The 55,500-nt window shown below is 67.5% G+C and carries 55 protein-coding genes and 2 tRNA genes (1 of these 57 only partly in view); 36 read left to right on the top strand and 21 right to left on the bottom strand.

All coding sequences use genetic code 11. The features are described 5' to 3' along the window. Positions 1-95 precede the first annotated feature (95 nt). The gene (locus ACZ7GX_RS18490; RefSeq protein WP_498778209.1) at positions 96-809 is read right to left on the bottom strand and encodes a 2-phosphosulfolactate phosphatase; all 714 of its coding nucleotides are present in this window, start codon (positions 807-809) and stop codon (positions 96-98) included. Between the two features lie 27 nt (positions 810-836). Between ACZ7GX_RS18490 and ACZ7GX_RS18495 the strand changes: the two genes are divergently transcribed. Next, positions 837-1,304 (top strand): ribose-5-phosphate isomerase, encoded by a 468-nt coding sequence (locus ACZ7GX_RS18495; protein ID WP_498778211.1) that lies wholly within the window; start codon positions 837-839, stop codon positions 1,302-1,304. Continuing rightward, positions 1,304-2,107: an Fpg/Nei family DNA glycosylase gene (locus ACZ7GX_RS18500; RefSeq protein ID WP_498778213.1), complete on the top strand. Its 804-nt coding sequence runs from the start codon at positions 1,304-1,306 to the stop codon at positions 2,105-2,107. The genes ACZ7GX_RS18495 and ACZ7GX_RS18500 overlap by 1 nt, the downstream gene beginning before the upstream one ends. Before the next feature lie 19 nt (positions 2,108-2,126). Here ACZ7GX_RS18500 and ACZ7GX_RS18505 read toward each other — a convergent pair whose 3' ends face one another. Beyond that, entirely contained in the window at positions 2,127-2,870 is a 744-nt protein-coding gene (locus ACZ7GX_RS18505; protein ID WP_498778216.1) for a hypothetical protein, read from the bottom strand. Between the two features lie 62 nt (positions 2,871-2,932). Beyond that, positions 2,933-4,141 carry a GNAT family N-acetyltransferase gene (locus ACZ7GX_RS18510; protein WP_498778218.1) on the bottom strand — a complete coding sequence of 403 codons (1,209 nt, stop codon included), beginning with the start codon at positions 4,139-4,141 and terminating at the stop codon, positions 2,933-2,935. 84 nt (positions 4,142-4,225) lie between these two features. Between ACZ7GX_RS18510 and ACZ7GX_RS18515 the strand changes: the two genes are divergently transcribed. Then, the gene (locus ACZ7GX_RS18515; RefSeq protein ID WP_498778220.1) at positions 4,226-4,960 is read left to right on the top strand and encodes a maleylpyruvate isomerase family mycothiol-dependent enzyme; all 735 of its coding nucleotides are present in this window, start codon (positions 4,226-4,228) and stop codon (positions 4,958-4,960) included. A 130-nt stretch (positions 4,961-5,090) separates the two neighbouring features. Here ACZ7GX_RS18515 and ACZ7GX_RS18520 read toward each other — a convergent pair whose 3' ends face one another. From ACZ7GX_RS18520 to ACZ7GX_RS18530, 3 genes are all read right to left on the bottom strand, one after another. After that, on the bottom strand, positions 5,091-5,435 hold the full coding sequence (locus tag ACZ7GX_RS18520; protein WP_498778223.1) for a VOC family protein: 345 nt from the start codon (positions 5,433-5,435) through the stop codon (positions 5,091-5,093). A 939-nt stretch (positions 5,436-6,374) separates the two neighbouring features. Further along, the gene (locus ACZ7GX_RS18525) at positions 6,375-7,592 is read right to left on the bottom strand and encodes a DUF5677 domain-containing protein (RefSeq protein WP_498778225.1); all 1,218 of its coding nucleotides are present in this window, start codon (positions 7,590-7,592) and stop codon (positions 6,375-6,377) included. 132 nt (positions 7,593-7,724) lie between these two features. Next, positions 7,725-8,366: a TetR/AcrR family transcriptional regulator gene (locus ACZ7GX_RS18530; protein WP_498778227.1), complete on the bottom strand. Its 642-nt coding sequence runs from the start codon at positions 8,364-8,366 to the stop codon at positions 7,725-7,727. A 178-nt stretch (positions 8,367-8,544) separates the two neighbouring features. On the opposite strand from ACZ7GX_RS18530, the gene ACZ7GX_RS18535 reads away from it, so the two are divergent. After that, positions 8,545-9,759 (top strand): DUF3825 domain-containing protein, encoded by a 1,215-nt coding sequence (locus ACZ7GX_RS18535; protein ID WP_498778230.1) that lies wholly within the window; start codon positions 8,545-8,547, stop codon positions 9,757-9,759. Positions 9,760-10,335: 576 nt separating this feature from the next. Here the strand turns inward: ACZ7GX_RS18535 and ACZ7GX_RS18540 are convergent. Next, positions 10,336-10,893 (bottom strand): hypothetical protein, encoded by a 558-nt coding sequence (locus tag ACZ7GX_RS18540; RefSeq protein WP_498778232.1) that lies wholly within the window; start codon positions 10,891-10,893, stop codon positions 10,336-10,338. Between the two features lie 62 nt (positions 10,894-10,955). After that, complete coding sequence (locus ACZ7GX_RS18545) at positions 10,956-11,348, bottom strand: histone-like nucleoid-structuring protein Lsr2 (protein ID WP_498778235.1); 393 nt, start codon at positions 11,346-11,348, stop codon at positions 10,956-10,958. A 256-nt stretch (positions 11,349-11,604) separates the two neighbouring features. Here ACZ7GX_RS18545 and ACZ7GX_RS18550 point away from each other — a divergent pair, with 256 nt between their 5' ends. After that, positions 11,605-11,808, top strand: a complete 204-nt coding sequence (locus tag ACZ7GX_RS18550) for a hypothetical protein (RefSeq protein WP_498778237.1) — start codon at positions 11,605-11,607, stop codon at positions 11,806-11,808. Positions 11,809-12,434: 626 nt separating this feature from the next. Here ACZ7GX_RS18550 and ACZ7GX_RS18555 read toward each other — a convergent pair. Then, positions 12,435-12,674: a hypothetical protein gene (locus tag ACZ7GX_RS18555; RefSeq protein ID WP_498778239.1), complete on the bottom strand. Its 240-nt coding sequence runs from the start codon at positions 12,672-12,674 to the stop codon at positions 12,435-12,437. A gap of 886 nt (positions 12,675-13,560) precedes the next feature. On the opposite strand from ACZ7GX_RS18555, the gene ACZ7GX_RS18560 reads away from it, so the two are divergent. The 11 genes from ACZ7GX_RS18560 to ACZ7GX_RS18610 all read left to right on the top strand — a co-directional run bounded on the left by ACZ7GX_RS18560 (position 13,561) and on the right by ACZ7GX_RS18610 (position 23,659). Then, positions 13,561-14,397 (top strand): DUF5753 domain-containing protein, encoded by an 837-nt coding sequence (locus ACZ7GX_RS18560; RefSeq protein ID WP_498778242.1) that lies wholly within the window; start codon positions 13,561-13,563, stop codon positions 14,395-14,397. Continuing rightward, positions 14,384-14,593, top strand: a complete 210-nt coding sequence (locus ACZ7GX_RS18565) for a DUF397 domain-containing protein (protein WP_498778244.1) — start codon at positions 14,384-14,386, stop codon at positions 14,591-14,593. Before ACZ7GX_RS18560 ends, ACZ7GX_RS18565 begins: the two co-directional genes overlap by 14 nt. A 250-nt stretch (positions 14,594-14,843) precedes the next feature. Next, a complete protein-coding gene (locus ACZ7GX_RS18570; RefSeq protein WP_498778246.1) occupies positions 14,844-15,155 on the top strand; it encodes a hypothetical protein in 312 nt (103 codons plus the stop codon). Next, positions 15,155-15,418, top strand: coding sequence for a hypothetical protein (locus ACZ7GX_RS18575; RefSeq protein WP_498778248.1), 264 nt, complete (start codon positions 15,155-15,157; stop codon positions 15,416-15,418). Before ACZ7GX_RS18570 ends, ACZ7GX_RS18575 begins: the two co-directional genes overlap by 1 nt. A gap of 325 nt (positions 15,419-15,743) precedes the next feature. Then, a complete protein-coding gene (locus ACZ7GX_RS18580) occupies positions 15,744-15,902 on the top strand; it encodes a hypothetical protein (RefSeq protein ID WP_498778249.1) in 159 nt (52 codons plus the stop codon). Beyond that, on the top strand, positions 15,899-18,175 hold the full coding sequence (locus ACZ7GX_RS18585) for a type IV secretory system conjugative DNA transfer family protein (protein WP_498778251.1): 2,277 nt from the start codon (positions 15,899-15,901) through the stop codon (positions 18,173-18,175). Before ACZ7GX_RS18580 ends, ACZ7GX_RS18585 begins: the two co-directional genes overlap by 4 nt. 115 nt (positions 18,176-18,290) lie before the next feature. After that, positions 18,291-19,118: a replication-relaxation family protein gene (locus tag ACZ7GX_RS18590; protein ID WP_498778253.1), complete on the top strand. Its 828-nt coding sequence runs from the start codon at positions 18,291-18,293 to the stop codon at positions 19,116-19,118. Positions 19,119-19,199: 81 nt separating this feature from the next. Continuing rightward, positions 19,200-19,739 (top strand): helix-turn-helix domain-containing protein, encoded by a 540-nt coding sequence (locus ACZ7GX_RS18595; RefSeq protein WP_498778255.1) that lies wholly within the window; start codon positions 19,200-19,202, stop codon positions 19,737-19,739. A gap of 42 nt (positions 19,740-19,781) precedes the next feature. Further along, positions 19,782-21,446: a recombinase family protein gene (locus ACZ7GX_RS18600; protein WP_498778257.1), complete on the top strand. Its 1,665-nt coding sequence runs from the start codon at positions 19,782-19,784 to the stop codon at positions 21,444-21,446. A gap of 613 nt (positions 21,447-22,059) precedes the next feature. Continuing rightward, positions 22,060-22,701: a hypothetical protein gene (locus ACZ7GX_RS18605; RefSeq protein WP_498778259.1), complete on the top strand. Its 642-nt coding sequence runs from the start codon at positions 22,060-22,062 to the stop codon at positions 22,699-22,701. Between the two features lie 391 nt (positions 22,702-23,092). Then, the gene (locus ACZ7GX_RS18610) at positions 23,093-23,659 is read left to right on the top strand and encodes an HD domain-containing protein (RefSeq protein WP_498778261.1); all 567 of its coding nucleotides are present in this window, start codon (positions 23,093-23,095) and stop codon (positions 23,657-23,659) included. Here the strand turns inward: ACZ7GX_RS18610 and ACZ7GX_RS18615 are convergent. Both ACZ7GX_RS18615 and ACZ7GX_RS18620 read right to left on the bottom strand, forming a co-directional pair. After that, positions 23,644-24,117, bottom strand: a complete 474-nt coding sequence (locus ACZ7GX_RS18615) for an NUDIX hydrolase (RefSeq protein ID WP_498778263.1) — start codon at positions 24,115-24,117, stop codon at positions 23,644-23,646. The two genes, ACZ7GX_RS18610 and ACZ7GX_RS18615, sit on opposite strands and share 16 nt — an antisense overlap. Before the next feature lie 10 nt (positions 24,118-24,127). Beyond that, positions 24,128-24,871, bottom strand: coding sequence for a DUF5919 domain-containing protein (locus tag ACZ7GX_RS18620; protein ID WP_498778265.1), 744 nt, complete (start codon positions 24,869-24,871; stop codon positions 24,128-24,130). A gap of 159 nt (positions 24,872-25,030) precedes the next feature. Here ACZ7GX_RS18620 and ACZ7GX_RS18625 point away from each other — a divergent pair, with 159 nt between their 5' ends. The 8 genes from ACZ7GX_RS18625 to ACZ7GX_RS18660 all read left to right on the top strand — a co-directional run bounded on the left by ACZ7GX_RS18625 (position 25,031) and on the right by ACZ7GX_RS18660 (position 31,601). Then, positions 25,031-25,483, top strand: a complete 453-nt coding sequence (locus tag ACZ7GX_RS18625) for a hypothetical protein (RefSeq protein WP_498778267.1) — start codon at positions 25,031-25,033, stop codon at positions 25,481-25,483. Positions 25,484-25,498: 15 nt separating this feature from the next. Then, positions 25,499-25,696 carry a hypothetical protein gene (locus ACZ7GX_RS18630; protein ID WP_498778431.1) on the top strand — a complete coding sequence of 66 codons (198 nt, stop codon included), beginning with the start codon at positions 25,499-25,501 and terminating at the stop codon, positions 25,694-25,696. Continuing rightward, the gene (locus ACZ7GX_RS18635) at positions 25,696-25,950 is read left to right on the top strand and encodes an AMED_5909 family protein (protein ID WP_498778269.1); all 255 of its coding nucleotides are present in this window, start codon (positions 25,696-25,698) and stop codon (positions 25,948-25,950) included. Before ACZ7GX_RS18630 ends, ACZ7GX_RS18635 begins: the two co-directional genes overlap by 1 nt. Positions 25,951-26,002: 52 nt before the next feature. Next, complete coding sequence (locus ACZ7GX_RS18640; RefSeq protein ID WP_498778272.1) at positions 26,003-26,662, top strand: hypothetical protein; 660 nt, start codon at positions 26,003-26,005, stop codon at positions 26,660-26,662. A gap of 383 nt (positions 26,663-27,045) precedes the next feature. Beyond that, positions 27,046-28,509, top strand: a complete 1,464-nt coding sequence (locus ACZ7GX_RS18645; RefSeq protein ID WP_498778274.1) for an FtsK/SpoIIIE domain-containing protein — start codon at positions 27,046-27,048, stop codon at positions 28,507-28,509. Between the two features lie 26 nt (positions 28,510-28,535). Next, entirely contained in the window at positions 28,536-30,110 is a 1,575-nt protein-coding gene (locus ACZ7GX_RS18650; protein ID WP_498778432.1) for a replication initiator, read from the top strand. Between the two features lie 16 nt (positions 30,111-30,126). Beyond that, positions 30,127-30,348: a helix-turn-helix domain-containing protein gene (locus ACZ7GX_RS18655; RefSeq protein ID WP_498778277.1), complete on the top strand. Its 222-nt coding sequence runs from the start codon at positions 30,127-30,129 to the stop codon at positions 30,346-30,348. Next, positions 30,345-31,601, top strand: a complete 1,257-nt coding sequence (locus ACZ7GX_RS18660) for a tyrosine-type recombinase/integrase (RefSeq protein WP_498778281.1) — start codon at positions 30,345-30,347, stop codon at positions 31,599-31,601. The genes ACZ7GX_RS18655 and ACZ7GX_RS18660 overlap by 4 nt, the downstream gene beginning before the upstream one ends. Here ACZ7GX_RS18660 and ACZ7GX_RS18665 read toward each other — a convergent pair. Then, a tRNA-Gly gene (locus ACZ7GX_RS18665) sits at positions 31,570-31,643 on the bottom strand. The genes ACZ7GX_RS18660 and ACZ7GX_RS18665 overlap by 32 nt on opposite strands. A gap of 61 nt (positions 31,644-31,704) precedes the next feature. On the opposite strand from ACZ7GX_RS18665, the gene ACZ7GX_RS18670 reads away from it, so the two are divergent. After that, positions 31,705-31,778: transfer RNA gene (locus ACZ7GX_RS18670), tRNA-Pro, on the top strand. 40 nt (positions 31,779-31,818) lie between these two features. Here ACZ7GX_RS18670 and ACZ7GX_RS18675 read toward each other — a convergent pair. Continuing rightward, the gene (locus tag ACZ7GX_RS18675) at positions 31,819-32,070 is read right to left on the bottom strand and encodes a hypothetical protein (protein ID WP_498778283.1); all 252 of its coding nucleotides are present in this window, start codon (positions 32,068-32,070) and stop codon (positions 31,819-31,821) included. A gap of 89 nt (positions 32,071-32,159) precedes the next feature. After that, positions 32,160-33,065 carry a LysR family transcriptional regulator gene (locus ACZ7GX_RS18680; RefSeq protein WP_498778287.1) on the bottom strand — a complete coding sequence of 302 codons (906 nt, stop codon included), beginning with the start codon at positions 33,063-33,065 and terminating at the stop codon, positions 32,160-32,162. 1,177 nt (positions 33,066-34,242) lie between these two features. On the opposite strand from ACZ7GX_RS18680, the gene tig reads away from it, so the two are divergent. The 5 genes from tig to ACZ7GX_RS18705 all read left to right on the top strand — a co-directional run bounded on the left by tig (position 34,243) and on the right by ACZ7GX_RS18705 (position 39,063). Beyond that, positions 34,243-35,601 (top strand): trigger factor, encoded by a 1,359-nt coding sequence (gene tig, locus ACZ7GX_RS18685; protein ID WP_498778291.1) that lies wholly within the window; start codon positions 34,243-34,245, stop codon positions 35,599-35,601. Positions 35,602-35,716: 115 nt separating this feature from the next. Beyond that, the gene (locus ACZ7GX_RS18690; RefSeq protein WP_073889459.1) at positions 35,717-36,325 is read left to right on the top strand and encodes an ATP-dependent Clp protease proteolytic subunit; all 609 of its coding nucleotides are present in this window, start codon (positions 35,717-35,719) and stop codon (positions 36,323-36,325) included. 28 nt (positions 36,326-36,353) lie between these two features. Beyond that, on the top strand, positions 36,354-36,980 hold the full coding sequence (locus tag ACZ7GX_RS18695) for an ATP-dependent Clp protease proteolytic subunit (protein WP_498778292.1): 627 nt from the start codon (positions 36,354-36,356) through the stop codon (positions 36,978-36,980). A gap of 207 nt (positions 36,981-37,187) precedes the next feature. Then, positions 37,188-38,468 carry an ATP-dependent Clp protease ATP-binding subunit ClpX gene (gene clpX / locus ACZ7GX_RS18700; protein WP_106615123.1) on the top strand — a complete coding sequence of 427 codons (1,281 nt, stop codon included), beginning with the start codon at positions 37,188-37,190 and terminating at the stop codon, positions 38,466-38,468. A gap of 1 nt (position 38,469) precedes the next feature. After that, complete coding sequence (locus tag ACZ7GX_RS18705; RefSeq protein WP_498778293.1) at positions 38,470-39,063, top strand: RBBP9/YdeN family alpha/beta hydrolase; 594 nt, start codon at positions 38,470-38,472, stop codon at positions 39,061-39,063. Here the strand turns inward: ACZ7GX_RS18705 and ACZ7GX_RS18710 are convergent. From ACZ7GX_RS18710 to fdhD, 4 genes are read right to left on the bottom strand one after another with little or no spacing between them, the layout of a single operon-like run. Beyond that, positions 39,050-39,802: a methyltransferase domain-containing protein gene (locus ACZ7GX_RS18710; protein WP_498778294.1), complete on the bottom strand. Its 753-nt coding sequence runs from the start codon at positions 39,800-39,802 to the stop codon at positions 39,050-39,052. The genes ACZ7GX_RS18705 and ACZ7GX_RS18710 overlap by 14 nt on opposite strands. A gap of 48 nt (positions 39,803-39,850) precedes the next feature. Beyond that, complete coding sequence (locus ACZ7GX_RS18715; RefSeq protein ID WP_498778295.1) at positions 39,851-40,711, bottom strand: alpha/beta hydrolase; 861 nt, start codon at positions 40,709-40,711, stop codon at positions 39,851-39,853. A 59-nt stretch (positions 40,712-40,770) separates the two neighbouring features. Beyond that, a complete protein-coding gene (locus ACZ7GX_RS18720; RefSeq protein ID WP_498778296.1) occupies positions 40,771-41,937 on the bottom strand; it encodes a CaiB/BaiF CoA transferase family protein in 1,167 nt (388 codons plus the stop codon). Continuing rightward, the gene (fdhD, locus tag ACZ7GX_RS18725; RefSeq protein WP_498778297.1) at positions 41,934-42,758 is read right to left on the bottom strand and encodes a formate dehydrogenase accessory sulfurtransferase FdhD; all 825 of its coding nucleotides are present in this window, start codon (positions 42,756-42,758) and stop codon (positions 41,934-41,936) included. Before fdhD ends, ACZ7GX_RS18720 begins: the two co-directional genes overlap by 4 nt. 66 nt (positions 42,759-42,824) lie before the next feature. On the opposite strand from fdhD, the gene ACZ7GX_RS18730 reads away from it, so the two are divergent. From ACZ7GX_RS18730 to ACZ7GX_RS18745, 4 genes are read left to right on the top strand one after another with little or no spacing between them, the layout of a single operon-like run. Continuing rightward, a complete protein-coding gene (locus tag ACZ7GX_RS18730) occupies positions 42,825-44,132 on the top strand; it encodes an OFA family MFS transporter (RefSeq protein WP_498778298.1) in 1,308 nt (435 codons plus the stop codon). Then, the gene (locus ACZ7GX_RS18735; RefSeq protein ID WP_498778299.1) at positions 44,129-44,236 is read left to right on the top strand and encodes an MFS transporter small subunit; all 108 of its coding nucleotides are present in this window, start codon (positions 44,129-44,131) and stop codon (positions 44,234-44,236) included. The genes ACZ7GX_RS18730 and ACZ7GX_RS18735 overlap by 4 nt, the downstream gene beginning before the upstream one ends. Positions 44,237-44,246: 10 nt before the next feature. Next, the gene (locus ACZ7GX_RS18740) at positions 44,247-45,767 is read left to right on the top strand and encodes a phytoene desaturase family protein (RefSeq protein ID WP_498778300.1); all 1,521 of its coding nucleotides are present in this window, start codon (positions 44,247-44,249) and stop codon (positions 45,765-45,767) included. A 4-nt stretch (positions 45,768-45,771) separates the two neighbouring features. Beyond that, a complete protein-coding gene (locus ACZ7GX_RS18745) occupies positions 45,772-48,015 on the top strand; it encodes a tetratricopeptide repeat protein (RefSeq protein WP_498778301.1) in 2,244 nt (747 codons plus the stop codon). Here ACZ7GX_RS18745 and ACZ7GX_RS18750 read toward each other — a convergent pair. The 3 genes from ACZ7GX_RS18750 to ACZ7GX_RS18760 form a co-directional block, all read right to left on the bottom strand. Continuing rightward, a complete protein-coding gene (locus ACZ7GX_RS18750) occupies positions 47,990-48,466 on the bottom strand; it encodes a hypothetical protein (protein ID WP_498778302.1) in 477 nt (158 codons plus the stop codon). The genes ACZ7GX_RS18745 and ACZ7GX_RS18750 overlap by 26 nt on opposite strands. A 236-nt stretch (positions 48,467-48,702) precedes the next feature. After that, a complete protein-coding gene (locus ACZ7GX_RS18755; protein ID WP_498778303.1) occupies positions 48,703-50,997 on the bottom strand; it encodes an FdhF/YdeP family oxidoreductase in 2,295 nt (764 codons plus the stop codon). 248 nt (positions 50,998-51,245) lie between these two features. Then, complete coding sequence (locus ACZ7GX_RS18760) at positions 51,246-52,151, bottom strand: hypothetical protein (protein WP_498778304.1); 906 nt, start codon at positions 52,149-52,151, stop codon at positions 51,246-51,248. A gap of 143 nt (positions 52,152-52,294) precedes the next feature. Between ACZ7GX_RS18760 and ACZ7GX_RS18765 the strand changes: the two genes are divergently transcribed. Together ACZ7GX_RS18765 and folC are read left to right on the top strand one after the other, a co-directional pair. Continuing rightward, complete coding sequence (locus ACZ7GX_RS18765) at positions 52,295-54,931, top strand: valine--tRNA ligase (protein WP_498778305.1); 2,637 nt, start codon at positions 52,295-52,297, stop codon at positions 54,929-54,931. Continuing rightward, on the top strand, positions 54,928-55,500 hold the 5' end (the start) of the coding sequence (folC, locus tag ACZ7GX_RS18770) for a bifunctional tetrahydrofolate synthase/dihydrofolate synthase (protein ID WP_498778306.1). It continues 792 nt past the right edge of the window; only the first 573 of its 1,365 coding nucleotides appear in the window; the start codon lies at positions 54,928-54,930; its stop codon lies off the right edge, out of view. Before ACZ7GX_RS18765 ends, folC begins: the two co-directional genes overlap by 4 nt.

Here is a 55,500-nt window from a genome sequence, read left to right on the forward strand (position 1 = left end):
GACGTCGGACTCGTCCTGGCCACCGGCCAGGCACACACCCGACCGGCCCACCACAAGGTGGGCACCAAACCCCGCCGAACAGGTTAAAAGACAAGCTAACCCCGCGCGTGGAGGACGCCGTCGGTCAGGCGGGGGACGGCGGTGCTCACGTTGACCTCGGCGGCGAGGGCGACGTCGCCCGCGTGGCCCGCGGCGATGAGCTCACGACCGGACACACAACCGTTCAGGACGTCCTCCACCGACGCCCACGCGTACATCTCCGCGGCCAACGCCGCTTCAACCGACGCCGAGCCGTAGCCCAGCAGTGACGACATGATCGCGCCCGCGCCGAGCAGGTCCTCCACCGCCGGTCGCAACGGTCCGGCGTCGGCCTCGTCGGTCAGGTTCACGCCCCACCGCTCACCGCCCGGCACGACGCCGATCGGCCCACCCGCCGCCAACTGACGAGCCGCCACGGCGACCGCCCGCGCGTTGCGCAGGCACCCCGCCAGCACGATCGCCCCCGTCGCCTCGGCCGACGAGCACAACGTGGCGCCGTTCGCCGAAGCCAGCTCCAGCTCCGTCCCCGGCGGCACGGACACCAGCGACGACGGCCGCAACGTCCACGACGGGTCCGCCGGACGTGCCGCCGACGCGCGCTTCGACCAGTGCACCGGCCGCACGGCCCCACCACGTGCCACGACGATGTCCACCGCGGTGGAGAACGACAGCACGTCCACGACCACGAGCACCGCGCACTGCTCCCCGAGGGCGGCGACCCCCTCGGGACCCCACTCCAACCGCAGCCGGCAACCCTCTTGTCCGAACACGCGGCCAAGGATGGCAGACTTGCTGACGTGCGCGTTTACCTGGGATCGGACCACGCGGGCTTCGAGCTGAAGACCCACCTCGTCAAGCACCTGACCGACGCGGGCCACGAGGTGGTCGACGTCGGGCCGGCCGTGTACGACGCGGAGGACGACTACCCGCCGTTCTGCATCGAGGCCGCCCGCCGCGTGGTCGCGGACGAGGGCAGCCTGGGCATCGTCATCGGCGGCTCCGGCAACGGCGAGCAGATCGCCGCGAACAAGGTGCCCGGCGCCCGCGCCGCGCTCGCCTACAGCGTGGAGACGGCGAAGCTCGCCCGCGAGCACAACGACGCCCAGCTCATCGGCGTCGGCGGCCGGATGCACACCACCGAGGAGGCGTTCGCGATCGTCGAGGCGTTCCTGGCCACCCCGTTCTCCGGGCAGGAGCGGCACGCGCGCCGCATCGACATCCTCCGCGAGTACGAGCGCACCGGCGAGGCGCCGGCCCTGCCCTGATGCCCGAAGGTCACACGCTGCACCGCCTGGCGAAGCTGCACCAGCGCCGGTACGCGGGCTCGACGGTCCGGGTGTCGAGCCCGCAGGGCAAGTTCTCCGCGTCCGCTGTGGACGGTCGGCTGTTCCGGCGCGCCGAGGCGCACGGCAAGCACCTGTTCCACGTCTACGGCCCGGACGCCACCGTGCACGTCCACCTGGGCCTCTACGGCACGTTCACCGAGTCGCCGCACCCGGTGACCCAGCCGGTCGGCCAGGTGCGGATGCGGCTGGCCGGCCCCACCCACTGGACGGACCTGCGCGGCCCGAACCGGTGCGAGGTCCTCACCGACGTCGAGGTGGCCGCGCTGCGCGCCCGCCTCGGCCCGGACCCGCTGCGCCGTGACGCGAAACCCGACCTGGCCCATGCGCGCATCGCCCGGTCGCGCCAGTCCATCGCCGTGCTGCTGATGGACCAGACCGTGCTCGCGGGCGTCGGCAACGTCTACCGGGCCGAGGTGCTGTTCCGGCACGGCGTCCACCCGCTCGTGCCCGGCAACGAGGTCGACCGGGCGTTGTGGGACGACCTGTGGCTCGACCTGACCGTGCTCATGCGCGCCGGCGTGAAGGTCGGGCGCATCGACACCGTGCGGCCCGAGCACCTGCCCGAGGTCACCGGCCGGGCGCCGCGGCAGGACCGGCACGGCGGCGAGGTCTACGTCTACCGCCGCACCGGCCAACCGTGCCTGGTCTGCGGCACGCCCGTCGCCGCCGCCTCGCTGGCCGGCCGGAACCTCTACTGGTGCCCGACCTGCCAACCGGCCTGACCTTGAGAACCCGCCTGACTCAGAACCCGCCGAAGTCGCCGCCACCGAAGTCGCCGCCGCCGAAGTCCCCGCCGTAGTCGCCACCGGCGTCGCCGCCATCACCGCCGTCGCCGCCGTCCTCGGCGCCGCCGGGGTCCTCCGAGGCCACGGCCGCCGGCACGCCGACCATGCCCGTGAACATCGCGCTGAACAGCATCATCGACGCGAAGCCCCACGCGCCCGCCACCAGCGCGGGCTTCCACCACGGCTCGGAGTACCAGCCCTCCGGCACCGGACGACCCGCCACCACGCCGCCGGGGTAGTAGTGCGGCGTCTGCGAACCCGGCCGCGGCGAGGCGACGTAGCGGTGACCCTTCACCGTGACGTCACGCTCCTCCGACACCTTGCCCGCCCGGCTCTGGCCGGTGAGGTCCGGCAGCTCGGGACCGGGGTCGAGGTCCATCGCGACGCGCGCGGCCCGCACGTAGTACAGGCCTTCCATCGCGGTCTGCGTGACCAGGCGGCACTGCTCCACCGTGCGCGCCTGCTCCATCTGCGACCCGGCCGCGGTGAACCGCTCGGACGCGTCGGCCATCGCCTGCTGCGAGGCCACGTCCGTGCCGGTCAGGTTCATCACCTGGCCGCCGAGCCGTTCCACCCAACGGCGTGCCTCGGCCTGCGCGTCCTCCAGCTCCCGGCGGCGCTTCTCGGCCGCGGAGCGGGCGGCGTACCAGACCACGCCCACCAGGACCAACAGCACGAGCAACACGATCGTGGTGGTCATCGACCCTCCCGGTGCTTGATGTCCGGAAAACGCCCCACGCCGGGCGGAGGTTCCCGAAACGGTCAGAACACCTCCGGGCAGTGGGGCTCCCGATCGCCCAACAGCGCGTGCGACAAGGCGTTCAGCGAACCCGCGGTGACCTCACTCACCCGCTGGGCCCGCGCCAACGTCGCCAACCTCGTCCCACCGAGGTACGCGGCCCCCAACGCCTGCACGTCCAGCACGACGTCCGGGTCGTCGTCCACCCGCTGCACGGTCGCGGCGCCGTCCTTGACGGTGAACCGCCACCGGCCCGCGTTCCACGGGCAGAACTCGTCCGACAGCTCCAGCACCACGTCCACGTCGGAGAGGTAGCGGCGCAGGGGGAGCGCGCGGTCGACGTCCACGATCCGCACCCACAGCGAGTCGGCCCGGCCGCGCAGCGCGAGCCGCGAGTCCTCCAGCAGGTGGACGCCCGGGTCGTCGGAGGCGGTGAAGAACTTCAGCTCGCCGACCATGTCGAGGTCCAGCAGGTAGCGGTAGAGCGCCGCGTACGCCTCGTCGGTCCGTGCCGCGAGCTCGCGCACGTGCAGCTCGTTGCGCGGGCCGCGCACCTGCCAGTCCGCCTTGATCCGGTAGACCGCGTAACCCTGCGGGTGCAGCACGTAGCGGTACGCGCTCAGCCCGTCGCGGTCGCGCTCGGTGTCGGCGAGGTGGTGGTCCCACGCGGCGTCCGTGCGGCTCAGCCAGCCCGTCCGGGACGGCCGCAGGTCTTCGTACACGGCCTTCATCACCGGCATGGCCTCGTCGCGCGGCACCTCGCGCACCCGTTCGCCGCCGGTCGACACGCCGGGGCGGAACTTCGCGCCGTGCGGCACGTCGAGCCGGGTGAACTCGGCCGCGAGCCCGTAGCCGTACCTGGGGTAGATCCCCGCCTCCGAGGCCCACAGCGCGGCGATCGCCTCGGCGCCCTCCTCGTGCATGCCGTGCAGCTGGGCGCGCATGACGCGGGTGAGCACGCCGCGACGGCGATGGCCCGGTTTCACGCCGACCGACGTGACCGCCGCGACCGGTACCGGGCCGGCTCCGGGCAAGGTGATCTCGCGGGTCTGGATGCCGCCGCCGCCGATGAGCTCGTCACCGTCGAACACGGCGTGGTGCCGGTCCGGCTCGAAGAGGCCACGCCACCGTTCGAGCTGGTCCTCGACGCTGTCGAACAGGAATGCCGAGTTGACGACCCGCTGGAACTCCGGGAGGTCGTCCGCGGTGAGGGTGCGGAGGTTGAGCGCCATGGCACGTTCATACGCCGGTCGGCCGTCGTGCGCGATCCAATTCAGGGGTCGCACCCAGACCGTCGGTTCCGCGATGCTGCGCCTATGGATGCCCATTCGTTGGATGCCCATTCGTTGGCGAGCGCGCTCCGCGTCGAAGCGGAGGCGTTGGCGGTCGCAGCAACTTTGGCACCACCTGATCGTGACGTGCCGGCGTGTCCCGGGATGACGATCGGTGACCTGCTCGTGCACGTCGGCTCAATCCACCGGGTGGTGGCGCAGTGGATCGCGCGCGGCGCGCGTCCGGCGGACTGGGAGTGCTCGCCCGGTGATGCCGACCTGGTCGACTGGTACCGGGTCGGCGCGGCGGCGCTGATCGCCGTGCTGGATCCGGCGCGCGCGGCCGCGCCTGCGGCGACGTGGTGCCCGTGGGACGGGACGGTGGGGTTCTGGGTGCGGCGGATGGCGCACGAGACGGCCGTGCACCGGGTCGACGCGCAGGCCGCGACCGGCTCGGCGGCGCCGTTGGAGCCGGGCTTGGCGGCGGACGGCATCGACGAGGTGCTGCGGCTGTGGTTGGGCTGCCACCAGCCACCCGGTGTCCACACGTCAGGGCGAGCCGTGACGCTGCGCGTACCGGGCCGTGAGTGGACCGTGGCGCTGCACGAGGGGATCGTCGACTACTGCCCTCGAGCCGACCCGGCGGCCGTCGTCAGCGGCTCCGCGTCCGCGGTAGACCTGTGGTTGTGGGGGAGGGTCGGGGAGGAGGACGTGTCGGTGGAGGGGGATGTCGCGGTCGTGCGCGCGCTGCGTTCCGCCGTTGCCGCTGCTACGGGCTGAATTGGAGGCACACTGTGCGCGTGAGGAAGCTGAGCGTGATCCTGAGATGCCTGGTGACCTTCGCCATCGGCGTGCTCATGGTGGTGCTGGCGATCCGCTTCGGCGAGGCGCTGTGCCGCGCCATCACGTCCTAGGGGGCGGCCTTGACGAAGCAGAACTCGTTGCCCGCCGGGTCCAGCAGCACCTGGAAGCTGCCCTGCTCGTCGGTCTGCACGCCACCCAGTTTCGTCGCCCCGAGCCCAACGGCCTTCTCCGTCGCCGCGCCGATGTCGTCGACGTCGACGTCCAGGTGAAGCCGGTTCTTCACCGCCTTTGACTCCGGCACGGGCTGAAACGAGATCCGAGGCCACCCGGGCGGCACGACGTGCGCCCACCCGTGCTCCCGCTCCACCACCTCACCACCGAGCAACCCCGCCCAGAACCGCACGAGTGCTGCGGGGTCCAGGCAATCCACCACGATCTGGTCCAGACGCATGTACCCATCATGAGCCAGGTGGACGTGCGGGTCGTGGGAAGCAGCCCCAACCCGCGACCGCTTCCCACAACCACACGACGAGCCCGCACGTGTCGAGGGGGTTGACAACAACTCGTCCGAACCACTCTAACCCCGAACCGGAAACCAATCATCAACCAAAACGAACCCCAACAGCATGAACCTGCCAGCCCACCACCCCACCGGTCCCAACCAATCCCCACCTAACCGCAGACCACCACCTACCAAACCCACCCCAGCTCACCCCACCGGCCCCATCTCCACCGGGGCGCAACCATCCACAAAGGACCGCGCCGTCCACCTGTCACTACCGCTACGCGACCTGGCGGCGCGGGCACGCGAGGGGTCCGGACGTTCCGCAGAACGCAAAAGACCGTCCACGTGGGACGGTCTATGAGGGCTCTGCCAGCAAGAAGAGTCTGGAGCCCCTGGCGGGACTACTGGCGAACTCCCTCTGGCAAGCCACGATCAAGAAACTGGCTCGTCGTCTGGCTGGTCGGCGACCTGCGCGTGACGCAGCCGATCGACCGAAGCAAGATCAACACCAAAATCAAGATCAACCCTGTGCCTGCGGCTGCGGCGACTCCGTGCGTCCAGGTCGCACCTTTGTGAACCAAGATCATCAGGTGGCTTGGCTACGGGCGGGCGGGGCCAAGAGTTTGCTGTACAAGCGGCATGAACCCGACTCGTCAGACGAGGCCGCTAACCAAGAGCGGCAACCCTGTGCCTGTGGCTGCGGTGAACCCGTACGCCCAGGTCGTACCTTTGTTAACCGGGCGCATCACATGGCCTGGATGAAAGCTGGGGGTGCCACTTCACGGCTCACCCACAACCGGTGGGGACACCCTATCAACCACAACGGCTGATCATCAGATCGGCTAGACCCGGCCCTGTATTCGATTCGTCGGATGCAGGGCCTTACTATTCGGCCCGCTCGACTGACCCATCGGGGCGAATCACCCAGTGATTTAGCGATCGGGCTTCCTCCGGGGTTAGCATGATCGTGCGCGCGGGAACGATCGCAGCACCGATTTTCGGAGTGGCCGTCACGTTGCCCGGCAAGGTCATCGTCGCGAAGCGCCTCCCCTTAATGATGTACTCGCCTGGGGATTGGACAACTTTCCTAGTGAAGGCTGTGACCTGACGCCTTGCACCATCCGTCAACTTTGGCGCGTTGGACTCGATAATCGTGTCGGTTACCGGCTCGAACCAGTACCAGCGCTGCGTGCCATCGCGAGACACCGCCAGTACCATCGTAGGGTTCGGTGGCGGCTCCTTCGGCCATATCTTTCTATCGACCTTGTTCATCGCCTGTGTATAGTCCGGCCAGCGTTGCCTCAACTCCTCGATTCCGTCAACGAGGAGCGAGGCATCAAGATCAGTGCGGAGATCGGCCATGGTGTCCACCACGACCTTCATAGACTCGACGCCCGCTATGTAGGCAAACGGGCAAAGATGAATGGCCAAGGCGGAGGTTCGGTGTACTCTGCGACCCTCAATCTGGCGGACCAAGCCGAGTTGTCCTCCCGGTGACCCGTGCGTGACAAGAGAGGCAAGGCGATAGGCCGGGTAAAGGTGGGACAGGCCGAACTTGTCAGACTGTTGCCGCAAGTTATGCTGAGACCAGCCGTTACGGAACTTAGTGTCGTACTGATTCGTCACCGCGTCGATTTCGTCCTGAGCCTTCTTCAAACGGAATGACCGCAAGCTCAGCAGTTTCTTCTTCTCACCCCGCGGTAGCACATCAAATCCGAGCGTAAGGCTATTGGTGAACTCCGCTTCGAAAATCAGATGATCCATGTAGCGCTTCGCGCGCTTAGGAGAGGACAGGACATCCTTCAAGTTCACCGCGTGTTCGATGATCGAGCGGGCGGATCGTGCGGCCGAACGCCCCGTACCAAAGGCAAGCTCGTGAGTGAGGCTCATGAAGTCGCTCATGGCCTGACTGAAGATAGTTGAGGCGGCGGGATGCAGTTCAGCGCTTGAAAAGTATCCACGAATGAACGGTATGCCCACGTTAATGGTGTTGTTCACCAGGTGACCAAACCAGGGGGCCGCCTCGGCTATCAGCTCGTCCGGAGCCACTCCTGGTCCGAGCAGATCAGGGGCTTCGTCAGGTGTTGGCTGTTTGGGGCTCACGTTCTGCTCCTCAACTCGCTCGGAGAAGCCCCTGGGCTAGAAGCCTGGGCATCCGCTTACTAGTGACCAAGTGTCGCCGAAATGCTCGGTGGCGTTACATCCATACACCCACAAGAGTGAATCTGGCGGCTCTCAAGCGTTACTCAGTGCGCGCGTGAGCTGACTGAGTGCAACACGGGTGGTGTCTGCCGCTGGCTCGTTAGGTTGCGCAAAGACCCGCAGCAAGATCGCGTTGGTGTGGTAGTTGCTGGCGTCTCCGGCCGACGGGTAGTCCTGGAAGTCGCCTCGGAGCTGGCCGTACTCGATGATCTGTGCGAGCGGCGCGGACAGCGGTACGAGTACGCGAATATCGTTCGGGTCGGGGTTAGTCGGCCAGGCTGCCTTGAGCGCTTGCTCTACGGCGGCAGCGGCGAGCGCGATAGATAGTTGTTGATGTTTTTTAAGTATCGCTACCAGCACGGACACCACCCGCACCGCGGCTTCCATCGGATCATCTTCACGGCGGATAGCTTGATCGGCCGCGTCGAGCAGTGGGTCTATGAGCGGTCGATAGACCACGCCCATGAGCTGCTGCTTACCGCCGGGAAAGTGGTTGTACGCGGTCGGCGTACTAACCCCGGCGGTACGAGCGATGTCCTCCATACGGGCACCCAGCCAGCCACGTTCGGCGAAGACCCCGGCTGCCGCAGTCACCAGCGCGGCCCGGCTGCGGGCACGCTTCGTCGCGGCACTGCGCTGCCGGGCGTCACCCATTTGGCCTGATGGCGACGTCACCGACCGAGCTTACATCGGTACAAGCTTGGCCTTGTACCGCTAGGCCGAGCGGCGTAACGTCCGCCCTAGTGGTTCAGATCACACTGATGAGGCGGGATATAACCGCCATCCAAAAGATCAAATCCGTAGCACTCGCATTGGCGGGGGCTTATTGGAGTCTGTCATGCCCGAGGGAAGAGTGAAGTGGTTCGACGCCGCGTCAGGGCACGGATACATCAAGGTTAATGGTCAAGAGCAAGAGGTGAAAGTCAGAAGGAACGCCATTAAAGATGATCGTTATCGCAACTTGGTTCCGACGGAACCTGTAAGCTTCGAGATCGAAGACAAGCCAAGCGGTCCAGTTGCGACCATGGTAAAGTCGCTCATTGCGGAAACAGGTCGTCACCGCGGAATCGTACTGAGTTTCGATCACGAGACCATGCGCGGCTTCATTACACCCGATGGGGCTAAGGAAGATGATCCGCCAGTTTTCCTGCACCGTCGTGAGATCATGGGAAAAAGTCGGACAGACGTTATCCCTGATGATGGCGAGGCGGTAGAATACGCCGTCCAAAAAGACTGGGAATTCGGGCAGAAAGCAGTTGCCGTCAAGCGCCTCGACGCAGCTCCACCGCTGCATCGGTTCGCCGATATGGGTAGAGACGATGACTGGCTTACGAAGCTAGAGCGAGTCGCTGATGACGAGGACTGGCAATACAAACAGAAGCCAAACCATTATTGCCGTTTCCCGATCCTCAAGAGCTACCTGCGGTATACCTTCAAGCGGCTACTTGAAGAGTCGCAGATGGAGCGATACACGATCGCCTATGGTCGTGACAGTGCAGGTCGTAAATTGGCCTGCTTCAATACAGGTCTCGACACGCAGTATCACGAGCCAGTCATCGCGTTGTTTAATGCCAACCCCGATCGGCGCGATGAACGGCCGTGGAAACTAGAAGGATTCTACGAAGCTTCCCACACTCGTTTGCACGGGCCGTTCGATGGTGGGGTCCCCGTTACGGCCGAGTACTACACCGACCCAAGCGTGCTGGTATACAACCGAGCGTATTCGATCGAGATCAATGCGCGTCACATCGCTAAAGACCGCATTGATCGATTTCCGGCCTACCTGGGTGGCAGCGTGGAGCGAGCTGCTGAACACCTCGATAACGTATGTGCTAAGTCGATCAAGCGACTCGCGCGTAACTATAAGGTGGCAGTTCCTCAGTTCTACAGGGGATCAATGCAGTTGCTGCTACCGATCTGCCTAGATACGCCCAGGGTGGCGGATCTAGCTCTGGTTGTGAGTTGCAAGAACCGCCAGTATCGCGGCGCGACCGCGATAACTCTCGATCAGGCGTACACCAACGCTCGTTTGATTACTCGTCCTGACCCCGAATGGCTGAAGCCATGAATAAGACACGAGAGAGGGCCGCACGTCTGAACGTGCAGCCCTGGGCCTTTGGCGGTGCGCAGGACACACCGCCAAAGCAGAAATATGGACACGGGTAACTCGCAAAGTTCATCATCGCCTGGCCACACCTCGAATGTGGCTAAAGAAGGCGGAATGAACTTAGGCGGATACTCCCGAATCGGCGTTTTTGCGAAGCTCCCGGAAGGGAGCGGGTCTTGCCAGGAGACCTCCCCGTGTTACCTGGAGGTCAAAAGTGGTGCTGACCTAAATGCTGTCAGCTAGGTTCGGCTGACTCGTCCTGCGAGGCGCAGCCTAAGTAAGTTCGAGGAGCACTCCCGAAAGGAGCTGATCTATATATAACACAACCAACGTCTTTTTGCAAGCTTGTGTCGATCTTCAACTAAAATGGAGCACGGAAATGGCTACTGCAACTTGCGGTGATTGTGACGGCGACGGAACCATCGAAACAGAAGATGGCGAGATCACCTGCACTGGCTGCGGCGGTTCCGGCGAAGTCGAGTACGACGACCCTGCCGACGACCCGGAGCACAACCCTGGCGATCACTAACTACAGCGTCAGGTAGCGTCGAGGGAACCCGTTTCCCTGTCGCTGGTCAGAACCGAATACCGTAGATAGTGGGTGAATTGTTTCATTTCGCTACGATGAGCTTCCAGCAAGGAGCTGTTATGCGGGTCAAGTCGCCGCATGGCAGCTCCTTGGCATTGCAACCGACTGCCTTCGGCTCCAACCGGAGTCACAATAAGTCGAGCCCCGTAAGGGACGTAGCGCTTGTCGTAGAATGCCTCCAGGTGGGGTAGCAGCTTTTGGCGTTCAAGCAAGTTCAGTCGGCGTGCCTCATCACGTAACGTTTTATAACGCTTATCGCTTCGGTCGTCTATCCTGCGATACTCGGCCTCGAACTCTCTAGACTGCGGATCACTGAAAATTACATAAGGGCCTCCCGTGATTCGACCTCCATGGCCACCGCATGACATGACCGTACGTATTCCGAGCAACTGAAGCGCAATTACTGTGTCAAAAATATTGGCATCGATAGGCATGCCGAGCTTGTCGGTAGTTAACTTCAACTCACGACACTTGGCGTCCCAGGCTTTCATTCCAATCTGTGGCATTAGTTATATTCTACAAGATAAAGGGCCGTAAGCACATGTAGCGCCTACGGCCCCTAGCGTCCTTACGCGGACGCGCTTGATTTGTTAGCCTGCTCTTGCCGCCAAGCGGCTACCAAGTTCTGCGGAACCCGGCCTTTGTCACCGATCTGGTGTCCGCTAGCGAGTGCCCATGCTCGAACTACAGCAGGGTCGAAATCGCTTGTGGGGACCACGGCCCCGTTACCGTTCACGTGCAGGGTCGGCGTCGAGCCGTTGGCCGCAATGCGGCGAGTGGCGTCTTTAGCCTGTACGGGGCGAGATGCGGCGGCGAAGGGTGCAAGTGCTTCGCGGAACTTTTTGGTGTTGTCGGCGGAGAGGTCAATCTCTAGGTACTGACCGTCGAGCAGGTAGAGGACGGTTTCAGCGGCTTCGCTGGTGCCGTCCAGGTCGTCTAGAGTTACGACTTTCGTTGCCATTGCTTTTTCCTCCAATAATGGGGGTTTGCGTTCTGGCTTCCCGTATATTGATGCAGTTAAAACATAATTGCAAGCATTAGCAATATCGTTTTTGAACCAAATGGGGTTCCGTCGGCGGTCATTATTGCTTTGTATAGCGAAAAGTCGACCCCAAAGAATCTCAAAAATGAACAAAACAACTTGACGCCCGAACGAGCTTCTCGCCCCACTGGTCCAACGCCTTGCTGGGCCACTGGTCCAGCGGCACGCTCAGTCCGTGACCAACCGCCGCATCGCGCTCAAGCCGCCACCCGGCCTCCCGGTTGACCGCTACGTGGCCATCGCGCACGCCGTGCTCAGGGTGCTCGACCCGGCGGGCCTGGTAAGTGTTGTCACGGTGCGCGTGGACGAGCTGGCTTCTGACGACGAGCTGAACCAGGTGTTCGACACGTACAGCGAGCACAACCCTCGGGGACGGTAGTCGGCGTAACCCCTGATCTCGGTAGCAGCGATAACCGGGTTATCAGGGAGGCACACCATGCAGGGACGCCGCACGCCGTACGTCAAGTTGGTCACGTACCGGCACCGGGAGTACGTCACCTGGCTAGTGCTGTCGGGCACCTTTGCCGGTACCGGCCTGGCGCACGGGTGGCTCACGGTCGTAGAGCGCGAGCTGTGGGCGGGAGTGCTGGCTGGTTCGCTGCTCGTGGCGTCGACGGGGTGCGGGCTCAAGGCGTGGACTGAGCGAAGACGGGGCAGTCGCACCGCAGTCTTCACCAGCTTGTCAGGCCGACCGCACCCACAAGAAAGCCCGCCAAGGCAGGGTGCCTTGGCGGGCTGAGCGCCGCTACACGGTCACGACCTCGAAGAGGTCATCGAACTGCATCGGGGAGAGTGCCACCAGCGCCCCAGCGATGAACGCCGCACCAGGTTGCAGTTGGCCCGTACGTACCCGCATCGCTGTGGAGCGGTTGACACCCATTCTCTTGGCTAAGGCGTAGTCACTCCTGATGCCAGCGAGCGCCACCGCCTTAGTGAAGCTGTCCGTTCGGAGGCGCACGGTGTACGGCATCGGACACTCAGCCTCTCAGAGGCACGGGTGTGCCCTTAGCTGCTGCGTCCCGCGGCTTCATCGGAGCTGAGCCCGAACGTCGCCAGGACGTTCATCGCCTGGCGCATGAAGTTCCGGAATGCCTGCTCGTTCGTGAAGTGCAGAGCGACAGCGCCATCTGCGAAGGCGAAGAACGCTTGCTGTCCGGTCACCTCGTGCTCAATGGCGCAGTTCTCGTCGATGTCCGCACTCATGCGAACGTCGATGCCGGCAATTTTTTGCATGTGCTCACTCACTCTTTTCACTAGATGGCGGTGCTTCTCCGTCCGGCCCCATCGGTGGGCCGGTGGTCACAAGGACGGCAGGACAGCGGCAGTCTGCGCACACGCACCGCCACAGCCACATGCCAAAGCGGTCGCCCGTGACGGGCAGCTCTACGTCTTCCACCGCTGGGACGCGGAAGGTGTGCTTGAGCGCGAGGCAGCTCGCGCAGACACGACTGTGATCCGCGTAGTGCAAGTACTGCTGAATCAGTAGGTGCTCGGTCGGCGGGTCGTCGGTCATGACACGGCCAGAAGTCCGAGGAGTTGCGCCATCGGCGCGAACTCGCCGGTTTCTAGAATCCTGTTAACTCGCTCTGCAACTGCCTCCGGTACAGTCAGATGGTTCCAAACCGACCCGCAAAGACGGCACTGAAAGATTGCTTCCTGCTCCGACCGAACGTGCAAGAACAAATCACCGTCTCGATGTGGGCACGCGGACGGTGGCACCCACAGCCCTAGCGCGGTCACAACCGGCTGCCAAAAGCCCGAGGGACGGTGATTCGGCAACCCGCGCAGCCGCACTGGCGGGCTCTACTTCTCGTCCAAAGCATTGCCGCGACGGCACCAGCTGCCGTCAGTGCGAGCATCAGCGCGATCAACATGCACACGCCTCCTTACGCCGGGCTGGCAGGGCGACGGTTCGGGGCATGAACCGCGAGGCCAGGGGGCGGAGGCCGGTGCGCGTGACCTACTAGCCTCAACGCCCCAAGGCCGCCCCTGTCGCCCTGCCAGCACTTCAGAGACTACGACAGAGACTCTGCTGGAGACGCGCGCAATCGGGTGACTTTAGAGACTCTGTTGGTGACGCTGCGCGATACTCCCTAACGGCACCTCACCGCTGTACGGCAGACTGAGCCGCATGGACGCGCCTGATCTTGGCCCTGTCGTTCAGCGGCTGATCCTCGGTGCCAAGGTGAGACAGCTCCGGGTAGCCGCTGGCTTCGCAGAGGTCGAGGCGACGAACGATGACCAGCTCCGTTGGTATCGCGGCAAGCTGTCCAAGGTCGAGAACGGCCAGTACGCGCTCAAGCCCAAAGAGGTCGAAGCGCTCATCACGCTCTACCGCGTGACCGGCCAGAAGGCGACCGAGCTGCGCCAGCTCGCAACAGCAGCTCGTCGCCAGAGTGCACCCGAGCGGGTGCCGGACACGGCCCGCCAGTACGTCGCCTTCGAACGAGCGGCTTCCGAGATCCGCATGATCTACGGCGAAGTACCCGGCTTGTTCCAGACCGCCGAGTTCGCCCGCGCCCAGTTCCTCACCTCGCCGGTAGTGCTGGGTGGGCAGGTGGATAGCTGGGCCGAAGCCCGCGAACAGCGCGGCGAACGGGTACGTGCTGCGGCCGGGACAACGGTGACGGCGATCCTCGGTGAACCGGCGCTGATGTGGGAGGTCGGCGGCACGAGCGTCCTGCGGCGGCAGCTTGAGCGGTTGATCGCGTTTGCCGAGCTGCCGCACGTCTCGATCCGGCTCTTGCCGTTCGCCAGCGGCGGCGCGGCTGGGATCAGCACACCGTTCACCTTGCTCTACATCGAACCGGCGCAGGTCCAGATCGCCTACGCGGAGACCTTGACCGGCGCCGACTACTACAGGTCGACCGGCGCGTACGTCGCCGCGTTCGAGCAAGCAGACCAGCGGGCACTCACGGAAGACGAGACCCGCGACGCACTCATGAGGCGGATTGATGAGCTTGGATGAGACCACCGAGCGCGCCTGGCGCAAGAGCAGCCGGAGCGGGGGCAGCGGGGCGCAGTGCGTCGAGCTGTCTTACCGGGCCAGCGCCAGCAGCGCCGTACGTGACAGCAAGAACCCTGGCGGGCCGGTATTGGACTTCACCACGGCCCAGCTCGCCACGTTCATCGAGCGAGTAAGGGCAGGTCAGCTCGACGGCTGAACATCACGTTACAAGGCGGGGCATCTTGGACAGCCAAGGTGCCCCGTTGCCTTTTGATCGCTAACCCGGAGCGGAATAAAAATCTTCAGTGCTCATCTTGACTGGTCGCTGCGGGTTCCCGTAAGGTTCCGTCTCTTCCGCTCCGGGCGATTAGCCCAGCGGAAAGATCACCTCTCTTATCTCGCCTGCTTGAGCCTTTGTAAGTCGCCGTGCTGGCGGCTGGGCTCGCAGGCATTAGGGAGGGTGTCCCATGTCCGATGACCGGTTGCCGTCGCTGCGCGGCCAACGACCCTTGCCCATCACCCGCGCGGGCCGAAATTTGGCCCGGCGCGTCGATGCCGCTAACGCCGATGGCGTTGCGGCGGCGGCGCGCGTCGAAGCGGCCAGCTTCGTGGCGCAGGTGGCCATGCATCACATTGGCATGGTGACCGAAACCGAGGAGCGCATGATTCGCCGGTTCAACCCGGTGAACGTAGGGCGTTTCCAAGGCGTCGCCGACGCCGTGGCCGCGCTCGCCGTGCAGGAGATCGAGCAACTGCGGCTGCGCGGGCGGTGGTCCTAATGGCTGAGTGGATGATTTGGCTTCTGGCGGGCCTCATCGCCTTCCTGTTCCTCGGCTGGGCGCTGGCCAGCCAACGCGCTAACCAGGCCGAGGCGGAGGCTCGCGTGGCCCAGAGAGACCAGGCCGAGTTGGAGCGGCACCGCGCCGAGGCGGAAGGGCTTAAGGCCGCGTATCGCATCGCGGTTGCGAGCCATGCCGCCGAGCACGAGCTGGCGCAACGGCTCATGACGGAGAAGCGGCGGCGGCCGTGGGACGCGCCGTGATGCGCGTCCTGCGTGGTCTGGTGCTAGCGGCGGCGGCCCTGTTGGTGTTGCACGCCGCCAGCACCCTGCTGGCTCCTCTTACCGCCCCGCTGCTGGCGTTGGTCTTTCTGGTCGGCCTCTACGTGCTCCTGTTCCGCGGTCCCCGCGGTCTCGGGTAACCCCCTGTCGAGGTGCTGTTTAAGCTTATGGTTTCAAAAATGAAACCCAAGATGGCTTAGTTAAGCCAAAATCTCTCCCACTGCCTACGTCGATGATCGCCTTTTGTTCAAAATCGAACACGAAGCGTGTTATAAACCTTGACGTAGCTAAAAAAGGGAGAGTGCACATGGCACGCCGAAACAAGGCCATCGCCAAAGTGGTGTGGCGCGAAAAGATTGATACCAAGAAGCTGATCGAGGCGCTGGCCGAGATCGCGGTGCGCGAACGTCAGCGCAAAGAAGCCCGTGAACGAAGACCCGAGACCTCGACGGGAGGTGCGGCATGACGCCGGCGCTGGTTGCGCTGTGGCTGGCTGGCCTGGGTGGCTTGAGCCTGTTCGGTTTGGCTGAGCTGGCGCGGCACAAGCGCCAGCTTCAGGACGCCGATCGCGCAAGCTTCGGGCTGTCCTTTCCCCGTGAGGTGACGACTGAACAAGTCGTCGCCGTACTGCGGTCGCTAAGCGGTCTTGGCCGCGATAGCGCTTGGGCGGCCCGCTCCCTGGTGCTTGAGGCCATCGGCACACCGAGCGGTATCGAGCACCGCTTACACGTCCCGGCGGCCTGGGTTGAGCCGGTGCGCTCCCGTCTGTTGGTCGAGCTGCCGGGTTTGGGCCTGGACGAGCTAACCGATGCCAAGCCGTTTGCTTTCACGCGCGGGCTGGAACTGGCCCTCACCGATGAGGTGGCCGCCCTGCGCACGGACAACCCGGCTCTGACGAACCGCTCCCTCCTGACCGCGCTTCAGCCGGTGAAGAAGGGCGAAGTCGTTATGGTGCAGTGGGTTATCGCGCCGCTCGGTGCTGGCCCGCGGCCGGTTAGCCGGGTGCGGGTCCGCCGCACCGCCAACGGCCTCGGTGGCATCTGGGCGGGTTTGTGGTCTGAGGCCGCGGTGACCGCCGAACGGATTAGTCCGGCGCTGCAACGCGCCAAGGTGGCCGAACCGCTCTTTCGCGGCGTCGTTCGGGTCGTCGCCCGTGCGCCGCACCGAGGCCGTGCCCTGCACCTGGTCACCCGGCTGCGCTCGGCGTTGGCAGTGAGTGAAGCGGCCGGAAGCCGTTTGGCGCCCCGGTGGGTCTGGCCGTCACGGGTGGCGAAACAGGCCGCTAACCGGCGCACGCCTCAGTGGTGGGCCGCTAGCGTTAACGCGGCCGAGCTGGCCGCCGCCTCGGCTTGGCCCATCGCTAACCCGACCGTGCCCGGTTTGCCGGTGCGCCGTTCCCGCTGGTTTGCTCCGGCCGTTGAGCTGCCGCGCAAGGGGCGTGTCCTTGGCGACGGCGTCGAGCAGGGCCAGGCGCGGCCGGTGGCGCAAAGCCTGACCCAGGCCAAGACTCATACGTGGGTACTCGGTAAGACCGGTGCGGGTAAGTCCACGTTGCTGGCCAACCTGGCACTGCAAGACATGGCCTTGCCCGAGCGCCCGGCCGTGGTCGTCATCGAGCCCAAGGGCGACCTGGTGAACGACCTGTTGACCCGTATACCCGAGCACCGCCGCAAGGACGTCATCTTGCTCGACCCGGCCAGTGACGTACTGGTGGGCCTTAACCCCATGCGGCTGGACGAGCCAGACCGCGAGTTGGTTGCCGATGAGGTCTACGGCGTCTTCCAAAAGCTGTCGTCCAGTTGGGGGCCGCGCCTCGGTGACGTGCTGTACAACGCCTTGCAGACCTTGGCGCACCAGCCGGACGCGGCGCTAACCGAGCTGCCCTTGCTCCTGGCCGATGACGCCTACCGCCGACGCGCCCTCTCCCGGCTCGGTAACGACGGCTGGGTGCTGCGGTCCTTTTGGGCCGGTTACGACGCCCTCAGTCCGGCCGACCGCGCCAACGTCGCCGCACCCATCTTGACCCGCATCCGCCCCTGGCTCACCCGTACCCGGCTGCGCCACCTCATTGGCGTGCCGCACCCCCGTTGGATGTTCCGCGATGTGCTCAACGACGGGCGCATCCTGTTGGTATCGCTCAACACGGGCCTGCTCGGGCAAGAGACGGTGCGGCTGCTCGGGTCGCTCATCTTCCAAAGCTTGTGGCAGGCCGCGACCAGCCGGGCCAACTTGCCGCACGACCAGCGGCGCACCGCCCTGGTCTACGCCGACGAGTGGCAGGACTACACCCACTTGCCGACCAACCTCGAAACCGCTCTATCTCAGGCGCGCGGCTATGGCCTCGGCTTCGTGCTGGCGAACCAGACTCAGTCGCAGCTTTCGCCCGCCCTTAAGGCAGCGGTCACCGCTCATGCCCGGTCCAAAGTGGTCATGTCCGTTGGCACCGATGACGCCCTGCACCTGGCGCGGGAGATCGGCGGCGGCGTGACGGCGGACGACATCCAAGGTCTTGGCGCACACCAGGCGATTGCCTCGCTTATGGCTGGTGACCAGACCGCCCCTCCGGTGTCACTGCATACCCGGCCCTTGCCTGAACCGACTACGGACCTGGCCGCCATGCGAGCGCTGGTGCGGGAGGGCTTTGGCCTGGACCCGGCCGACGTCGAGCGCAGCTTGCGGGCGCGGCATGAACCGCCGACCCCGGAAAGCACCACCAACCGTCGTCGGAGGTCGTCATGACCGGGCGTCGCTTCGCCTGTCGCTTCGCCGCGCTAACGCGTGGGCCTAACCGCTGGTCAGCGGCGGTGCACTGGTCGATAAGCGCAGGGACTGACGTACGTGTTCGGAGGTTCGTATGACCTCCTCCGCTTCGTCATCCCGCCCTGGCCGGCGCGTCACTCCCGGCCGCCTCGCCTCGCTGGCCGCTCGGCTCGGCGACCGCGACCGACAGATCATCGAGACGCTAACCCTGGTGCGGGTGGCGACCGCCCGCCAGCTCCAACGCCTGTGGTTCACCAACGCCACGCCCCGGTCTAACGCGCGCATGGCGCAACGGACGCTCAAGCGGCTGGCTAGCCTGCTGGTCGTTACCCGGCTGGACCGTGCGCCCGGCGGCATGGGCGGCGGGAGCGCCGGGCACGTTTACGCCCTGGACATCGCTGGTTTGCGGCTGGCCAATCCGAACACCAAAGCGGTTCGTCGGCCCTGGCCGGTATCGCGGCTGTTCCTTGACCATGCTCTCGAAGTCACTGAGTGGTACGTCCGACTGGTTGAAGACCAGCGGGCCGGTGGCGTTGAAGTCGTCGAGTTTGTTGGTGAGCCGCGCTCGTGGCGGTATTACGCCGGGCCGCTCGGTGGCCAGCTCACGCTTAAACCGGACGCCTTTATGCGATTGGCTCGTGACGATTGGGAAGACCACTGGTTCATCGAGGTTGATCGCGATACCGAGCACGTGCCTGCGCTGCGGCGTCAACTGGACCAGTACGTCGCCTATTGGCGAAGCGGTATCGAGCAATCGCGTAGTGAAGTGTTCCCTCGGGTGCTGTGGATTGTACCCAACGAACATCGTAAACAAGAGTTGGTCGACACGCTCGGGCGCTTGCCGGTTGAAGCCTGGTCGTTGTTTCAGGTAGCCGTCAAAGGCGATGCGCTCAAGGTAATGGCCAGCGGCCAGCCGCCCTAAGCGCTTTCAATACTGAAAGATTACTAGTGACAAATCTGTTGCATAGGAGGATAATGTCAACAATCTAAGAGGAATGTCACAATGGCGGGTGAACTCCGCATAGCAACAATCGGGGAACTGATTCGCGAGCAACGCATGGCTCGCGGGCTGATTCAGGCCGAGCTGGCCGAGCGGGCCGGTATTGACCGCATCAAAATGTCGCGGATTGAGAATGACGAGCCACCAGCGCCGACGGCCGTTGAACTCGGGCGTATCGCTGACGTGCTCGGTACGAGCGTCGAACTGTACTTCGCGGCGGCCCATTTTCCGCTGCCCTACAAGGGGTTCTATCCGGAGCCGCACCAGTTCTTTGATCAGAACTACCGCATAAAGCCGACCCGTGACAACTTGCCGAAGATATGCGACCGGGTGAGCGAAACCTACAAGGCGTGGTTGAAGAAGCTTGGTTCTTACAGTCAGGAGAGTATCGACCGTGAAACGGAAGAAGCGCTCTCGAACGTGCTCACTCCCTGGCCGCTCTCGCGGGCGGAGCTTGCCCTCTACGAGTGGTTTCAACTGCTCAAAGAGTACGGCATATGCAGTAAGGCGTGTGAGGCATCGAAGAAGGCCAAGGACGCCTAGCCGCTCGCTATCGACATCCTCAAACCTACAAGGAGGTTCCTAATGTCAGTCACCCCACTGCGCAAGCTCAAGACCGCAGTCATCTATCTGCGTGTCTCGACAAAGAGGCAGGTCAACAAGGGGTACAACCCTGACGGCTACTCCATCCCTGCTCAGGAGACGGCTTGTCGCCAGAAGGCCGACATGATCGACGCCGAGGTTCTGCACGTCTTCATCGACCGCGGTGAGACGGCTAAGACGAGTGACCGGCCGGAGTTTCAGAAGATGTTGGAGTTTCTGGCACTGAACCCGACGGATTACGTCATCGTCCACAAGCTCGACCGCTGGGCGCGTAACCGGGTCGATGACGTGCTCATCGAGCTGGAAATCCAGCGGACGGGCGCAGAACTCGTGTCGGTGGTCGAGAACATCGACAAGACCCCGAGCGGTCAGCTGATGCGTGGCATCATGGCCACGATCAACCAGTACTACTCGGACAACCTGACGGGCGAAGTCCTCAAAGGCATGAACGAGAAGGCCCAGGACGGCGGTACGCCGACCCTGGCGCCGATTGGCTACCTCAATGCCGAGGAGCGCTTGGCAGACGGGCGATTGGTACGCACAGTCGTGCTTGACCCGGAACGCGCCCCGCTCATCAAGGCGGCGTTTGACTTCTATGGCACGGGCAATTACAGCTTCACGACGCTGATCGAGAAGCTTACTCAGCTTGGCTTGCGGACTCGCCCTACGGCAAACCGGCCAGCCAAAGTGCTCAGCACTACCCAGATGAGCCGGATTCTCCACAATCCCTACTACGTCGGTGATGTGACGTGGAAGGGTGTTACCTATGCCGGACGGCATAAGGCCATTGTCTCGCGTGCGCTGTTCGAGAGGGCGCAGGAGGTCATGGAAGAACACGACCGTGCAGGGGAACGCTCTCGCAAGCACCGTCACCACCTTAAGGGCACGGTGTTCTGTGGTCGCTGTGGCTCCCGGCTGACGTTGGACGAGGCAAAGAGCGTCTATCTGTACTACGTGTGCATTGGACGCAAGGCTGGCAACGGCTGCGACTTGCCGTATATCGAGGTCACCGAGGTGGAGGAGCAAGTGGCCGTCGCTTACGACAATTTCAAGATGGCACCTGGAGAGCTAGACGGCTTCAGGCGTGATCTGAAGACGTGGCTTGAGACGACCGGCGCGGAACGCAAGAAAGAGGCGCGCATCCAAAGGCAACGGCTTACGAAGCTCGAAGACGAGCGGTTGAAGCTCGTTCGTGCACACTTGGCCGACGCCATCCCTCTCGACCTGCTAAAAGAAGAACAGCAGCGGCTCAGCCGTGAGAAGTTCCAGGCTGAGCAAGTGCTAGAGAAGCTGGAAGCCGACCACAGCAAGAGCCTGCTGACCTTTGACGAGATAGCCGGGGTGCTCGGCTCCCTGAGCCAGGAGTACTACCTCGGGCTCGACGCTGACGTACAGCGGATGCTCAACCAGGCGTTGATCACGCACGCGCTGATCGACACCGACGGGCGTACCCGACTCCAGCTCTCGGAGCTGGGCTCGGTAGTGGAGGCTGTCCAGAGCAGCCAGCGCTCCCGCCGAAGCGTCACAGAACGTGATGAGGTGCGGACGCTACGTGGCCGAGACGTACAGAACCCGCAGGTCACCGATGTGGCTGCGGGTTCTCATATGTCACATTTGGAGCGGGTGACGGGAATCGAACCCGCATGACCAGCTTGGAAGGTCTGGCAGCGATCAAGCTCCTGACCAGCTAACCCTCTGACCAGCGCCTTCGCTCGTCATCTGCCCGCCCGTATCCCTGATTGACCGCTGTTGCCCCCTGGATGGGGCACGCGGGGGGCACGGTCACGGGACTCCGTCCTATGGTCGTGGTGTCGAAGTCGGAATGGTGAGACGTGATGGGGCCGGAAGCGCTCGCGGGTGCTCCACGGTGCGTCACCTGCTCTCCAAGGTGCCGGACGACGATGGTTCGCGGTGCTACTCGGTCTGCAATTCGCACTCTCCGTAGTGTATTCATAACATTCCGTGAAGCGGTCGAGCCTTTGATGGGAAGGCGTGTCATCCTGTTCCAGCGAGGTGGCCCAGAGTAGGGTGACCAGCTATGGAAGATGAATTTGTTTGGACACCTCCTGGTCTTGACGCGGAAGGGCTTGAGGAGTTTCTAAGCCTGAGGCCAGGGATACCGGAGAGTGCCAATGAATCGATCGGTAGATGGTTGACTGGAAGTAAGTACGATCACGAGTTCGTTGACTGGTCCTTCGCTCTGGAGTTCCAGAGGTCTGCGCGGATTGACCTTGGCTTTCGTGCCGTAAGCAGGGCTAAGGTGTCTGAAATCCTTGAGGTTTTTCGTGGACTAGATCAAGTGGCGCGAACCTGGTTTGTCGATTTCAAGCTTAGTCGAAACCGGGTTGCTGGTAGTCCGCAACATGAGCCTGAGAGTGTTAAGGAAATGAGGAAAATTCTGCGCGACTGCGGATCTAGTTGGACCGTCGGCAAGATTGGGGGCCGGTACAGGCTTGTTGAGGCCATGCCAGCCGCCGTGGTGGATATTGTGGAAGCCACGCTGTCGGCGTCGGACAGAGCGAGTGAACTATTGCGCGCTGCATGGGGCGCTGCCTTCGGTGTCAATCCAAAGCCGAGTCATGCATATTTTGATGCGGTACGCGCCGTGGAAATACTGTCGTGTCCTTTGATTTCCCCCAATGACGGAAGTGCGACACTCGGAAAAGATATAAATGTTCTTCGAAATGGTGGGCAAAAGTGGAAGTTCGTCATGACTGGCTCGAAGAATTCTTCCGCTGTTGAACATCTTGTTGGCATGATGCAACTACTTTGGCACAGTCAAACGGATCGTCATGGACGTGCGGACTATGGGGATGTAACCGTTGAGGAAAGTCAAGCTGCTGTATTGCTGGCTTCGACTCTGATCGGCTGGCTATCTAAAGGATTTCTGGCGCGCGTGTGAGCATCTCGTTAGGTATAGCGTGAACTTGTGGGTATTCCGGTGGCAAGACGGCGGAGCCGTCGCGGCAGTCGATCGCCGTGCCCAGTGCTGGCAGCTGTGTGACCGCGCGATCGTCCCGGCCGTGTTGGCTGGAAGTGGCTCGGCGGCAGTTCGCATCCGCGCAGCGCGCCGCCGTCCCGGCCACGTGCACCGACTCCGCGCACGGCCGACGGGCGGAGCGGAGCGGGAGCCCGGCGTGCCGGGATGCGGGGAGTCGGTGCGAACGTGAGGCGGGACTGGTTGCGCGTCGCCGCAGGCGGCGCGCCTTGATCCTGTAGAGCGGAATTCGGCAGTGCACCAGGTCGGTGGCGGTGAGCTGTCGTGGTGAGGTCTGGCTGCCTAGGGTGAGGGCGTGGATCTCGTCGCATGGGCCTACTCGGTCGCTGAGGACCGGCTTGCCGACTCGCTGCCTCGACGGTGGGTGCACGTGCAAGGTGTTGCGACGCGGGCCGGGGCGGCTCGGCGGCTGTTCGTGGGCCAGGACCAAGAGCTGCTGACGGCTGCGGCTGTGTTGCACGACGTGGGGTACGCACCTGATCTGGCGTTGACCGGCTTCCATCCGCTCGACGGCGCTCGCTACCTTGAACAACAGGGCTTCCCTGAACGGCTGTGTGCGCTGGTGGCGCATCACTCCTGCGCGTGCAGGGAGGCTGAGTTGAGGGGGTTGTCAGCGGAGCTGGCTTCGTGGGAGGACGAGCAGTCTGCGGTGCGTGATGCGCTCTGGTGGGCAGATATGACGACCAGCCCAGACGGTGAAACGATGACCGTGGATGATCGGCTAGGTGAAATCCACAGGCGTTACGGGCCGGAAGACGTCGTGACCGTCTTCATCAAGCACGCTGAGCCCGACCTAAAAGCCGCAGTTGAGAGGACTGAGGAGCGTCTGCGGGCGGCTGGGTTGGGTCACTTGGCGAAGTAGGGCTTCGGCCGGTTCTCGAAGCCGTGTTCGATCCGCACTCGGATCGATGGGTGGATGTTGAGGGAGCTCAAGTCGCCGCGCTGGACCCAGTGGACCTCGCTGGACTCGCTGCTGGTGCGCAGCTCGCCGCCGACCAGACGAGCGCGAAAGCAGATCGAGAATTCCTGGCGAACCTCGCCATCGGTGTACGAGATGACGTGTGCCGGATTCGAGTAGATGCCGATGACGTCGGTCGGTTCGACATCGAACCCGGTCTCTTCCTTGACCTCGCGGATGACAGTGTGGCCGATGGTTTCGCCTACGTCCTGGGCTCCGCCGGGGATGGAGTAGAGGTCGTTGTCGGTGCGGCGGATCATGAGCAGGCGGCCCTGGTCGTCCTGGACGAATGCGGTCACGGCTACGACGATGTTGGTCGCCTTGGGGGCGTTGGGGTCGTTGTAGTGGTCGGTGCGCGCCATGGTTCCTTGCCTACCACTTGGGTGGCTTGGCGTCGTCCCAGACGCCTTGGAAGCTCTCGGCGTAGGTCTCGAAGAGGTCGCCTCCGGAGAGGCGGCGCAGGTGGAGGACCGGGGCGTGAGCTGCCATGAAGCCGTGGACGTGGGTGTTGACCAGCATCTCGTCATCGAAGCGGTAGATCGAGTTGTAGAGCGTGGTGCGGTGGCAGCGGATCTCGGCGTGGCCGGTGTCGGCGAGTGGCTTGAAGAACGCGAGGGCGTTGCGGACCTTGGCGGCGAGGGTGCCCTTGCCGATCCCCTCTTCCTCGCTGCGGCGGGCTACCTCGCGGCTGGCGGGGTCGCCCAGGAGTAGGCGGATCTTGACGCCTGCCTCGGCCTTCTGGCGGAAGGTCTTGATCAGGCTTGGGTTGTCGGTGAGGAACATGCCCGAGTAGATCAGGATCGAGATGTTCATCCGGGCTTGGTCGACCAGGTGGGTCCATTGCTCCTGGGGGACGGAGTGGCGGTGTGGGTAGACCTGCACGACCTCCGATTGGGTGATCTCCTTTTTGGCATCCGGGGCGAGTGCGTTGGGCCAGAGGTAGGTCTCGGCCTCGCGGACCATGGCCGCGATGGTGCGCCGGTGGCGGGGGTACGGGGTCCGGTCGAGGTTGATCCAGCGTTCGACTGTCTTGGGGTCCACGCCGGTGGCCTTGGCTACCTGGTTGATGTCAAAGCCGTTGCGTAGCAACGAGTCTCGTAGGCGTTGGTTCGGCATGGTTCCCCCTGTGGAACGAGTTGGGACGTCTTCAAGCTACCAAGGACGTCTGTAGTTGTCCCGCTGTGCGGTGCTGCCGTCCCGCATTTCTGCCGAAAGTGGTGGGTGTCAAGGTGCTGGACAGAGGGTCCAGCCGACACCGACGTCAGGAGAACGGCTGTGGCGATCTCGGGTGGGAGCAGGCTCCCCACGTCGCACGACTTCGTGTTCCCGCGTGGCGCGCTGGTGATGGGCGTGGAGCCGGTGCTCAAGTTCCAGTCCGCCGAGGAGCGGGCGAAGGGGCTGCCGGTGCAGCAGGAGACGGACAAGGAGACCGGGCTGTTGGTGTGGTCGGTCCTGGTGATCGACCAGGCGGCGGAGCGCAAGGCAGAGGCCGCGGTGACGGTGAAGATTGCGGCTCCGCACCAGCCGGTGCCGCCGGAGGCGATTCCGGGCACCGACGTGCGGCCGGTGGTGTTCGAGGGGTTGACGGTGACGCCGTGGATTGACGACAAGGCGTGCCGGGGCAGCCACGGTGGTGAGCGGCACAGGTGCCGGGCGAAGCTCGGGTACAGCCTGCGGGCGACGGGGATGAAGCCGGTCGTGGTCAAGTCCGCGCCCAAGGCCGCGTGACCCCCGGTGGCTGACATGGTTCGTCTGCATGTCACCGCTGACCTGCCGATTCGGGTTGAGCCGTTGACGTTCGCCGGGAGGGTGGAGATCCGGCTCGGCAACGCGTTCCCGGCGGTGCTGGTCGTTGATCGGGATGCAGTGCCACGTCTCGCACAGGCGCTTGCCGAGGGACAGGCCGCGCTGGGCACCTCGCCGAAGGGTGGGGGTGCGTGATGGGTCGAACGAAGAGGGCCGATCCGTGGGAGGCGGCCTACGCCGTGCCGTTGCTCAAGGACGCCCACGAGGCGGTTACGCATCTCATGCCCGCTCCGGACGCCCCGGCGGATGCGTGGCGGCAGTTCTACCTGCGGTCGGCGGAGGTGTACGCGCGGGTCGCGGAAGTTGATCGGGGTCATCACCACGAGGCGCTGTATTGGGCCAAGCGCGAGCGTGCCAAGGCGGAGGGGGTCGTTTCGGATGAGCGTTGATCGGGCTGTGCGGCGGGGCCGTGGCGGGGCTGGTGGCGGATTGGTACGCGTGGTGCGGGACGGGTTGCCATTGGCCGAGCTGTCCGATGCCGGGTACACGCCGTTCATGTTCGAGGCGGTGATGCGGCACATCGTCGGCTTCCCGCACGAGGAGTGGTCGGTGCGGGCATTGGAGAAGGCGACGAAGATGCCGTACTCCGCGGTGCGTCACATCTGCCGTGACCTGGTCGACCTCGGACACCTGACGGTCGATGAGGGGACGTTGCAGGGTGCGGTGTCCGTGCACCGCCATCGGTTGTCGCCGGAAGGGCTCGCCTACTGGGGTGGGCCGGTGGTGGCACACGACTGGCTGCATGACGCGGACGTGTGGCGTGATCCGCGAGTGGTGCCGGTCATGGGGTCGCGCCTGTCGGCCGAGGACCGGGCGCAGGGTGAGGCGGTGGGTTACTCGCTTCCGGTGCTGTACCGGGTGGCTGACGCCCTGGTGCTGGTGCCCTCGCGGGAGTGGCGCACCGAGGACTTGGTGACGGCGGCCGGTGCGGCTGAGGAGATGGTGCGTCTCGCCTGCCTGGACCTGGTCGCGGCCGGACACGCCTCCGCGCACGAGTGGCGAGAGGACGGCGGAGAGGAACGCGAGGAGACACGGTTCAAGATCACCCTTGCGGGGATGGTGACGTGGTTGCCGTGGATGCCTGATCCGCTCGACTACTAGCCGGTGGTGTGGGCGGGCATCGGATGCGGCGGTGTCCGCCCACATCGGTAGTGACATCTGAAGACGATCACTGACCTGTCGGTCGTGGTCGTCGGTGAACGGACCTCAAGTCTTGGCGGGCCTGGAGCAGTTCACCGACGACACAACGACCGGTCATTCTCGCGCGCTTTCGTTGACACACAAGGGGTTCCGGTCATGTCAAGGCTATCGGTACGTGGGGGTTACGCGTCAAGTCGGCGCGGTGCCCCGTCTGCGTGGAAGCTGTCCAACGGTCGCCCCTGTGGGGCGTGCAAGCGGTTCGGCGTCTACGCGCCCAACCAACTCGTCTGCTGCTCCTGCCTGGGCTGGCTTCCGCTGATCTTCGCCCCCGTGGGGCGTGCGTGATGGGCGGCAAGTGGGTCGACCCGGCTCCGTTTGAGGGCGTCCGGCCTCGGGTGCCGTGGTGGGCGCTCGTACCCGGCAAGGCCAAGTGGATCGCGGCATTGGTGGCGCTGGCGTGGTTGGTGGTCGTCGGGGCCGTGCGCCTGGTGCTCATTGTCGTTCGCTATCCGGTGGTCACGTTGGTGCCGGTGTCGGCGGCCTGGTGCTGGTGGCGGTTCGGGCTCTCGCCGCTCGTGCTGGCCCTGTTGTCGCTGGTCGCGACGTTGCTGATCTGGGCTGGTATGGATCGCGGGTCGTTCCTGCGTCACGGTTGGTACCGGCTGGTGACCGAGTGGCGGCGGTTGACGGTGTACGTGCCGAAGTGGCGCTCGGTGATGCGACTGTCGGACCTCGCGAAGCGGGACCGTGGCCGTGAGTACCGGCCGAAGCTGCGCCGGGTCCGCTCTGAGGGCTGGCGGGACCGGATTCGAGTGCGGATGGTGCCTGCCCAGTCGCCTGAGGCGTGGGAACTGCGCCGGGATGGCCTGGCGCACTCGTTCGGCGCTCGCTCCTGTCGGGTGCGTGTGCTGCGGCCGAGGGTGATCGAGCTGGACTTCGTCCACCGTGACCCGCTGCTGCGCCCTCTGACCGTCCCTGTGCTGACGGATGCCGAGGTGGACCTCAAGCGGGTGGTGGTCGGCCGGACCGAGACCGGCAAGCCGTGGCGGCTGCGGCTGCTCGGGTCTCAGGTGCTCGTCGTCGGCGTGCCCGGTGCGGGCAAGGGCTCGGTGCTCTGGTCGCTGGTGTGGCAGCTCGCCCCGGCCGTCCGTGCGGGCCTGGTCCGGCTGGTCGGGATCGACCCGAAGGGTGGAATGGAGCTGGGGCAGTGCCCGGACGCCTTCGACCGGGTCGTGTACGACAACGGACCCGAAGCCGTTGCCCTGCTTGAGGAAATCGCCGCAGAGGTCAAGGAACGAGCGGCGCGGTACCGGGGTGTCCGGCGGCTGTGGGCACGGTCGACCGGAGAACCGTTCACGGTCCTGATCGTGGACGAGCTGGCGGACCTGATCGCCTACCAGCCGGACAAGCAGCTCCGGGAACGAGCGGTGCGGGCTATCCAGACGATCACCTCCCAGGGGCGTGCACCCGGCTACGCGGTCGTCGGCCTGGTCCAAGACCCGCGCAAGGAAGTCGTCTCCTTCCGTCACCTGTTCAGCACCCGCGTGGCGCTGCGCCTGGACGAGCCGCAACAGGTCGACATGGTCCTTGGGGACGGTGTCCGCCAGCGGGGCGCGGCGGCTCACGAGATCAGCGAAAACACGGCCGGTGTCGCCTGGATCAAGGAGGACGGGCAGCGGGAGCCGGAACGGGCTAGGGCCTTCCACGTCACCGACGCCGACCTGGTCGAGCTGGGCGTGTTCTTGGCTGACGCGGAGGTGCACGACTTCCCGACTCGACCGGACGGCTCGGGGGAGGTCGCGGCGTGAGCGAGTACCTGACTCGTGCCGGCCGGATGAAGCAGCCGGCGGCGCTAGATGTGGCTCGGGCCGTGGCTGAGGAGCACGGCGTGTGTGTCCGGCCGCTGGCCAAGGAGCGGGTCGACCTGGACACCGGGCGAGTAGACATAGTGCCTGTCCCGTGCGGGTCGACCGTGGCGAGTGTGTGTCCGACGTGTGCGGAGAAGAACCGCAGGTTGCGGATGGCGCAGTGCCGCGAGGGATGGCACCTGACCGAGGAACCCGACTTCACCCCGGACCCGCCCAGCGACGATCAGCGGGCACTGACGGCCTATCGGGCTGACCTGGTGAAGGTGTACCGGCAGGCCCTCGAAGAGGGCGACGAGATCGGGGCCGAGGAGGTTCGAGAGGAGGTTGCGGGGGTCGACGCCGAACTTCGGCAGCTCGGAGTCCGCGGTTCGCTCCCCGCTTTGGAGGCGCGTCCAAGGATCACCCGGAAGCGGTCGACCCGGCGGCGGCAGGATGCGCCGAACCTGCCACGGCGGCCGGTCCAGAAGCGCACGGTCGGGCGGGTGTTCGGCGGCAAGTACCAGCCCTCGACCTTTCTGACGCTGACGCTGGACAGCTACGGCAAGGTGCGCTCGGATGGCACGCCTGTCGACCCGGACACCTACGACTACCGGCGGGCGGCTCGGGACGCGGTGCACTTCGCGGCACTGCTGGACCGGTTCGTGCAGAACCTGCGGCGGTGCGTCGGCTGGGATGTGCAGTACTTCTCGACGGTCGAACCTCAGCGGCGACTGGCGCCGCACTGGCACGCCGCTGTCCGGGGTTCGATCTCGCGAGCGGAGCTGCGGGCGGTCGCTGAGGCCACCTACCACCAGGTCTGGTGGCCCAACCACGACGAGATCAAGTACGGCGGCGACAACCGGCCTGTGTGGGACGCGCGGGCGAAGGGGTTCGTTGATCCGGCTACCCGTGAACCGCTGCCTACCTGGGAGGAAGCGCTCGACCAGGTCGACGCTCCCGCGCATGTGGCGCGGTTCGGCGTGCAGGTGCACTCCAAGGGCATCCTCGGCGGCACGGAGGAGGCCGGGCGGCACATCGGCTACCTGACGAAGTACCTGACCAAGAGCATCGGCGAGTGCTTCGACACCCGGACCAGCCGCCAGGAGGACCACGCCGAACGGCTCTGCGCGGAACTGGCCGTGACGCCCTGCTCGCCGCAGTGCCCGGTCTGGCTGCTCTATGGCGTCCAGCCGCGTGGGGCTCGGCTGTCGATGGAGCCGGGCAAGTGCAAGGGCAAGGCGCACAAGCGCTCAACCCTCGGCGTCGCCGGTCGGCGGGTGCTGGTGTCGCGGAAGTGGTCGGGCAAGTCGCTCGCCGACCACAAGCACGACCGGGTGAAGTTTGTTCGGCAGCTCCTGGCCGACGTCGGGATCAAGCAGGACGACCAGCCGACTCGGGTCGTGTGGAACAACGTCCAGCCCGGTGACCCGAACGTGCCGCCGAGACCTCACCTGTTGCTGCGGGCGGTCGCGGAGCGGCGGCGGTGGAAGGCGGAGTACACGGCGGCGCTGCTCGCGTCAGCCGGTGCGCAAGAGAGTTCGGCAACTGACCAAGCGGCTTGATCTGGGGGGATCACCGATGCACGAAAAAGAGCACTTCAGCGTGCCTGAAGCGGCCGAGTACATGAGCACGACGGAGCGCTTCGTCCGGCGGTTGGTCGCGGAGCGTCGCATCCCGTTTCACCGACTTGGGCGACTGATCAGGTTCAAGAAGGCGGACCTCGATGCCTTCATCGAGGCCGGTCGGGTGGAGGCGTTCGATCCGGCTGCCGTTCGGCAACACCTGCGGAGGGCGTCGTGAGCGACAAGCGGCGGAGGTTCGGGCGGGTTCGCCAACTGCCCTCGGGCCGGTGGCAGGCGCGGTACCAAGGGCCGGACGACAGACAGCACACCGCGCCGATGACGTTCGAGCGCGAGAAGGATGCCGACCGGTGGCTTGCCGCCGTGGAAACGGACATTTCGCGCGACGACTGGACCAACCCGGACGCGGGCAAGATCAAGCTGCGGGTCTACGCAGAGGCGTGGATCAAGGAGCGGGACCTGGCGGTGCGGACGGTCGAGCTGTACGACGGCCTGCTCCGCAACCACGTCGGTCCGAGGATCGGTGACGTGATGCTCGCCGATCTCACTCCGTCGCGGGTGCGGCGGTGGCGGAAGGAGATGCAGGACGACGGCGTGGGCGAGGTGACCGTCGCCAAGGCGTACCGGTTCCTGCGGGCGGTGCTTAACACGGCGGCGGCACCCGAGGAACGGCTCCTCAAGCACAACCCCTGCACGATCAAGGGCGGTGGGCAGGAGCGGAGTCCGGAGCGGCCTACGGCGACGTTGAAGCAGGTGTTCCAGGCTGCTGATGCCATCGAGGAGCGGTATCGCCTGATGGTGTTGCTGGCGACGTTCGGCAGTCTGCGGTTCGCCGAGATGGTCGGTCTTAAGCGGCGTGACTTCTCAGTGGTCCATGACGGTGGGCGCACGTTCTGCGTGGTCCAGGTCGAGCGGCAGACCGTCCAGCCGGACTCCGGGCCGCTGTTCGAGGACGATCCCAAAGCCAAGAGCAAGCGGCCGGTCACGCTGCCGCCGTTCCTCGGCGAGGAGATCGAGGGCCACCTGAGCCGGTTCGTGGACGACGACGAAGACGCCTGGGTGTTCGTCGGGCCGAAGGGCGGGCGGCCGAAGCGGAACAACTTCTGGCACATCTGGGACAAGGCGAGGAAGGCGGCGGGGATGCCGGACGTCCACCTGCACGACCTCCGGCACACGGGCAACACGCTGGCGGCGGAGACCGGGGCGACACTTCGCGAACTCATGGATCGGATGGGCCACAGCTCCACCCGTGCCGCGTTGATCTACCTCCACGCGAGGGAGGAGCGGGGGCGGAGCATCGCGGCGGGGATCGAGGCCCTGGTGAGTGCCGAGAAGGGCACGGCAGGTGAGAAGGGGCACGCGAGGGGCACGGAAGATCCGCAGAAAGCAAAAGACCGTCCACGTGGGACGGTCCGTAAGGGCTTTACCAGCAAGAAGAGGCTGGAGCGGGTGACGGGAATCGAACCCGCATGACCAGCTTGGAAGGCTGGGGCTCTACCATTGAGCTACACCCGCATCGCGCCTACCGGGGTGGGCGCGTGGTCAGCTTAGCCGGTCGCGATAGGCTTGGGTGGACCGGGGCGTGGCGCAGCTTGGTAGCGCACCCGCTTTGGGAGCGGGGGGTCGCAGGTTCAAATCCTGTCGCCCCGACGGTCGCCCTGGCCGGCCTCGTGGTTGGTCAGGGCTCTTCTCAGCCGCCCAGCTCGTTGACGGCGGTGGAGATCGTGGCCGCTTGGCGTTCCAGGTCGTCGTCCGACGAGGTCTCGTCGACGCCCCGCCCCAGGAGCTCGGCTCTCGAGAGCAGGAGCATGGCGCCGCGGAAGCGGTCCGCGTCCAGGTCGTCCACCGGGATCACCTCGAGCCTGCCCTCGATCAGGACGAGGTTCGGGTCCGGCAGGTCGGACGTCAGCAGCTCACGCAGGTCACTCGCCTTGACGGTCATGTCTTCGTGCTACCCGGCACCCGCCCCGCGAAACGCGGGCCGTTCTTGAGCACACCCGCGCCCGGGTGCTCAAGAACGGCTCCCCAGTGTCATGCCGGAGTCGCCACCTGCTCGCTGACCACCTGCGCCGCCGCCGACACCAGCGCCGTCACCGACGGGTTGGTGGAGTTGTCCTGGCGCCACGCGAACTGGGTGTAGACCCGGAACGGCGGGACCCAGGGCAGGCGGCGGAGCCTGCCGTCGTCAAGCTCGGCGGCGACCGTCACCTCGGGGACAAGCGAGATCCCCAGACCCGAGGCGACCGCCCGCTTGGCGGCGTCGATCGAGTCGAGCGCCAGCACCGGCGACTTCGACTCGGCTTCCTGCAGGCCCAGGGCCTGCTCGAACTGCTCGTAGTAACTGGCGCCGTTCTCGGCCCGGATGAGCGTGCTCCCACGCAGCTCGTCCTCGGTGATCACCGAACGCCTGGTCAGGGCGTGGGTCGGACCGGCGACCATGACCAACGGCTCCGGGCACAGCACCGTCGTCTCCAGCCCCTCGCGGGGCTCCACGGAGCCGATGAAGAAGGTGCAGTCCAGCCGCCCCTCACGCACCGAGGTCAGGTTGGCCTGGGTGTTGCGCGAGTGGAGTGAGATCTGGACGCTCGGGTAGCGCCAGCACATGTACTCGATCAGTGGTAGCAGACGGTAGTCGGTCAGACTCTGTGCGCTGCCGATGACCAGCTTGCCGTGCGGCTCGCCGTTCATCGTGATCGCTTTCCTGGCCTTGTCGGTCAGGGTGATGATGTTCCGCGCGAAAGGTAAAAGCTCGACACCGGCAGAGGTCATCTGGATGCCGCGCGGAAGTCGTCGGAACAACGGCACGCCGAGGGTCTCTTCGAGTGCCTTGATCCGAGTGGTTATAGTGGGTTGCGAGCAATTCAGCGTGGCGGCTGCCTTGGTGAAACTGCCCGTTTGAACCACAGTTGTGAACGCCAAAAGCTGACGCGTCTCCATGGAGCTCCCCAACGGTGCGTGTAAGTGGTCCACGATGAGGCCTGTGCGGGACGGCATCGTGATCTCTTGTGCGTGGCGGCAGTTGACCTGGCTGCGCTTCTGCGTGCGCGTGGCCTGAGGTCGATCAACATCGCCGCGCTACCGCGAGGGGTGGGACGCGGTGGCCGGCAGGTGCGCCCGGGGCCCGTCGGACCCCGAAGTCGCAGCCGGCGCCCAGTAGTGGTCCTGGGATAGTGTTCGGCAGCGGCGGAATGGATCTCATCGGGTCATCGGCACCTTGTCTGGTAGGTGGTTAAAGAGCTCGATGACATTGTCTCGCTCGTTCCTGTCGGTCCCGGTTGCCGGTTGCGTCCGCTGCTGACCCCCCAGAACGTCCGGCAACGTGAATTATTGCTGGTCCAACATGCGGATCCGGGCGTCACGCTACCTGAAACCCACACTAATGGACTACGGCGGTTGGAGTCATCTCGACAAGTGAAAGTTTTCTGTCGAGCACTACTCCAAACGGCCTCAATTCACTCTTTCTGGCGAACCTCCCCTCGCTGGCGGTCGCCGACTGTTAGTCGGCTCTACGGCATACGTGTTACACGACTCCGCGGTGGCCCCGCTCGGTGATGACGCGCTCCGCCGTGGTCGCGGCTCCCAGTGCCACTCGAATGGCCTAACGAATGACCCTGTCGATCAGCCGTTGAGCCGCATAGGTACCCCCGATCCGCCTCTGGCGAGACCGCGAAATTGCGGTCTCGCGGGTCCGGTCGGGGGATGTCGGCGCGCCGGGCGCGGGTCGGGCGGCACGGAGGTGGCGCGGCGGCGGCCCGGATGCGCCGGGGCCGGGTTAGGAACCACTGTTGTGATTTCCGCCGCGCCGTGCCGGCCCGCCGCGAGGCCGTCCCGCCGGACGTCGGGCGCGCCCGCGAGACGGCACGGTCGCGTGGCCCGAACGGGCGAAATTCCACCGGTGCCGCGAATTCCTGCGGCATACCGCAAAGGGATTCCCGGCGAGCGGGTATTGCCGCGACAATGGTCACGAGGCCCCCGCGCGGCCGGTTGCGGCCCCTCGACCCGGGGTGCTAGCGCCGCCGCGCCGGCCGACCACCTAGACTCAGGCGGAATCCCGTCGCGCCCAGACGCGTTCACGGGGTGTTCCGCACGTCATGCCCGTTACGAGGAGACCACGTTGAAGAGCACCGTCGAGCACCTGAGCCCGACGCGGGTCCGGATCAACGTCGAGGTGCCGTTCGACGAGCTCAAGTCGGACTTCGACCGCGCGTACCGCAAGCTGGCCAAGCAGGTCCGCATCCCCGGCTTCCGCCCCGGCAAGGCCCCCGCCCGCGTGCTGGAGAGCCGCATCGGCCGCGCGCCCGTGCTGGACGAGGTCGTCCAGGAGGCGATCCCGGCCAAGTACCTGGAGGCCGTCACCTCCGGTGAGCTGCGCACCCTCGGCCGCCCCGACTTCGAGGTGACCAAGATCGAGGACGGCGAGTCCCTGGCGTTCACCGCCGAGGTCGACGTCCGCCCCGAGATCACCGTCCCCGCCTTCGGCGAGCTGAGCGTCAGCGTCGACGACCAGGAGGTCACCGACGAGGACGTGGACACCCAGCTCGACGAGCTGCGCGCCCGCTTCGCCACCCTCACCGGCGTCAAGCGCCCGGCGCAGACCGGCGACTTCGTCGTGGTCGACCTGTCGGCGACCGTGGACGGCGAGGAGGTCGAGGAGGCCAAGACCACCGGCCTGTCCTACGAGATCGGCTCCGGCCAGCTCGTCGAGGGCATCGACGACGCTCTGGTCGGCGCCTCCGAGGGCGAGTCCAAGAACTTCACCACGACGCTGGTCGCCGGTGACCACGCCGGCCGCGACGCCGAGGTCACCGTGGTGCTGAACTCGGTCAAGGAGCGCCAGCTCCCCGAGCTGGACGACGAGTTCGCCCAGCTGGCCAGCGAGTTCGACACGCTCGACGAGCTGAAGGCCGACCTGCGCACCCGCCTGGGCCGCGTGAAGAAGATGCAGCAGGGCGTCCAGGCCCGGGACAAGGTGCTGGAGGCGCTGCTGGCCAGCGTCGAGGTGCCGCTGCCCGAGGCCGTCGTCCAGGGCGAGGTCGAGGCGCGGGCGCACGACGCCATCCACGCCCTCGACCACGACGAGGCGCGCTTCGCCGAGTGGCTGGCCGAGCAGGGCCAGACCAAGGAGCAGTTCGACACCGAGGTGCGCGAGGCCTCCGAGCAGGCGGTCAAGACCCAGCTCGTGCTGGACGCCATCGCCGACGCCGAGCAGCTCAACGTCACCGACGCCGAGCTGACCGAGCGGATCATCTACCAGGCGCAGCGCTTCGGCATCAGCCCGGACGAGTACGTCAAGCGGGCCCAGCAGTCCGGCCAGCTCGGCGCGATCTTCGCCGACGTGCGCCGCGGCAAGGCGCTGGCCTCGGTCGTGCGCCAGGCCACCGTGACGGACTCCGCCGGCAACGCCCTCGACCTGGACGAGCTGTTCGGCGAGACCAGGTCCACTGAGGAGCCGGAACCCGCCAACGCGGAGTGAAGCCCTGAGCGAACGCGGGCGGTGTCGGGACGTCGACGCCGCCCGCCTTCGTTAAGGTCGTTGCTACGAGACTCTTTCGGCACAGTTAGTCAGTCGCAAAGATAGGCAGGCAGACGTGACGCAGCACTCTTTCTCGGAGCCCATGATGCGAGCGGCCTCGGGGATGAACCTCAACGACTCGGTCTACGAGCGTCTGCTCCGCGAGCGGATCATCGTCCTGGGGACGCAGGTCGAGGAGAACATCGCCAACCAGATCGTGGCGCAGCTCCTCCTGCTCGCCGCCGAGGACCCGGAGAAGGACATCACCTTCTACATCAACTCGCCCGGTGGCTCGGTGACCGCGGGCATGGCGATCTTCGACACGATGCAGCTGATCGAGCCGGACGTGGCGACCTACGCGATGGGCCTGGCCGCGTCGATGGGGCAGTTCCTGCTCTCCGCGGGCACGCCCGGCAAGCGGCACGCGCTCCCGCACGCCCGCATCCTCATGCACCAGCCCTCGGCGGGCGTCGGCGGCACGGCGGCCGACATCGCGATCCAGGCGGACATGCTGACCCGGACCAAGCACGAGATGGCCGAGCTGATCGCGCAGCACACCGGCCAGCCGGTCGAGCGCATCATCGCCGACTCGGACCGCGACCGGTGGTTCAACGCCCAGGAAGCCCTGGAGTACGGCTTCGTGGACAAGGTGATCACCCGCGCCAGCCAGGCGTCGACCAACTGACCGCGAGCAGAGCACCAGGAGACCTGAAGTGAGCCAGTTCCACGCGCCGCAGTCCCGGTACGTGCTCCCGTCGTTCGTCGAGCGCACCAGCTACGGCATCAAGGAGTCCAACCCGTACAACAAGCTGTTCGAGGAGCGCATCATCTTCCTCGGCGTGCAGGTGGACGACGCGTCGGCCAACGACGTGATGGCCCAGCTGCTCGTGCTGGAGTCGGAGGACCCCGACCGCGACATCCTGATGTACATCAACTCGCCCGGTGGCTCGTTCACCTCGCTGATGGCCATCTACGACACCATGCAGTTCGTCCGCCCGGACATCCAGACCTACTGCCTGGGCCAGGCGGCCTCGGCGGCGGCGGTACTGCTCGCGGCGGGCACCCCGGGCAAGCGGCACGCGCTGCCGAACGCCCGGATCCTGATCCACCAGCCGGCCACCGAGGGCGTCTACGGGCAGGTCTCCGACCTGGAGATCCAGTCCAACGAGATCCAGCGGGTCCGCCGGTTGCTGGAGACCACGCTCGCCCGGCACACCACCCGGACCCCGGAGCAGGTGCGCCTGGACATCGAGCGCGACAAGATCCTCACCGCCGACGAGGCCAAGGACTACGGCCTCATCGACAGCGTCCTGCCCTACCGGAAGCTCTCGGCGAAGTAGCCCCGGCGTGGCGCCCGACACGCCGAGCTGACCAGGGGTCCTGCTCAGCGAGGCGTGTCGGGGGCACGCTGGTCCTCCCGCACAGGCGGGTAGGACAGGTACCGTCGAGGGGAACGGGCGGACCCCGCATCCAGCGGGCACTCGCCACATCAGCAGTCAGGCGCACCTCACCAGGTCGTGCGCCGGAGGGGACAGAGGTCAGCGGTCATGGCACGTATCGGTGACGGCGGCGACCTGCTGAAGTGCTCTTTCTGCGGCAAGAGCCAGAAGCAGGTGAAAAAACTCATCGCCGGACCGGGTGTCTACATCTGCGATGAGTGCATCGACCTCTGCAACGAGATCATCGAGGAAGAACTCGCGGAGGCCGGTGACGTCAAGCTCGACGAGCTGCCCAAGCCCGCCGAGATCCACGAGTTCCTCGACCAGTACGTGATCGGCCAGAACGAGGCCAAGCGCACGCTCTCGGTGGCGGTCTACAACCACTACAAGCGCATCCAGGCGGGTGACCGCGGGCGTGAGGGCCGCGACGACGGCGTGGAGCTCGCCAAGTCGAACATCCTCATGCTCGGTCCCACGGGGTGCGGCAAGACCTACCTGGCCCAGACGCTCGCGAAGATGCTGAACGTGCCGTTCGCCATCGCGGACGCCACGGCGTTGACCGAGGCGGGCTACGTGGGCGAGGACGTGGAGAACATCCTCCTCAAGCTCATCCAGGCGGCGGACTACGACGTCAAGCGCGCCGAGACCGGCATCATCTACATCGACGAGGTCGACAAGATCGCTCGAAAGAGTGAAAATCCGTCGATCACGCGCGACGTGTCGGGTGAAGGTGTGCAGCAGGCGCTGCTGAAAATACTGGAGGGGACGACGGCCTCGGTGCCGCCGCAGGGTGGTCGCAAGCACCCCCACCAGGAGTTCATCCAGATCGACACGACGAACGTGCTGTTCATCGTGGCGGGCGCGTTCGCGGGCCTCGACAAGATCATCCAGGACCGGGTCGGCAAGCGCGGTCTCGGCTTCGGCGCCGAGGTGCGGACCAAGGCCGAGGTCGACGCGGCGGACTACTACGCCGACTCGATGCCCGAGGACCTGATCAAGTTCGGCCTGATCCCCGAGTTCATCGGCCGGTTGCCGATGGTCGCGAGCGTCACGAACCTGGACAAGGAATCGCTCGTCCGCATCCTCACCGAGCCGAAGAACGCGCTGGTCAAGCAGTACCAGAAGCTGTTCGAGATGGACGGGGTCGAACTGGAGTTCACCCGGACGGCGATGGAGGCGGTCGCGGACCAGGCGATCCTGCGCGGCACGGGCGCGCGCGGCCTGCGGGCGATCATGGAGGAAGTCCTGCTGCCGGTGATGTACGACATCCCGAGCCGCACGGACGTCGCCAAGGTCGTCATCACCGAGCAGACCGTGAAGGAGAACGTCAACCCGACGATCGTGGCCCGGCAGCCTTCCCGCCGGGAGCGTCGCGAGAAGTCGGCGTGAGTTGTCCCTCCCGCACACGCTGATCCTGCACGGCCTGGGTGGTTCCGGGCCGGAGCACTGGCAGAACTGGCTGGCAGGTGAACTGGCCCACCACGGTGGGTCCGTGGACCTGCCGCGGTTCAGCTCACCCGACGAGCCGGAGCTGTCGGTGTGGCTGGACGAGCTGCGGTCGCACCTCGCCGCGATGCCCGCGGCCGGGTCCGTCGAACGGGTGGTCGTCGCGCACTCGTTGGCGGTGCTGCTGTGGCTGCACCACGCGGCCGGCGAGTTCGACGAGGCGCTGCGGGTCGACCGGGTGCTGCTGGTCGCGCCGCCCGCCCCGGACTTCGCGGACGAGCCGTTGATCTCCGGGTTCCTGCACCCCGTGCTCGACCCGACGGTGGTGCGGCGGGCGGCGGTGTCGACCCGGCTGGTGGTGGGCGAGGGCGACTCCTACTGCACGGTCACGCAGGCCAAGGAGCTGGCCGAGGCGATGCGCGTCGACCTGGACGTGATCGTGGGTGGCGGGCACCTCAACGTCGCCGCCGGGTACGGCTCGTGGGGTGCGGTGCTGAAGTGGGTGCGCAGTGGGCGCACCCCGCTCACGCCGCGCTGACCGTCACCCGGAAGAGGGTGAACGCGGCCAGGAACGGGCCGGTGGCGAGGTCGGTCAGCCAGGCGTCGGCGGCCGGTCGGGTGATGCGGCCGGCCTCGACGGCCCGCTGCGCGTTGCGGGTCAGGCCCAGCAGCTCGTCGGCCGCGGCGAAGTCGTGCAGGAGTTGGACGTCGGCCTCGACCGAGGTGACGGTCAGGCCGACGTCGCCCGCGAGCCGCGCCAGCTGCCTGCCGATGACGGGGTTGCGCACGACCCGGTCGCACACGAAGCGGTTGAACGCGAGGTTCGTGGCCACCGCGCCCGGGTCGACGGCGAGGGTCTCCCAGTCGGGTTGCGCCAGCGCGGCACGTCCGCCGGGGCGCAGGACCCGGCGGAGCTCGGAGAGGGCGGCGGCCGGGTCGGCGACCAGGTGCAGGACCCGGTCGATCCGGGCGCGGTCGACGCTGCGGTCGTCCAGGGGCAGGGCGTGGACGTCCCCTTGGCGCACGTCCACCGGCAGGTGGGTGGTGCGCCGTCTCGCCTCGTCGACCATGGCGGGGTCGAGGTCGACGCCGATGACCTCGCCCGCGCGTTCGGCCATGGCGGGCAGGTCGGTGCCGGGGCCGCAGCCGATGTCGAGCGCGGTGTGCTCCGGGCGGAGGTCCAGGGCGTCCAGGAGCCGCTGCTTGTAGGCGCGGCCCGCGACCGCGGCGCGGTCCAGGTACGTGATCGGGTCCGGGGTGGGGTTCTGCGTCGCCATGGACCCAGGCAACCACGGTCGTGTGGAGGTCCTGTGGGGGTCCGGTGATCAGATGCGCTTGCCCAGGAAGCGGATCACGTCGGGCACGACCTTGCGGTAGAGGGCGTCGTTGTGGCCGCCGGGGGTGATGGAGGCGACGGACGGCTTGGCGTTGGCGATGAACTGGCGCGTGCCGGTGATGAAGTTGTCCCGGTCGCCCGCCCAGACGCCGATCGGCGCGGTGCCGAGCTTGTCGAGGTTCTTCAGCGGGTCCAGGGAGGCCCACTGGTCGGGGCCGCTGAAGGCGTTGCGCTTGGACATCTCGGTCCAGTCGGTGAGCAGGGCCGGTGCGATGACGGCGATGGCCTTGGCCGGGTCACGGCGTTCGTGGCGCCTGCGGCCGTAGAGGAGCGCGCCGAAGCCGCCCATCGACACGCCGGTGCACGCGAACGGTGCGCCGTAGCCCCGTTCGGCCAGCCAGCGGGGCACTTCTTCGAGCAGCATGGCCATCGGGTCGTCGCCGGGGACGTTCTCGTGCCAGTAGTGGTCGCCGCCGTCCACCGCCACGAAGCCGAACGGGGGCACCTGGCCCCGGCTGACGGCCGCCACCAGGACTTCCGACATGCCGCCCGGTGACGCCGTGCGGGCGGCGCCGTGGCGGCCGTGCAGGAGGATCGACATGGGCAGGTTCTTCGTGGGCACGCCCGCCGGCGTCATGGTGAGCAGGTCGACGTCGCGGCCCCGGTAGTGCGAGTGGACGCGGTCGACCGTGATCACGGCGCGTTTAACCGCCGGCACGGGGCCCGCCACGCCCAGTGCGTGGCGCAGTGCCTCGCCCAGTGGTGCGTTGCCGTGCCAGGCGGCCGTGACCCCGACGGCCGCCAGGGCGGTGCCGCCCAGTGCGGCGAGCGCTGTGCGCCTGCTGACCATGTGTCTCCCCCACGCCGGATCCCCCTCACCACATCGTCGCGAAACGGGCTCGCGTTTCCTCAGACCGCCGACCGGGCCCGGAGTTCCGCGATCCGCTCCGCCGAGTAGCCGAGTCCGCGCAGGACGTGGTCGGTGTGCTCGCCGAGCGCGGGCACGGGCGCCGGGTCCCAGGACCAGGCGGTGGAGTCGACCGGTGGGCGCAGGGCGGTGACCTCGCCGCCGGGCACCGGGATCGTCGTCCGGCGGTCGCGCGCCGTGAGCTGGGGGTGGTGGGGCAGCTCGGCGACGCCGCGGGTCAGGGCGGCGGGCACGTCGGCCTCGTCGAGCGCGCCGAGCAGGTCCGCGGTGGTCCAGGCGGTGAAGTCGAGTTCGGCGTGCAGGGCCGGCCGGTGGGCCACGCGGGAGGTGACGGTGGTGAAGCGGGGGTCGTCGGCCAGGTCCGGGCGGTCCAGGAGGGCGCACAGGCGGCGCCACTGGGGGTCGTTCTGGACGGCCAGGTGCACGGTGCCGTCCGCGCACGGGAACGGGCCGTAGGGCGCGATGCTCGGGTGGTGCGCGCCGGTGCGCGGGGCGGCCTGACCGGCGCCGGCGGCGTAGAGCATGGGCTGGTGCATCCACTCGGCCATGGCTTCGAAGAGCGAGAGCCGGAGCGTGGCGCCTTCACCCGTCCGGGAGCGGTGGAGGAGGGCGGCCAGGACGGCGGACTGGAGCTGCACGCCCGCGGCGATGTCGGCCACCGAGATGCCCGCGCGTGCGGTGACGTCGTCCTGGCCGGTGAGGTCGATGAGGCCGGTCTCGGACTGGACCAGGGCGTCGAACGCCTTGCGGGAGGCGTACGGGCCCGACTCGCCGTAGCCGGAGAGCTCGCCGATCACCAGGTCGGGTTTCACCTGGCGCAAGGAGGAGGAGTCCACCTCCAGTCGACGCGCGGCGGCCGGTGACAGGTTGCACAGGACGACGTCGGCCGTGGTGACGAGGTCGTGCAGGACCTCTCGGGCGGCCGGGTGCTTGAGGTCGAGGGTGACCGATTCCTTGCCGACGTTCGTCCAGGCGAAGTAGGACGACACCGAGCCGCACGTGGTGTCGTAGTGGCGGGCGAAGTCGCCGCCGTCCGGGCGTTCGACCTTGATCACCCGGGCGCCCAGGTCGGCGAGCAGGCGGGTGGCGTAGGGCACGGCCACGGCTTGTTCGAGGCTGACGACGGTGACGCCGTCCAGCGGTCTCATGCGGTGATCCGGTCGTGGCCCGTGTAGACGTTCATCGAGTCGTCGCGCAGGAAGCCGACCAGGGTCAGGCCCTGCTCCTCGGCCAGGTCGGCGGCCAGGGAGGACGGCGCGGAGACGGCCGAGAGGATGGGGACGCCGGCCATGGCGGCCTTCTGGACGAGCTCGAACGAGGCCCGGCCGGACACCATGAGCACGGTTCCCGCCAGCGGGACCTTGTTGTTGAGCACGGCCCAGCCGAGGACCTTGTCGACGGCGTTGTGCCGGCCCACGTCCTCGCGGACGACCAGCGCCTCGCCGGTGGTGGTGAAGAGGCCGGCCGCGTGGAGGCCGCCGGTGGAGGCGAAGACCTTCTGGCGCTTGCGCAGCTCGTCCGGCAGGGCGGACAGGACGTCCACGTCGACGGTGCAGTCGTCGGCGGCGGGGGAGTGGTTGGTCTTCAGCTTGACCGCGTCCAGGGCCGCCTTGCCGCAGACGCCGCACGACGACGTGGTGTAGAAGTTGCGCTCGACGCCAGGGTCGGGCGGCGCCACGCCGTCGGCGAGGGTCACGTCGAGCACGTTGTAGGTGTTGAGGCCGTCGGGCCCGGTGCCTTCGCAGAACCGGGCGACCGAGATGTCCGCCAGGCCGCCGATGACGCCTTCGCTGAGCAGGAAACCGTGCGCCAGCTCCACGTCGTGCCCGGGTGTGCGCATCGTCACGGTCAGTGCCTTGCCGCCTACCCGCAGTTCCAAGGGTTCCTCGGCGGCCAGCGCGTCGACCCGTTTCCGGGACGTTCGTCGCGCATACGTGACCACTGGGCGACGCACGGTGACTCGCCCCATCGCGAACTCCTTCTCTTGGCTAAGTTTTTTCGCAAGCCACTCACCAGGTTACGGAGGTGTCGGGCAGTGGGTTTCCTGGACCGCTCTCGCACGATCGCCCCACCGGGCTGGAACCGCTGGTTGATCCCGCCCGCCGCGTTGTCGGTGCACCTGGCCATCGGTCAGGTGTACGCGTGGAGCGTGTTCAAACCGCCGTTGGAGAGCTCGCTGGACCTGACGGGGACGCAGAGCGCGCTGCCGTTCCAGCTGGGCATCGTGATGTTGGGCCTGTCGGCGGCGTTCGGCGGCACGTTGGTCGAGCGCAACGGGCCGCGGTGGGCCATGTTCGTGTCCGCCACCTGCTTCTCGTCGGGGTTCCTGATCTCGGCGGTGGGCGCTTGGACGCAGCAGTACTGGCTCGTGGTGGTGGGGTACGGGTTCGTCGGCGGCATCGGGTTGGGCATCGGGTACATCTCGCCGGTGTCGACGCTGATCAAGTGGTTCCCGGACCGGCCGGGGATGGCGACGGGCATCGCGATCATGGGGTTCGGCGGCGGCGCGCTGATCGCGTCGCCGTGGTCGGCGCAGATGCTGGAGTCCTTCGGTCGCGACAGCGCCGGGATCGCGCAGACGTTCCTGGTGCACGGGCTCGTGTACGCGGTCTTCATGTCGGTGGGCGTGCTGTTGGTGAGGGTGCCCGCTGAGGTGGAGGAGCGGAAGGTGGTGCGTTCGGCGGTCAACGTGTCGGCGCGCAACGCCTTGCGCACGCCGCAGTTCTGGTGCCTGTGGGTGGTGTTGTGCTTCAACGTCACGGCGGGCATCGGGATCCTGGAGAAGGCGTCGCCGATGATCCGGGACTTCTTCGCCGAGACGTCCACGCCGGTGGCGGCGGGTGCGGCGGCGGGGTTCGTGGCGCTGCTGTCGCTGGCGAACATGGTCGGCCGGATCGTGTGGTCGTCGACGTCGGACCTGGTGGGGCGCAAGAACGTCTACCGGCTGTACCTGGGCGTCGGCGCGCTGACGTACCTGGTGCTGGCGCTGGCGGGCAACGCGTCGAAGCCGTTGTTCGTGGTGTGCGCGATGTTGATCCTGTCGTTCTACGGCGGCGGGTTCGCCACGATCCCGGCCTACCTGAAGGACCTGTTCGGCACCTACCAGGTCGGCGCGATCCACGGTCGGCTGCTGACGGCGTGGTCGTTGGCGGGCGTGCTCGGACCGTTGATCGTGAACGCGATCGCGGACGGGCAGAAGGCGGCCGGGAAGTCCGGGCCCGACCTGTACACGGCGTCGCTGTTCATCATGATCGCGTTGCTGGTGGTCGGGTTCGTGGCGAACGAGCTGGTGCGCCCGGTGGCGGCGAAGTACCACGAGCCGGAAGTGGAGGCGGTCCGATGAGCGGTCGGGGGTTGGTCGTGTTCGCGTGGCTGTGGGTGGGCCTGCCGCTGACCTACGGGTTGGTCGAGCTGATCCGCAAGGTGACGGCGTTGTTCACTGGTTAGAGTCGGCCGCGTGGATACCTACGACGTGGTGGTGGTCGGCGGCGGGCACAACGCGCTGGTGGCGGCCGCCTACCTGGCACGGGCGGGCCGCACGGTGCTGGTGCTGGAGAAGCTCGACCACGTCGGTGGCGCGGCGGTGAGCGAGCAGGTGTTCCCGGGCGTCCCGGCGCGGCTGTCGCGGTACTCGTACCTGGTCAGCCTGCTGCCGGACAAGGTCGTCGCGGACCTGGGGCTGCGGGTGGCGTTGCGGTCGCGGTCGGCGTCTTCCTACACCCCGGCGGGCGACCTGCTGGTGGAGCGCGACCCCGGCGAGGCGACGGCGGCGTCGTTCCGGGCGCTCACCGGGTCGGACGCGGAGTGGGAGCGGTGGCGCCGGTGGTACGACGACCTGGAGGTGCTCGCCGAGGCGTTGTCGCCGACGATGCTGGAGCCGCTGCTGTCGCGGGAGCACGCACGGCTGCGCGTCGACTCGGTGGCGCGGATGCGGTTGTGGGACCAGGTGGTGGAGCGGCCGATCGGCGAGACGTTGGAGGAGTTGTTCGCCGACGACGTGGTGCGCGGTGTCGTGGCGACGGACGGGTTGATCGGCACGCACGCGTCGTTGCACGACCTGAAGGCGAACCGGTGCTTCCTCTACCACCTGATCGGCAACGGCACGGGTGAGTGGAAGGTGCCGGTCGGCGGCATGGGCGCGGTGACCGGCGAGCTCCTGCGGGTGGCGCGCGAGGCGGGTGCGGAGATCGTGACCCGCGCCGAGGTGACGCGCGTGGACGCGGACGGCGTGCGGGCCGAGGTCGAGTACGACGGGCGCACGGTGGGCGCGAGGTTCGTGCTGTCCGGCGCCGCTCCGTCCACTTTGGACCGGTTGCGCGGTCGGCCCGCGAGGGCCGTCGCCGAGGGCTGCCAGGTCAAGGTGAACATGCTGCTGGAACGGCTGCCGCGGTTCCGCAGCGGGGTGGACCCGCGGGTGGCGTTCGCCGGCACGTTGCACGTGGACGAGTCGTACGGGCAGCTGGAGGCGGCGTACCGGGAGAGCGCGGCCGGGAAGGTGCCGTCGGTGCTGCCGGCGGAGATGTACTGCCACACGTTGACCGACCCGTCGATCCTCGCGCCGGAGCTGGTCGCGCGGGGCCGGCACACGTTGACGTTGTTCGGGCTGCACACCCCGGCGGCGTTGTTCGAGCAGGGCAACGACGAGCTGCGGGACGAGCTGGTCGGCCGGTACCTGGCCGGGTTGAACGCCCACCTCGACGAGCCGATCGAGTCCTGCCTGGCCGTGGACGCGAACGGCGAGCCGTGCATCGAGGCCCGCACGCCGCTGGACCTGGAGGCGGAGCTGGGGCTGCCGCGCGGCAACATCTTCCACGACGAGCTGGCCTGGCCGTTCGCGGAGACCGAGGACGAGGTCGGTCGGTGGGGCGTGGAGACCGACGTGGCGAACCTGTTCGTCTGCGGCGCGGGCGCCCGCCGCGGCGGTGGGGTGAGCGGGATCGGCGGTCACAACGCGGCGATGGCGGTGCTGGAGCGGTGACGTCGTGAGCGACGTCCACAACGAGATCAGCGGCACGGTGTTCGGCCCGGTGCTCCAGGTCGGGCGGGTCGACTCGCTCACCGTCGTGCAGCCGGCCGCGCCGGTGACGCCGGCGAGCCTGCCGGTGGACGAGGGTTTCGTGGGCCGTGCCGCGGAGTTGGCCGTGCTGCGGGACTTCCTGGCGCCGGGCGGCGAGCGGACCGCGGCGGCGGTGGTGGGCCTGGCCGGGGTGGGCAAGTCGGCGCTGGTGATCCGGGCCGCGCACCTGGCGGTGGGCGCCGGGTGGTTCCCCGGCGGTGTGCTGTTCGTGGACGCGCAGGGCTACAACGACGAGCAGCGGCTGGCGGCGGACGACGCGCTGGCGTCGTTGCTGAGGGCGCTCGGCGTGCCCGGTGAGGCGATCCCGGAGGGCCAGGGTGACCGGGAGGCGTTGTACCGGTCGCAGCTCGCGGCGCGCCCGCCGGTGCTGGTGGTCGTGGACAACGCGTCGTCGGCCGATCAGGTGCTGCCGCTGCGGCCCGCCGGGCAGGCGCACCGGTTGGTGCTGACCAGTCGGGACAACCTGCCCGTGCCCGGGGCGCGGCGGATCGAGCTGGACGTGTTGAGCGCGGCGGAGGCCGTGGCGGTGCTGGAGGACGCGGTCCGGGCGGTCGACCCGGGCGACGACCGGATCACCGCCGATCCGGTGGCGGCGGGGGCGTTGGCGCGGTCGTGCGGGTTCCTGCCGCTGGCGCTGCGGATCGTCGCCGAGGTGGTGGCGGATCGGCGCGGCGAGGACCTGTCCCGGTTCGCCGAGACGATCACGGCGGCGCACGACCGGTTGGGCGAGCTGGCCTACGACGATTCGGTCGACGTGCGCACGGCGTTCAACGCGTCGTACGCGCGGCTGCCCGCGGACCAGGCGCGGATGTTCCGGCTCGCCGCGCTGCACCCCGGTCGCACGGTCACCGCGGCGACGGCGGCGGCGTTGGGCGGCTTGACGCTCGAAGGCGCGCGGGCGCTGCTGGTCCGGTTACGCCGTGCGCACCTGATGCAGAGCGGTGTGGTGGTCGACGAGTACCGGTTCCACGACCTGCTGCGGATCTACGCCGCCGAGCGGTGCGCGGCCGTGGACGACGTGGAGGTCCGACGAGCGGCCGAGCGCGCGCTCGTGGAGCACTACGTGTCGCACGTCAAGGGCGTGCACAGCCACCTGGACCCCGGTGCGGCGCAACGGGAGGTGTTCGCCGATCGGCCGGCGGCGCTGGCCTGGTTCGACGGCGAGCTGCACAACCTGCTGCCCGTGCTGGAGTTGGCCGCGCGCCACGGGTGGCACGAGGACGTCCGGGACGCGGGCCACGCGTCGTTCCGGTACTTCAACCTGCGCCGACCTCCCGAGTGGGTGCCGGTCGACCTGCTGGGGCTGGCGTCGGCACGGGCGCTCGGCGACCGCGCCGGCGAGGGCCGGGTCCTCAACGGCCTGGGCAGCGCGCACCACCGGCTGCGGCGCTTCGACGAGGCGCTGCCCCACTTCCAGGCCGCGCTGGCGTTGTTCCGCGAGGTCGGCTCGCTGCGCGACCAGGCCCACTCCCTCAACAACATCGCCTCGACCTACGCGGTGACCGGGCGCATCGCGGACGCGATCCGGCACATGGAGCTGAGCGCCGCCGCCTACCGGGGCGCGGGCGACCTGGACGGCGAGGCCCGGTGCCTGGCCAACCTGGGCAAGGTCCACGGGGACAGCGGCGAGCACGTGCGGGCCATCGAGTTCTACCGGCGCGCCCTGGCCCTGCGCCGACAGGTCGGCGACCGCGACGGCGAGGGCGACTGCCTCAACGGCCTGGGCATCGAGCACGACGCCCTCGGCCTGCTGGACGAGGCGGAGGGCCACTACCAGGCCGCGCTCGCGGTCTACCGCGCCGCGGGCAACCGCCTCGCCGAGGGGCAGGCGCTGGGCAACCTCGGCCGGACGCTGCGCGGCCAGGGCAGGCTCGTCGAGTCGCTGCGCTGCTTCGAGCAGGACCTGGCGATCTGCCAGGAGATCGGCGACGCGCACGGCGAAGCCATCTCGATCTACAACATCGGGCTGACGCTCTGGTCACTCGGGAACGCGGACGAGGCCGTCGAGCACCTCCGGCGGGCCGCCGAGCGGTTGGACGAGACCAACGACCCCGTCGTCGCCGAGTCCGCCCGCGAGTCGATCCGGGAGCTCGAGGCCGAGCGGAGGGCGGGCCGGAAGTGGTTCAGAGGCCGGCGAAGAGGTCGTTGACCAGCCGTTGGGCCTGCTCCGCGGTCGCGCCGGTCGTCACGGTGATCTCGACCGTGCCGGCGCGGGCGACGACGGCGGTGCGGACGACCTCGCCGGTGACGGCGGTGGCGCGGTAGGCCTCGTCGTGGAAGCCGGGCAGGTCGGTGACCTGGCCGTGCTCCGCGCGGCCGTCGGCGAACGACGCGGCGTCCGCGCCCGTCTCGAAGCGGACCTCGGTCGTGCCGCCGTCGTACGTGCAGCGCACGACGTTGTCGGCGATCGCCTGGCGCGGGTGGTTGAGCCGCAGCTCCAACGCCGCGCCGACCACCTCCGCCGGCGCGTCCTCGCAGTTCACGCCCGCCGAGTCGGTCGCGGTCGGCGCCGGTGGCGGCTCGGTGGTCGGGGTGCTCGGCGGGGTGCTCGTGCAGGCGGCGAGCGCGAGCAGCGCCAAGGCGGGCACGGTCCTCATCACGTCCGTAGGTTCGCCCGAACGGCCGCCCGCGTTACCCGGACCCTGGCATATCAAGGAACCTTTCTAAAGAAGTCTTGCTAAAGGTGCACGACGACCAGCACGCCGCCGACTCGTCGGGAGCAAGCGCTTGCGCTCCGTGTCCGGCCGGTTGCGGCTCGACTGGCGGGTCGTGCGGGACCAGCGCGTGCTCGTGGCCAGCGTCGGGTTCTCCTGGCGCCGGGCCACGGGCTGACGCCTCAGGCGTCGACCTTCTCCAGCCGCACCACGATCGACTTCGACGTCGGCGTGCCCGACACGGTGGCCGTGGAGTCCAGCGGCACCAACGAGTTCGCCTCCGGGAAGTACGCCGCCGCGCAGCCCTTCGCGGTCGGGTAGGCCACCACCCGGAACCGCTCGGCACGCCGTTCGGTCACGCCCGTCGGGTCGTCGGGCCACTCGCTGACCAGGTCGACGTGCTGCCCGTCGAGCAGGTCGAGCGCGTCGAGGTCCTCCGGGCTGACGAACACCACCCGCCGCCCGTCCTTCACGCCGCGGTAGCGGTCGTCCAGGCCGTAGATCGTGGTGTTGTACTGGTCGTGGCTGCGCATGGTCTGCAGCAGCAGCCGCCCCTGCGGCACCCGCAGCACGGTGAGGTCCTCGGCCGCGAAGTGCGCCTTGCCCGACCGGGTGCCGGTGAACTCGCGGGCGTCGCGCGGCGCGTGCGGCAGCACGAAACCGTCCGGCCGGCGCACCCGCGCGTTGTAGTCGTCGCAGCCGGGCACGACCCGCGCGATCCGGTCCCGGATCAGGTCGTAGTCCTTCTCGAAGTCCTCCCACGGCACCGGGTGCGCCGGACCCAGCACGGCCCGCGCCAGCCGGCACACGATCGACACCTCCGACAGCAGCCGGTCGCTCGCGGGCGCCAGCCGGCCGCGGGAGCGGTGCACCACCGACATCGAGTCCTCGACCGTGACGAACTGCTCGCCGGTGTGCTGGAGGTCGCTCTCGGTGCGCCCCAGCGTGGGCAGGATCAACGCCGTGCGGCCGTGCACCACGTGCGACCGGTTCAGCTTGGTCGACACGTGCACGGTCAGGTCCAGCTTCCGCATGGCCGCCTCGGTCACCGCCGTGTCCGGGGTGGCCGCGACGAAGTTGCCGCCGACGGCGAAGAACACCTTCGCCGCGCCGTCGCGCATGGCCCGGATCGACGCCACCGTGTCGAAACCGTGCTCGCGAGGCACGTCGATGCCGAACTCGGCCTCCAGCGCGGACAGGAACTTCTCCGGCATCTTCTCCCAGATGCCCATCGTCCGGTCGCCTTGCACGTTCGAGTGACCACGTACCGGGCACAGGCCCGCGCCGGGCTTGCCGATCATGCCGCGCAGCAGCGCCACGTTCGCGATCTCGCGGATCGTCGGCACCGAGTGCTTGTGCTGCGTCAGGCCCATGGCCCAGCAGAAGATCGTGCGCTGGGACTCGGCGAGCATCCGCGCGAACCGCTCGACCTGGGCGCGCGGCAAGCCGGTCGCCTCGTCGACGCAGTCCCAGTCCAGCCGCCGCACGTGCTCGGCGTACTCGGCGAAACCCTCGGTGAAGCCCTCCACGAACCCGGTGTCCACCGCGTCCCACGACAGCAGCAGGTTGCCCGCCGCCTGGAACAACGCCTGGTCGCCGCCCAGCCGGATCTGCAGGAACTCGTCGGCCAGCTTCGTGCCCGCGCCCACCAGGCCGCGCACGTTCTGCGGGTTCTTGAACCGCAGCAACCCCGCCTCCGGCAACGGGTTCACCGCCACGACCTTCGCACCGCCGCGCTTGGCCTCCTCCAGCGCCGAGAGCATCCGCGGGTGGTTCGTGCCCGGGTTCTGGCCCACCACCACGATCAGGTCGGCGCGGGCGAAGTCGTCGATGCTCACCGAGCCCTTGCCGATGCCGGTCGTCTCCGACAACGCCGCGCCGGAGGACTCGTGGCACATGTTCGAGCAGTCCGGCAGGTTGTTCGTGCCGAACGAGCGCACCAGCAGCTGGTAGAGGAACGCGGCCTCGTTGCTCGTGCGGCCCGACGTGTAGAAGACGGCCTCGTCCGGGCTCGCCAGCCCGTTCAGGTGCGAGGCGATCAGCGAGAACGCGTCGTGCCACTGGATCGGCTCGTAGTGCGTCGCGCCTTCGCGCAACACCACCGGCTCGGTGATCCGGCCCTGCTGCCCCAGCCAGTAGTCGGTCTTGCCGGCGAGCTCGGCGATCGGGTGCGCGGCGAAGAACGCGGGCCCGACCCGCCGCCTGGTCGCCTCCTCGGCCACCGCCTTCGCGCCGTTCTCGCAGAACTCGGCCAGCTTGCGGTGACCCTGCGGCTCCGGCCACGCGCAGCCGGGGCAGTCGAAGCCCTCGCGCTGGTTGAGCAGCCGCAGCGTGCTCGCCGTGCGGGCCACGCCCATCTGCTCGACGCCGCGCTGGAGCGACACCGCGACACCGGGGATGCCCGCCGCCCACCGCTTGGGTTCGCTGACGTCGAGCTGCGACTCGTCGATGTCCTGCCGGGGCGGGTTGCGGTCCATGCCCCTATTGTGCGGCCGCCGCGCCACCGCGCGAGCGGGCTCCGGGTGCACCGCCGGCGCACCCCGCGCGAGCACGCCGGCGGTCCGTCCGATCGCCGGTCGCGCCAGGACGACGCGGGACCGCTGTCACGGGCCCCAAGGGGTTGTGAACGGCCCGTGGATCCGGCGTCCTCACCTGCGCGAATCCAGGTGATCACCATCAATTGTGATCGGCGCCACTGTGCCGCGAATCGTCCGATCGGGTGACCTCATTCCGGGCACCCGTCGGCCGGTGACGACGGCGCGCCGAGGTCGAAGTCCAGACCGGGCGGCAACGACGGGTCCGTGAACGCGGGCGCCAGGAAGCCGCGCTTCGCGCTCGAACACCCGATCGAGTGCATCGAGCCCAGCGACGCGTCCGCCCACAGCCCTTCCACCCCGGGACCACCCGTGCGCAGCGAGTACCGCGCCTGGAACCGCGTCAACGCCACCACGTCCGACGGACCCCGCACCGCCTCCGGCCGCTCCGGCGTGAACGCGTAGGCGAACGTGTAGTCCGTCCGCACCACCAACTCGCCCTCCGGCCCCACCTCCGCCGCCATCTCGCCACGCGCCTTCGGCTCCACCTCCGCCAACCGAGCGCCCTTGTCCACCCGCGTCACCACCAAGGCCGCCTCGCCGTCGTTGCGGCCGTCGAACAACACCCGCAACGACTCGCGCAGGTCGGGCGCGAACAACCCGTAGAACGGCTCCAGGTCGTGCTCCACCACCACCCGCCGGTCCAGCCGCGCCGCGACCACCGCCTCCCGCACCCGCGCGTAGGCCGCCTCGACCTGCTCCGCCGAGTACGGGCCGACCTGCACCGCCTCCGGCGCCACCACCCCGGCCGCGCCGTCCTCCCACGCCGCCGCCGACGTGCCCGCGAACGGTTCGTCCAGGTCGACCGGGCGCACACCCGGCGCCGAGTACGGGTCCGACCCCGACGCGACCACCGCCCACGCCAGCAGCACCGCCGCCACCGCGATCGCCGACCCGACCCAGAACCGCCGCCGCGGCCGGCGCGGCAACGACCTCAGCCGCCGCACCCTGGCCTCGCGCTCGGCCCGCTTCACGGCCTCCCGCGCCCACCCGGCGTCCCGCAGGTCCGGGTGGTCCTCGATCCGGTACTCGTCCACGTCGCCCCCCGCTCGCCAACTCCTGCCCAAGGCGTTACCAGCAATCGACCGGGAAGTCGATACGGGACCGCCGCGACGGGTGCGACGCCCGCTAGCAGGTATCTGATTAGAAGTCGATACCCGAGCCTCCGTAGACTTCGACCGTGACTGAGACCCCCACCGCACCGCAGCGCTCCGAACTCCCGCCGGCCTGGAACCCGGCCGAGGTAGAGGCCGGGCTGTACGAGCGGTGGGTCGAGCGCGGCTACTTCACGGCCGACGCGACCAGCGACAAGCCGCCGTTCTCCATCGTGCTGCCGCCGCCCAACGTCAACGGCAGCCTGCACATGGGCCACGCGCTGAACCACAGCGTCATGGACGCGCTCACCCGCCGCCGCCGCATGCAGGGCTACGAGGTGCTCTGGCTGCCGGGCACCGACCACGCGGGCATCGCCACCCAGACCGCCGTCGAGCGCGCCCTCGCCGGCGAGGGCAAGTCCCGCCACGACGTGGGCCGCGAGAAGTTCGTCGAACGCGTCTGGGAGTGGCGCGAGGAGGTCGGCGGCAAGATCCTCGCCCAGATGCGCCGCCTCGGCGACGGCGTCGACTGGACCCGCGTCCGCTTCACCATGGACGAGGGCCTGTCCCGCTCCGTCCAGACCATCTTCAAGAAGCTCTACGACGACGGTCTGATCTACCGCGCCGAACGCATCATCAACTGGTGCCCGCGCTGCCAGACCGCGCTCTCCGACATCGAGGTCGACCACTCCGAGGACGACGGCGAGCTCGTCTCCATCCGCTACGGCTCCGGCGAGCACTCGATCGTGGTCGCCACCACGCGCGCCGAGACCATGCTCGGCGACACCGCCGTGGCCGTCCACCCCGACGACGAGCGGTACCGGCACCTCATCGGCACCGAGGTCGAAGTGCCGCTGACCGGCCGTTACGTCCCCGTCGTCGCCGACGAGCACGTCGACCCCGCGTTCGGCACCGGCGCGGTGAAGGTCACCCCCGCGCACGACCCGAACGACTTCGAGATCGGCCGCCGCCACGACCTGCCCGCGCTCACCGTCATGGACGGCCGCGGCGTGATCACCGCGCACGGACCGTTCCAGGACATGGACCGCTTCGAGGCGCGCCCCGCCGTCGTCGCCGCCCTGCGCGAACAGGGCCGGATCGTGGCCGAGAAGCGCCCCTACAAGCACTCCGTCGGCCACTGCTCGCGCTGCGACACCGTGATCGAGCCGCGCCTGTCCATGCAGTGGTGGGTCAAGGTCGCCCCGCTCGCCGAGGCGGCCTCCGCCGCGGTGCGCGACGGCCGCACCACCATCCACCCGCCGGAGCTGGCCAAGCGCTACTTCGACTGGGTCGACAACCTCAACGACTGGTGCATCTCGCGCCAGCTCTGGTGGGGCCACCGCATCCCCGTCTGGTACGGCCCGAACGACAAGGTCATGTGCGTCGGGCCCGACGACGAGGCGCCCGGCGAGGGCTGGGTGCAGGACGAGGACGTGCTCGACACGTGGTTCTCGTCCGGCCTGTGGCCGTTCTCCACGCTCGGCTGGCCCACGCCCACCAACGACCTGGCCAAGTTCTACCCGACCAGCGTGCTGTCGACCGGCTACGACATCCTGTTCTTCTGGGTCGTCCGGATGATGATGTTCGGCCTGTACGCGATGGACGGCAAGCAGCCGTTCGACCACGTGTTCCTGCACGGCCTCATCCGCGACCAGTACGGCAAGAAGATGTCGAAGTCGCGCGGCAACGGCATCGACCCCATCGACTGGATGGACGCCTACGGCGCCGACGCCACCCGGTTCACGCTGCTGCGCAGCGCCAACCCCGGCTCGGACATGGCGCTGGCCGACGAGTGGGCCGCCGGCTCGCGCAACTTCACCACCAAGCTGTGGAACGCCACCCGGTTCGCGCTCAACAACGGCGCCACCGTCGAACGCCCGCTCCCGCCGCGCGAGGAGCTCACCGACGCCGACCGCTGGATCCTCGACCTGCTCGACGGGCTCGTGACCGAGGTCGACGGCCAGTTCGAGGGCTTCCAGTTCGCCAAGCTCAGCGAAGCGCTCTACCACTTCACCTGGGACGAGTTCTGCGACTGGTACCTGGAGCTGGCCAAGGTCCAGCTCGCCGAGGGCGGCGCGCGGGCCGAGGCCACCCAGTCCGTGCTCGGGCACGTGCTCGACGTCGTGCTGCGGCTGCTGCACCCGCTGACGCCGTTCATCACCGAGACGCTGTGGACCACGCTCACCGGCGGCGAGTCCCTGGTGATCGCGGACTGGCCCAAGCCGACCGGCGTCGCGCGCGACGAGGTCGCGGCCACCCGGATCGAAGGCCTGAAGAAGCTGGTCACCGAGATCCGCCGGTTCCGCTCCGACCAGGGCCTCAAGCCCGCCCAGAAGGTCGCGGGCAAGGTGCGCGGCGCGTCCGACGTCGACCTGCTCGACCAGGTGCCCGCCGTCCAGGCGCTGACCAGGATGACCGAGCCCGGCGACGACTTCTCGGTCAGCGCCTCGCTCGACGTCGGCCTGCCCGGCGGCACGGTCAAGGTGGAGCTGGACCTTTCCGGCACGGTTGACGTCGTGGCCGAGCGCAAGCGGCTGGCCAAGGACCTCGGCGTGGCCGAGAAGGAACGCGCCCAGTGCGAGGGCAAGCTCGGCAACGCCGCGTTCCTCGACAAGGCGCCCGCCGAGGTCGTGGCCAAGATCCAGGCCAGGCTCGCGGCGGCCAACGCCGAGATCGACCGCATCCACGCCCGGCTCGAGACCCTGCCGCGGGACAACTCGTGACCGGCTTCGAGACGGGCGCGCTGGAGGAGCTGCGGCAGGTCGAGTCGGAGCTGAACACCCGCTGGCCCGAGACCAAGATCGAGCCGAGCCTCGACCGGATCCGGGCGCTGGCCGACATCCTCGGCGACCCGCAGGGCACGTACCCCGTGGTGCACGTCGGCGGGACGAACGGCAAGACGTCCACGTCGCGGATGATCGACGCCCTGCTCACCCGGATCGGCCTGCGCACCGGCCGCTACACCAGCCCGCACCTGCAGCTGGCGACCGAGCGGATCAGCGTCGACGGCGCCCCCATCAGCCCCGAGCGGTACGTCGAGATCTACCGCGACGTCGAGCCCTACCTGTCGCTCGTGGACGCGCGCGGCGACGTGCCGATGAGCAAGTTCGAGGTGCTCACCGGCATGGCGTTCGCGGCGTTCGCCGACGCGCCCGTGGACGTCGCCGTGATCGAGGTCGGCATGGGCGGGTCGTGGGACGCGACGAACATCGCCGACGGCCGGATCGCGGTGATCACGCCGATCGGGCTCGACCACGTCGAGTACCTGGGCGGTGACCTGGCCGGGATCGCG

The sequence above is a fragment of the Actinosynnema sp. NPDC037264 genome (genome assembly GCF_055603705.1).

What these genes read in the sequence shown, in the direction of transcription:
- ACZ7GX_RS18500 (WP_498778213.1), top strand. Translation starts at nt 1,304, where the DNA reads ATGCCCGAAGGTCACACGCTGCACCGCCTGGCGAAGCTGCACCAGCGC.
- ACZ7GX_RS18505 (WP_498778216.1), bottom strand. Translation starts at nt 2,870, where the DNA reads ATGACCACCACGATCGTGTTGCTCGTGCTGTTGGTCCTGGTGGGCGTG.
- ACZ7GX_RS18510 (WP_498778218.1), bottom strand. Translation starts at nt 4,141, where the DNA reads ATGGCGCTCAACCTCCGCACCCTCACCGCGGACGACCTCCCGGAGTTC.
- ACZ7GX_RS18515 (WP_498778220.1), top strand. Translation starts at nt 4,226, where the DNA reads ATGGATGCCCATTCGTTGGATGCCCATTCGTTGGCGAGCGCGCTCCGC.
- ACZ7GX_RS18520 (WP_498778223.1), bottom strand. Translation starts at nt 5,435, where the DNA reads ATGCGTCTGGACCAGATCGTGGTGGATTGCCTGGACCCCGCAGCACTC.
- ACZ7GX_RS18540 (WP_498778232.1), bottom strand. Translation starts at nt 10,893, where the DNA reads ATGCCACAGATTGGAATGAAAGCCTGGGACGCCAAGTGTCGTGAGTTG.
- ACZ7GX_RS18545 (WP_498778235.1), bottom strand. Translation starts at nt 11,348, where the DNA reads ATGGCAACGAAAGTCGTAACTCTAGACGACCTGGACGGCACCAGCGAA.
- ACZ7GX_RS18560 (WP_498778242.1), top strand. Translation starts at nt 13,561, where the DNA reads ATGGACGCGCCTGATCTTGGCCCTGTCGTTCAGCGGCTGATCCTCGGT.
- ACZ7GX_RS18565 (WP_498778244.1), top strand. Translation starts at nt 14,384, where the DNA reads ATGAGCTTGGATGAGACCACCGAGCGCGCCTGGCGCAAGAGCAGCCGG.
- ACZ7GX_RS18570 (WP_498778246.1), top strand. Translation starts at nt 14,844, where the DNA reads ATGTCCGATGACCGGTTGCCGTCGCTGCGCGGCCAACGACCCTTGCCC.
- ACZ7GX_RS18575 (WP_498778248.1), top strand. Translation starts at nt 15,155, where the DNA reads ATGGCTGAGTGGATGATTTGGCTTCTGGCGGGCCTCATCGCCTTCCTG.
- ACZ7GX_RS18580 (WP_498778249.1), top strand. Translation starts at nt 15,744, where the DNA reads ATGGCACGCCGAAACAAGGCCATCGCCAAAGTGGTGTGGCGCGAAAAG.
- ACZ7GX_RS18585 (WP_498778251.1), top strand. Translation starts at nt 15,899, where the DNA reads ATGACGCCGGCGCTGGTTGCGCTGTGGCTGGCTGGCCTGGGTGGCTTG.
- ACZ7GX_RS18590 (WP_498778253.1), top strand. Translation starts at nt 18,291, where the DNA reads ATGACCTCCTCCGCTTCGTCATCCCGCCCTGGCCGGCGCGTCACTCCC.
- ACZ7GX_RS18595 (WP_498778255.1), top strand. Translation starts at nt 19,200, where the DNA reads ATGGCGGGTGAACTCCGCATAGCAACAATCGGGGAACTGATTCGCGAG.
- ACZ7GX_RS18600 (WP_498778257.1), top strand. Translation starts at nt 19,782, where the DNA reads ATGTCAGTCACCCCACTGCGCAAGCTCAAGACCGCAGTCATCTATCTG.
- ACZ7GX_RS18615 (WP_498778263.1), bottom strand. Translation starts at nt 24,117, where the DNA reads ATGGCGCGCACCGACCACTACAACGACCCCAACGCCCCCAAGGCGACC.
- ACZ7GX_RS18620 (WP_498778265.1), bottom strand. Translation starts at nt 24,871, where the DNA reads ATGCCGAACCAACGCCTACGAGACTCGTTGCTACGCAACGGCTTTGAC.
- ACZ7GX_RS18630 (WP_498778431.1), top strand. Translation starts at nt 25,499, where the DNA reads ATGGTTCGTCTGCATGTCACCGCTGACCTGCCGATTCGGGTTGAGCCG.
- ACZ7GX_RS18635 (WP_498778269.1), top strand. Translation starts at nt 25,696, where the DNA reads ATGGGTCGAACGAAGAGGGCCGATCCGTGGGAGGCGGCCTACGCCGTG.
- ACZ7GX_RS18645 (WP_498778274.1), top strand. Translation starts at nt 27,046, where the DNA reads ATGGGCGGCAAGTGGGTCGACCCGGCTCCGTTTGAGGGCGTCCGGCCT.
- ACZ7GX_RS18650 (WP_498778432.1), top strand. Translation starts at nt 28,536, where the DNA reads ATGAAGCAGCCGGCGGCGCTAGATGTGGCTCGGGCCGTGGCTGAGGAG.
- ACZ7GX_RS18655 (WP_498778277.1), top strand. Translation starts at nt 30,127, where the DNA reads ATGCACGAAAAAGAGCACTTCAGCGTGCCTGAAGCGGCCGAGTACATG.
- ACZ7GX_RS18675 (WP_498778283.1), bottom strand. Translation starts at nt 32,070, where the DNA reads ATGACCGTCAAGGCGAGTGACCTGCGTGAGCTGCTGACGTCCGACCTG.
- ACZ7GX_RS18680 (WP_498778287.1), bottom strand. Translation starts at nt 33,065, where the DNA reads ATGGAGACGCGTCAGCTTTTGGCGTTCACAACTGTGGTTCAAACGGGC.
- clpX (WP_106615123.1), top strand. Translation starts at nt 37,188, where the DNA reads ATGGCACGTATCGGTGACGGCGGCGACCTGCTGAAGTGCTCTTTCTGC.
- ACZ7GX_RS18710 (WP_498778294.1), bottom strand. Translation starts at nt 39,802, where the DNA reads ATGGCGACGCAGAACCCCACCCCGGACCCGATCACGTACCTGGACCGC.
- ACZ7GX_RS18715 (WP_498778295.1), bottom strand. Translation starts at nt 40,711, where the DNA reads ATGGTCAGCAGGCGCACAGCGCTCGCCGCACTGGGCGGCACCGCCCTG.
- ACZ7GX_RS18720 (WP_498778296.1), bottom strand. Translation starts at nt 41,937, where the DNA reads ATGAGACCGCTGGACGGCGTCACCGTCGTCAGCCTCGAACAAGCCGTG.
- fdhD (WP_498778297.1), bottom strand. Translation starts at nt 42,758, where the DNA reads ATGGGGCGAGTCACCGTGCGTCGCCCAGTGGTCACGTATGCGCGACGA.
- ACZ7GX_RS18735 (WP_498778299.1), top strand. Translation starts at nt 44,129, where the DNA reads ATGAGCGGTCGGGGGTTGGTCGTGTTCGCGTGGCTGTGGGTGGGCCTG.
- ACZ7GX_RS18755 (WP_498778303.1), bottom strand. Translation starts at nt 50,997, where the DNA reads ATGGACCGCAACCCGCCCCGGCAGGACATCGACGAGTCGCAGCTCGAC.